41 protein-coding genes, 2 tRNA genes and 1 pseudogene are annotated in these 49,552 nt (G+C 71.8%); 30 read left to right on the top strand and 14 right to left on the bottom strand.

Going from position 1 to position 49,552, the window contains the following annotated elements:
• Positions 1–215: 215 nt before the first annotated feature.
• A tRNA-Leu gene (locus LQ222_RS19770) sits at positions 216–299 on the bottom strand.
• A gap of 320 nt (positions 300–619) precedes the next feature.
• On the opposite strand from LQ222_RS19770, the gene LQ222_RS19765 reads away from it, so the two are divergent.
• On the top strand, positions 620–1,177 hold the full coding sequence (locus LQ222_RS19765; protein WP_230168563.1) for a CarD family transcriptional regulator: 558 nt from the start codon (positions 620–622) through the stop codon (positions 1,175–1,177).
• Positions 1,178–1,232: 55 nt separating this feature from the next.
• Complete coding sequence (locus LQ222_RS19760; protein ID WP_230168562.1) at positions 1,233–2,180, top strand: alpha/beta hydrolase; 948 nt, start codon at positions 1,233–1,235, stop codon at positions 2,178–2,180.
• 3 nt (positions 2,181–2,183) lie between these two features.
• Here LQ222_RS19760 and LQ222_RS19755 read toward each other — a convergent pair whose 3' ends face one another.
• Entirely contained in the window at positions 2,184–2,909 is a 726-nt protein-coding gene (locus tag LQ222_RS19755; protein WP_230168561.1) for an ABC transporter substrate-binding protein, read from the bottom strand.
• Between LQ222_RS19755 and LQ222_RS26245 the strand changes: the two genes are divergently transcribed.
• Both LQ222_RS26245 and LQ222_RS19750 read left to right on the top strand, forming a co-directional pair.
• Complete coding sequence (locus LQ222_RS26245; RefSeq protein ID WP_256444046.1) at positions 2,908–3,033, top strand: hypothetical protein; 126 nt, start codon at positions 2,908–2,910, stop codon at positions 3,031–3,033. The genes LQ222_RS19755 and LQ222_RS26245 overlap by 2 nt on opposite strands.
• 92 nt (positions 3,034–3,125) lie before the next feature.
• Positions 3,126–4,100 carry a tripartite tricarboxylate transporter substrate binding protein gene (locus tag LQ222_RS19750; protein ID WP_230168560.1) on the top strand — a complete coding sequence of 325 codons (975 nt, stop codon included), beginning with the start codon at positions 3,126–3,128 and terminating at the stop codon, positions 4,098–4,100.
• Positions 4,101–4,103: 3 nt separating this feature from the next.
• Here the strand turns inward: LQ222_RS19750 and LQ222_RS19745 are convergent, their stop codons facing one another.
• From LQ222_RS19745 to LQ222_RS19730, 4 genes are read right to left on the bottom strand one after another with little or no spacing between them, the layout of a single operon-like run.
• The gene (locus LQ222_RS19745) at positions 4,104–5,711 is read right to left on the bottom strand and encodes an AMP-binding protein (RefSeq protein ID WP_230168559.1); all 1,608 of its coding nucleotides are present in this window, start codon (positions 5,709–5,711) and stop codon (positions 4,104–4,106) included.
• The gene (locus LQ222_RS19740) at positions 5,711–6,454 is read right to left on the bottom strand and encodes an enoyl-CoA hydratase/isomerase family protein (RefSeq protein ID WP_230168558.1); all 744 of its coding nucleotides are present in this window, start codon (positions 6,452–6,454) and stop codon (positions 5,711–5,713) included. Before LQ222_RS19740 ends, LQ222_RS19745 begins: the two co-directional genes overlap by 1 nt.
• A complete protein-coding gene (locus tag LQ222_RS19735; protein WP_230168557.1) occupies positions 6,451–7,647 on the bottom strand; it encodes a CaiB/BaiF CoA-transferase family protein in 1,197 nt (398 codons plus the stop codon). The genes LQ222_RS19740 and LQ222_RS19735 overlap by 4 nt, the downstream gene beginning before the upstream one ends.
• On the bottom strand, positions 7,644–8,285 hold the full coding sequence (locus LQ222_RS19730) for an enoyl-CoA hydratase/isomerase family protein (RefSeq protein ID WP_230168556.1): 642 nt from the start codon (positions 8,283–8,285) through the stop codon (positions 7,644–7,646). The genes LQ222_RS19735 and LQ222_RS19730 overlap by 4 nt, the downstream gene beginning before the upstream one ends.
• Positions 8,286–8,538: 253 nt before the next feature.
• On the opposite strand from LQ222_RS19730, the gene LQ222_RS19725 reads away from it, so the two are divergent.
• Genes LQ222_RS19725 through glgX form a run of 5 tightly spaced genes read left to right on the top strand, consistent with a single transcriptional unit; the run spans position 8,539 to position 19,653 of the window.
• Positions 8,539–10,992, top strand: coding sequence for a glycogen/starch/alpha-glucan phosphorylase (locus LQ222_RS19725; RefSeq protein ID WP_374202178.1), 2,454 nt, complete (start codon positions 8,539–8,541; stop codon positions 10,990–10,992).
• A complete protein-coding gene (gene glgB, locus LQ222_RS19720; protein WP_230168555.1) occupies positions 10,989–13,187 on the top strand; it encodes a 1,4-alpha-glucan branching protein GlgB in 2,199 nt (732 codons plus the stop codon). The genes LQ222_RS19725 and glgB overlap by 4 nt, the downstream gene beginning before the upstream one ends.
• A 25-nt stretch (positions 13,188–13,212) precedes the next feature.
• Positions 13,213–14,481 (top strand): glucose-1-phosphate adenylyltransferase, encoded by a 1,269-nt coding sequence (gene glgC / locus LQ222_RS19715; protein ID WP_230168554.1) that lies wholly within the window; start codon positions 13,213–13,215, stop codon positions 14,479–14,481.
• Positions 14,478–15,905, top strand: coding sequence for a glycogen synthase GlgA (glgA, locus tag LQ222_RS19710; protein WP_230168553.1), 1,428 nt, complete (start codon positions 14,478–14,480; stop codon positions 15,903–15,905). The genes glgC and glgA overlap by 4 nt, the downstream gene beginning before the upstream one ends.
• Positions 15,898–19,653 (top strand): glycogen debranching protein GlgX, encoded by a 3,756-nt coding sequence (gene glgX / locus LQ222_RS19705; protein ID WP_230168552.1) that lies wholly within the window; start codon positions 15,898–15,900, stop codon positions 19,651–19,653. Before glgA ends, glgX begins: the two co-directional genes overlap by 8 nt.
• A 246-nt stretch (positions 19,654–19,899) precedes the next feature.
• On the opposite strand, the pseudogene LQ222_RS19700 reads toward glgX, so the two are convergent.
• The 3 genes and pseudogenes from LQ222_RS19700 to LQ222_RS19690 form a co-directional block, all read right to left on the bottom strand.
• Positions 19,900–20,283: pseudogene (locus LQ222_RS19700) on the bottom strand (transposase); the annotation flags it as partial.
• A 102-nt stretch (positions 20,284–20,385) separates the two neighbouring features.
• Positions 20,386–20,682, bottom strand: coding sequence for a hypothetical protein (locus LQ222_RS19695; RefSeq protein ID WP_374202177.1), 297 nt, complete (start codon positions 20,680–20,682; stop codon positions 20,386–20,388).
• 38 nt (positions 20,683–20,720) lie between these two features.
• Positions 20,721–24,845, bottom strand: coding sequence for a S8 family serine peptidase (locus LQ222_RS19690; protein WP_230168551.1), 4,125 nt, complete (start codon positions 24,843–24,845; stop codon positions 20,721–20,723).
• Positions 24,846–25,357: 512 nt separating this feature from the next.
• Here LQ222_RS19690 and LQ222_RS19685 point away from each other — a divergent pair.
• Positions 25,358–26,389, top strand: a complete 1,032-nt coding sequence (locus tag LQ222_RS19685) for a D-2-hydroxyacid dehydrogenase (protein ID WP_230168550.1) — start codon at positions 25,358–25,360, stop codon at positions 26,387–26,389.
• 14 nt (positions 26,390–26,403) lie between these two features.
• On the opposite strand, the gene LQ222_RS19680 is transcribed toward LQ222_RS19685, so the two are convergent.
• From LQ222_RS19680 to LQ222_RS19670, 3 genes are all read right to left on the bottom strand, one after another.
• The gene (locus tag LQ222_RS19680) at positions 26,404–27,939 is read right to left on the bottom strand and encodes an ABC transporter substrate-binding protein (protein ID WP_230168549.1); all 1,536 of its coding nucleotides are present in this window, start codon (positions 27,937–27,939) and stop codon (positions 26,404–26,406) included.
• Between the two features lie 168 nt (positions 27,940–28,107).
• Positions 28,108–29,145 (bottom strand): integrase family protein, encoded by a 1,038-nt coding sequence (locus tag LQ222_RS19675; protein WP_256444048.1) that lies wholly within the window; start codon positions 29,143–29,145, stop codon positions 28,108–28,110.
• A 178-nt stretch (positions 29,146–29,323) separates the two neighbouring features.
• A tRNA-Ser gene (locus tag LQ222_RS19670) sits at positions 29,324–29,413 on the bottom strand.
• A gap of 194 nt (positions 29,414–29,607) precedes the next feature.
• Here LQ222_RS19670 and rplU point away from each other — a divergent pair.
• From rplU to LQ222_RS19645, 5 genes are all read left to right on the top strand, one after another.
• The gene (gene rplU, locus LQ222_RS19665; protein WP_230168547.1) at positions 29,608–29,925 is read left to right on the top strand and encodes a 50S ribosomal protein L21; all 318 of its coding nucleotides are present in this window, start codon (positions 29,608–29,610) and stop codon (positions 29,923–29,925) included.
• A gap of 13 nt (positions 29,926–29,938) precedes the next feature.
• Positions 29,939–30,208, top strand: a complete 270-nt coding sequence (rpmA, locus tag LQ222_RS19660) for a 50S ribosomal protein L27 (protein ID WP_230168546.1) — start codon at positions 29,939–29,941, stop codon at positions 30,206–30,208.
• Positions 30,209–30,488: 280 nt separating this feature from the next.
• Positions 30,489–31,493: a GTPase ObgE gene (gene obgE, locus LQ222_RS19655; RefSeq protein WP_230168565.1), complete on the top strand. Its 1,005-nt coding sequence runs from the start codon at positions 30,489–30,491 to the stop codon at positions 31,491–31,493.
• A 263-nt stretch (positions 31,494–31,756) separates the two neighbouring features.
• On the top strand, positions 31,757–33,307 hold the full coding sequence (locus LQ222_RS19650) for a DUF1800 domain-containing protein (protein ID WP_230168545.1): 1,551 nt from the start codon (positions 31,757–31,759) through the stop codon (positions 33,305–33,307).
• Positions 33,304–34,503 (top strand): DUF1501 domain-containing protein, encoded by a 1,200-nt coding sequence (locus tag LQ222_RS19645; protein ID WP_230168544.1) that lies wholly within the window; start codon positions 33,304–33,306, stop codon positions 34,501–34,503. The genes LQ222_RS19650 and LQ222_RS19645 overlap by 4 nt, the downstream gene beginning before the upstream one ends.
• 19 nt (positions 34,504–34,522) lie before the next feature.
• Here LQ222_RS19645 and LQ222_RS19640 read toward each other — a convergent pair whose 3' ends face one another.
• Positions 34,523–35,008 (bottom strand): DUF1269 domain-containing protein, encoded by a 486-nt coding sequence (locus LQ222_RS19640; RefSeq protein ID WP_230168543.1) that lies wholly within the window; start codon positions 35,006–35,008, stop codon positions 34,523–34,525.
• Positions 35,009–35,193: 185 nt separating this feature from the next.
• On the opposite strand from LQ222_RS19640, the gene proB reads away from it, so the two are divergent.
• Positions 35,194–36,321, top strand: coding sequence for a glutamate 5-kinase (gene proB / locus LQ222_RS19635; RefSeq protein ID WP_230168564.1), 1,128 nt, complete (start codon positions 35,194–35,196; stop codon positions 36,319–36,321).
• A gap of 1 nt (position 36,322) precedes the next feature.
• Here the strand turns inward: proB and LQ222_RS19630 are convergent, their stop codons facing one another.
• Positions 36,323–36,640 carry a hypothetical protein gene (locus LQ222_RS19630; RefSeq protein ID WP_230168542.1) on the bottom strand — a complete coding sequence of 106 codons (318 nt, stop codon included), beginning with the start codon at positions 36,638–36,640 and terminating at the stop codon, positions 36,323–36,325.
• Positions 36,641–36,828: 188 nt separating this feature from the next.
• Between LQ222_RS19630 and LQ222_RS19625 the strand changes: the two genes are divergently transcribed.
• From LQ222_RS19625 to LQ222_RS19560, 14 genes are all read left to right on the top strand, one after another.
• A complete protein-coding gene (locus LQ222_RS19625; protein WP_230168541.1) occupies positions 36,829–37,806 on the top strand; it encodes a tripartite tricarboxylate transporter substrate binding protein in 978 nt (325 codons plus the stop codon).
• Positions 37,807–37,866: 60 nt separating this feature from the next.
• Positions 37,867–38,907 carry an amidohydrolase family protein gene (locus LQ222_RS19620; protein WP_230168540.1) on the top strand — a complete coding sequence of 347 codons (1,041 nt, stop codon included), beginning with the start codon at positions 37,867–37,869 and terminating at the stop codon, positions 38,905–38,907.
• On the top strand, positions 38,904–39,590 hold the full coding sequence (locus LQ222_RS19615; protein WP_230168539.1) for a class I SAM-dependent methyltransferase: 687 nt from the start codon (positions 38,904–38,906) through the stop codon (positions 39,588–39,590). The genes LQ222_RS19620 and LQ222_RS19615 overlap by 4 nt, the downstream gene beginning before the upstream one ends.
• A gap of 40 nt (positions 39,591–39,630) precedes the next feature.
• The gene (locus LQ222_RS19610; RefSeq protein ID WP_256444045.1) at positions 39,631–40,923 is read left to right on the top strand and encodes a glutamate-5-semialdehyde dehydrogenase; all 1,293 of its coding nucleotides are present in this window, start codon (positions 39,631–39,633) and stop codon (positions 40,921–40,923) included.
• Positions 40,920–41,663: a hypothetical protein gene (locus LQ222_RS19605; RefSeq protein WP_230168537.1), complete on the top strand. Its 744-nt coding sequence runs from the start codon at positions 40,920–40,922 to the stop codon at positions 41,661–41,663. Before LQ222_RS19610 ends, LQ222_RS19605 begins: the two co-directional genes overlap by 4 nt.
• 63 nt (positions 41,664–41,726) lie before the next feature.
• Positions 41,727–42,575 (top strand): 2-keto-4-pentenoate hydratase, encoded by an 849-nt coding sequence (locus tag LQ222_RS19600; RefSeq protein ID WP_230168536.1) that lies wholly within the window; start codon positions 41,727–41,729, stop codon positions 42,573–42,575.
• Positions 42,572–43,225: a nicotinate-nucleotide adenylyltransferase gene (locus tag LQ222_RS19595; protein WP_230168535.1), complete on the top strand. Its 654-nt coding sequence runs from the start codon at positions 42,572–42,574 to the stop codon at positions 43,223–43,225. Before LQ222_RS19600 ends, LQ222_RS19595 begins: the two co-directional genes overlap by 4 nt.
• 389 nt (positions 43,226–43,614) lie before the next feature.
• Positions 43,615–44,208: a ribosome silencing factor gene (rsfS, locus tag LQ222_RS19590; RefSeq protein WP_230168534.1), complete on the top strand. Its 594-nt coding sequence runs from the start codon at positions 43,615–43,617 to the stop codon at positions 44,206–44,208.
• A 1-nt stretch (position 44,209) separates the two neighbouring features.
• Positions 44,210–44,659, top strand: coding sequence for a 23S rRNA (pseudouridine(1915)-N(3))-methyltransferase RlmH (locus LQ222_RS19585; protein WP_256444047.1), 450 nt, complete (start codon positions 44,210–44,212; stop codon positions 44,657–44,659).
• A 40-nt stretch (positions 44,660–44,699) separates the two neighbouring features.
• Positions 44,700–45,377 carry an NnrU family protein gene (locus LQ222_RS19580; protein WP_230168532.1) on the top strand — a complete coding sequence of 226 codons (678 nt, stop codon included), beginning with the start codon at positions 44,700–44,702 and terminating at the stop codon, positions 45,375–45,377.
• A 75-nt stretch (positions 45,378–45,452) separates the two neighbouring features.
• On the top strand, positions 45,453–46,316 hold the full coding sequence (locus tag LQ222_RS19575; protein ID WP_230168531.1) for an ion transporter: 864 nt from the start codon (positions 45,453–45,455) through the stop codon (positions 46,314–46,316).
• A gap of 52 nt (positions 46,317–46,368) precedes the next feature.
• A complete protein-coding gene (gpmI, locus tag LQ222_RS19570) occupies positions 46,369–47,913 on the top strand; it encodes a 2,3-bisphosphoglycerate-independent phosphoglycerate mutase (protein WP_230168530.1) in 1,545 nt (514 codons plus the stop codon).
• Positions 47,914–48,043: 130 nt separating this feature from the next.
• The gene (locus LQ222_RS19565) at positions 48,044–48,289 is read left to right on the top strand and encodes an AbrB/MazE/SpoVT family DNA-binding domain-containing protein (RefSeq protein WP_230168529.1); all 246 of its coding nucleotides are present in this window, start codon (positions 48,044–48,046) and stop codon (positions 48,287–48,289) included.
• Between the two features lies 1 nt (position 48,290).
• Entirely contained in the window at positions 48,291–48,695 is a 405-nt protein-coding gene (locus LQ222_RS19560) for a type II toxin-antitoxin system VapC family toxin (RefSeq protein ID WP_230168528.1), read from the top strand.
• The last annotated feature ends 857 nt before the right edge of the window (positions 48,696–49,552 follow it).

Here is a 49,552-nt window from a genome sequence, read left to right as displayed (position 1 = left end):
TGACCCTGGAAACCATCGGCGCCGTCAGCGACACTCCCCATGTCAGCCTGTCCGCCGTGACAGCATGACACGGCGGCCCAACCCGCCAGCGATCATCGCTCCTACACCACGCGATGGGACACGACCGGCGCCTGCCGTGCTGCGTGGTACCGGGTGCGTCGCTGCCGTCGGGTGGTGGCGCCGCGGCGGGGCGCGTCTGGCGGGGGATGGTGGGATGCGGACGGTCGGGTTCGAACCGACACTCCGTTGCCAGAAGCGGATTTTAAGTCCGCTGCGTCTGCCAATTCCGCCACGCCCGCGGCGTTCCCGCCTCGCCTTCGCGGGCCCGAAACCCGCCCGCGTCCAATGCGGGGGACGGGTGCCTGGACGCGTCAAGGCCGAGGCATCAGCCTAACGCAGTTCGCGCGCGGATGGAATCATCCGATCGGGTGAAGATGCGCGTGAAAACAACGGGCTATGGCCGTGCCTTGCCCAAGGGCGCCGGCGCGATGCCTCCCTGCGACCGCGCGCGTGAAGGGTTTCGTAGGCTCCGGCACGCCATGATCGCCATGGTCTGCGCCATCGGCGGCACCGCGATGGCAGCCCGCCGTCGCAGCGATCAGGCTCAGGAGGCATCTGCGTGCAGAACACCGCCCCATCCGCCACGCTCCCGCCCGCCCTGGCCGTCAGCGGCCTGGCCGGCCTGCTCGCGGTCGGCGACGCGCTGGTGCATCCCGCCCATGGGGTGGGCCAGTTCGATGGCGTCGATGCCGATGAATTCGACGGCACGCGCCTCGAATTCCTGCGGCTGTTCTTCGCGGAGCGCCGCATGACGCTGCGCGTGCCGCTCGCCAAGGCGCAGCGCAACGGCCTGCGCCGCCCGATGGCACGCGAAACGCTGGACAGCGTGATGACGGTGCTGGCCGCGGCACCGCGCAGCAGCCGCGTGATCTGGGCGCGCCGCGCGGTCGAGCTGGCCGCCAAGGTCAATTCCGGCGACCCGGTCACGGTCGCGGAAGTGCTGCGCGACCTCGGCCGCCATGCCGGCCGGCCCGACCAGCCGACCGGCGAGCGCGTGCTGTTCGAACAGGCGATGGACCGCCTGGCCGGGGAGATCGCCGCCCTGGACCACATCACGCGGGCCGAGGCGACGGCGCGCATCCTCGACCAATTGCAGCGCCGCCACGCGGCATCGTAAACGCGCTGGAGGGGGCGCGCATCGTCGCGGCGTCCCACCGGACGCAGGATGCCCCATGCCTCTCGATCCCGGCGCGCAGCGTGTCCTCGACCTGATCCGGTCCTTCGGCCGGCCGCCGCTGCACGAGCTCACCCCCGACGAGGCACGCGCCGGCAATACCGCGGCGCGGCCGATCCTGCAGCCCGACCCGCCCGAGGTCGCGATGGTGGCCGACCTGTCCTGCCCCGGGCCGGCCGGCCCGGTGCGGCTGCGCCAGTATCGCGGCCGCGGCACGCCGGACGGCGCGGTGCTGCCCTGCCTGCTCTACCTGCATGGCGGGGGGTGGGTGATCGGCGACCTCGACAGCCACGACCAGCTGTGCCGCAGCCTGGCGAACCACCTGGGCGCCGCGGTCATCGCGGTGGACTACCGGCTGGCACCCGAGGCGCGATTCCCCGCCGCGGTGGAGGATGCCGTGGCCGCGCTGCGCTTCGTCGCGGCCGAGGCCGCGCGCCTGATGATCGACCCGGCGCGCATCGCGGTGGGCGGCGACAGCGCGGGCGGCAACCTTGCCGCCGTGCTGGCGCTGATGGGGCGGGATGGCAGCGTGCCGGCGCCGTGCTTCCAGATGCTGCTGTACCCCGCCACCGACATGGCCGGGAACACGCCCTCGGCGCAACGCTTCACCGAGGGGTATCCGCTGACGTCGAAGGGCATGCAGTGGTTCATCGACCACTACGCGCCGGACCGCGCGCAGCGGATCGACTGGCGCGCCTCCCCGCTGCGTGCCGCCAGCCTGGCCGGCACGCCGCCGGCCTTCGTGATGACCTGCGGCCACGACCCGCTGCTCGACGAAGGCCGCGAATATGCGCGGCGGCTCGACGAGGAAGGCGTGCATGTGACGCACCTGCATGTGGCCGACCAGATGCACGCCTATCTGGGCATGGGGCGGATGATCCCCGCCGCGGAGCTGACTCTGCGCCAGGCGGCCGCGGCGCTGCGGATGCACTGGGGCCTGGACTGACCGTCAGCCCGGCGGGGCGACCGAGAGGCCCTTCACGCCGTGCCTGGCGATCAGCCGGGCCACCAGGCCCGAGGCCTTGGCTTCCTCGACGAAGCCGCGCAGGAATTCGGCGCCGGCGACATTGGCGCGCTTCGTGCCGACCGCCTGCTGCACCGACATGAACTGGCCATCGAGGATGCGCGCGCCCGGCAGCGCCGCGGCATCGGCCAGCAGGCGCGGGCGCAGCCCGGCCAGTGCCTCCAGCCCTTGGCCGGTGAAGATCTCGAGCGCGCCGTCGATGCTCTCCGCACGCAGCAGCGTGGCCTGGTGGATGTTGCGGTCGAGCCAGAGGTCATAGGCGGCGCGCGCGGTGCTCGCGATGCGGATGCCGGGGCGATCGACCTCGGCCAGCGTGGTGATCGGGGACCCCGCAGGCACTAGGTAGGTCGCCTCGATCTCGGCATAGGCGGCGGTGAAGGCGATGGTCTCGGCGCGCTGGGGCTCGGCGCCGATCAGGCCGATATCCCAGGCATCGGTGCCGGCCGCATCGGCCAGCGTGCCGGGCCGCGGATAGGGCACGAAGCGCACCGGCACGCCGAGCCGTTCGGCCACCGCGCGCGCCAAGTCAGGGGCGACGCCCTCGGGGCTGCCATGTTCGTCCCGCCCGGTCACCAGCAGGAAATTGCCGAGGTTGATGCCGGCGCGAAGCACGCCGTGCGGCGCGAGCTGGGCGAGGATATCGGGGGACATGGATCGCTTCCGTTGCCTTGCGCTGGTCCGCGCCGGCGGGATCGCCGATGCGGTGGATCAGGTGTTCGAAAGACCGTTTGCGGCGTGGCCCGTCAAGGCGGATCGCGCCGATGCGCGCCAGTAGACGTCGCGCCCGGCGGGGCGGCAAGCGCATGCGTGGCGTTGACACGCCGGCTGGGCTTCGCGAGCCTTCGGCAAAACCGGAGACGCCAGGACATGACACGAATGCGCACCACGCGCCGCGGCGTGCTCGTCGCCGCGGCGGGCCTGGCCACCTTGCCCGGTGCTGCGCGCGCGCAAGCCTGGCCCACGCGCCCGGTGCGCTTCATCATTCCCTTCGCGGCCGGCGGGCCGGTCGAATTGCCGGCGCGCTTCCTGGCCGAACGCCTGACGCAGACGCTGGGGCAGCCGGTGCTGGTGGAAGCGCGGCCGGGTGCGGGCGGGGCGCTGGGCATCCAGGCCGTGCTGGCGGCGAATGACGGGCATACGCTGCTATTCACCACCTCCTCGGTGGTGATCCTGCCGGCGCTGATGCGCAACCCGGGCTTCGATCCGCAGCAGGACCTGGTGCCGGTCAGCATGGTGTCGGATGCGCCGATGGCGCTGCTGGCGCGCACCGACTGGCCGGTGCGCGACCTGGCGGACCTGCTGGCCCAGGCGCGGGCGCGGCCGGGGCATTTCTCCTTCGGCTCGTCCGGGGCGGGGTCGACCACGCATCTGGGCGGGGAATTGCTGAAGGTGCGGGCCGGGATCGACCTGCTGCACGTGCCCTATCGCGGCGCGGGCCAGGCGGTGAATGCGCTCTATGCCGGCGACACCGACCTGCTGGTGACCGGGCTGATCGAGACGCTGCGCCATGTGCGCGACGGGCGGCTGCGCGCGATCGCCGTGACATCCGCCACGCGCAGCCCGGTGCTGCCGGATGTGCCGGCGATCGCGGAGCTGGTGCCGGACTACGCCATGTCGATCTGGTACGGCATCTTCGCGCCGCGCGGCACGCCGGCCGAGGTGGTGGAGCGGATCGCCCGCGAGCTCGCGCCGCAGCGCAGCGGCAACCGGCTGGCGGAGCAGATGACGGCATCCGGCGCCGCATTGCTGCTGGACGGCCCGGCGCCGCTGGCCGCGCGCGTGGCGCGCGAGGTGCCGCAATGGAAGGCGCTGGTCGCCGCCGCGCGCATCCCGGTGGAGTAGCGTTCAGCCGAGCCCCAGCAGCTTTGCCGCATGGGCGGCGAGCGGCTTGCGCTGGACCTTCGCGCTGGCCGTCATGCCGATCGCCTCGAAGCCATCCACCAGGACCAGGTGGCGCGGCAGCTTGAAGCCGGCCATGCGGTCGCGCGCCCAGGCCAGGAGTTCGGCGTCGGTCGCGGTCACGCCATCGTTCAGGATCACGAAGGCGCAGGGCACTTCCATCAGCCGCGGATCGGGCACGCCGACCACCACGGCCTGGCGGATGGCGGGGTGGCGATGGAGGATGTCCTCGACCTCGCTCGGTGCCACGTTCTCGCCGCCGACGCGGATGATCTCCTTGGCACGGCCGGTGAATTCCAGGCGGCCATCGGCACCGAGCCGGCCGATGTCGCCGGTGGACAGCCAGCCATTGGGGTCGAGCGCGGCGGCGGTCTCCGCCGGCTTGTCGAAATAGCCCTTCATCACGGACCAGCCGCGCACCAGGATCTCGCCGGCTTCGCCCGGCGCGCAGTCGCGGCCGGTGGCGATGTCGCGGATGCGGATGTCGATGCCCGGCTGCGGGCGCATGCGGGCCGATACGCGCACCTCCTCGGCTTCCCACCAGCAGGACTGCGCGACATTGGGCGAGGCCTCCGACAGCCCGTAGCCGACCACGCAGTCGCGCGCGCCGAGTTCGTCGATGATGCGCCGCACGATGGCCGGCGACGCCGCCGCCCAGGCGCCGCGCAGCGCCAGCCGCCGCTGCGCGCGGTCCGGGTGGTTCAGCAGCATCAGCGCCATGGTGTCGTTGCCGGAGAAATGCGTGCAGCGTTCCGCTTCCATCAGGCGCAGCGCCTCGCCCGGTTCGAAGCGGTCCATGGTGACCAGCGTGGTCGCGTGCTGCAGGCAGGACAGGATGGACAGCGTGGTGCCCGCGACATGGAAGAAGGGCCGCGCGCTGTGGAAGCGGTCGGCGATCCGCAGCCCCATCCGCCCGCCGGAGACGAAGCCATTCGCGCACATGCTGCGATGCGCCAGCATCACCCCCTTGGGGAAGGATGTGGTGCCGGAGGTGTACTGGATCAGCAGCGCGTCATCGGGCGTGCAGGTGGCCGGGGCGGCCTGCGTGCCGGCCGTGAGGAAGGCGTCCCAGGCGGTGGTGCCAGCCGGCGGGGCGGCATCATCCAGCACCACGACCTGCGCGAGGTCGGGCAGCGCGGGATCGGGCAGCGCGGCATCGATGCCCGGGCAGATGCCGCGCAGCATCGCCAGGAAATCCACCTTCAGCACGCGCGCGCCCAGGAACAGCAGCCGCACGCGCGACTGGCGCAGCCCATAGGCGAGTTCATCCGCCTTGAAGCGCGTGTTGACCGGCACCGCGACAGCGCCGATCGACCCGATGGCGAGGAACAACGCCACCCAGCGGGGGCCGTTGCCCAGGCAGATGCCGACATGGTCGCCGCGCGCCACGCCGGCCGCGACCAGCGCGGCGCGGATGCGCGCGACCCGGTCGGCCAGTTCGGCGAAGGTCACGCGGCCCTCGGGCGAGACGATCGCCTCCACATCCGGCGCCAAGGCCACGGCGCGCTGCAGCGCGTCCTCGGTGGTCAGGGGGCAGAGGCGCGCGATGTCCATCAGCGGTCCCCGAAGCCGGCCATGGCGCGGCGCCATTCGGCGGCGGCCAGGCTTTCCTCGATCGCCATGAGTTCGGTCGCGAGCGCGCCGCGCGGGTCGCGTTCCAGCCCTTCGTCGATGCACCGCTTGGCCAGCGCCAGCGCGGCGGGCGGCGCCTTCGCGATGGTGGCGGCGATGGCGGCAACGGCGCCTTCCAGCGCCTCGGGCACGACGATGCGCGAGACCAGCCCGGCCGCCAGCGCGTCATCCGCCGTCAGCGTGCGCCCGGTGAACATCATGTCCTTCGCGAGCCGCTTGCCCAGCACGCGCGGCAGGCGCTGCGTGGCGCCGACCGTGCCCCACAGCGCCTCGGGCGTGCGGAAGCTCGCGGCGGGCGTCGCGATGATGAAATCGGCAGCGGCGGCGATCTCGACGCCCGACCCCACCGCCGGGCCTTCGACCACGGCAACCACCGGCATCGGCAGGCGCTCGATGGCGTCATAGGCGGCGAAGGCCTTGAGGCGCCGCGCGCGGATCGCGTCGTCGCCCATGCCCTGGCGTTCCTTGAGGTCGGCGCCGGCGCAGAAGACCGGGCCGCGGGCGCGGATCAGCAGCAGCTTCGCGCCATCGGCCACCGCACGGCGCGTGGCGCCCAGCAGCGTCTCGCACAGCGCGGTGTTGAGCGCGTTGCGCGCCTCCGGCCGGTTGAGCGTGAGCGTCGCCACGCCGTCATCGGCGATGGCGTAGAGCGCCGCTTCGGTCATATCGCGCCTGCCTCCCGCAAGGACGCGATGCGCGCGGCGTCGTAGCCGAGCCGGTCGCGCAGGATCTCGTCCGTGTGTTCGCCGAGCAGCGGCGGGCGGCCCGCCACCGGTTGGTCCCAGCCGTCGAAGCGCAGCGGCACCGGCAGGGCGGGGAAGTCGCCCAGCACCGGGTGCGCGACGCGCGCGACCATGCCGCGCGCCGCGACATGCTCGTCGGCCAGCACCTCATCGAGCGCCAGGACCGGGCCGTTCGGCACGTCCTGCGCATCCAGCGCCGCCACCGCCTCGGCGCGCGTCAGCGTGGCCATGGCGGCGGTGAGCGCGTCCATCACCTCGGCCCGGCGCGCGACGCGCCCGGCATTGGCGGCGAGGCCGGCATCGGCGCCCAGCGCATCGAGCTGCAGCGCGCGGCACAGCGGCGCCCAATGCTGGTCGGAACAGGTGATGTGCAGGAAGCGGCCGTCACGGCAGCGGAAGCTCGCGGTCGGCACGCGGCCGGGGTGCTCGGTGCCCAGGCGCGGCGGCACCTCGGCCAGCGCGAACCAGCGCGCGGCGGCGATGGTCAGCAGGCTGACCTGGCCATCCAGCATGGAGAAGTCGACGAAGCCCCCCTGCCCGGTCGCGTCGCGCCCGCGCAGCGCCGTCAGCACCGCGATCGCGACCCACAGGCCGGAGGTCAGGTCCGCCACCGGCAGCCCCGGCTTCACAGGGCCGCCGCCGCGTTCGCCGGTCAGGCTCATCAGCCCGCCCATCGCCTGGAAGACGGTGTCGTAGCCCTTGCGCTTCGCATAGGGACCGGTCTGCCCGAAGCCGGTGCAGGACAGGTACACCAGCCGCGGATTGACCCCCTGCAGCGACGGCCAGTCGAGGCCGCGGCGCTTCAGCGTGCCGACGGGGAAGTTCTCCAGCAGCACATCGGCCTGCGCGGCCAGGCCGCGGATGATGGCCTGGCCCTCGGCATGACGCAGGTTCACCGTGACCGACCGCTTCGACCGGTTGCACGACATGAAGTAGCCGCTGACCGACCCGCCCGGCCCTTCGGCGAAGGGTTCGAAGCTGCGCGTCTCATCGCCGCTGCCGGGTTGCTCGACCTTGGTCACCTCGGCACCGAGCTCGGCCAGGATCATCGACGCGAAGGGACAGGCCAGCACGCGCGACAGGTCGAGGATGCGGATGCCTTCGAGCGGCTTCATGCATGCACCATGCGCTTGAGCTCGGCCATGTCGTCGGGCCGCAGCAGCGCGGCGGCCGCGGCCATCGCGCGGGCCTCGGCCTCGACCAGCGCCGCCGGCACGATGCGGGTGGCGAGGCCGAGCGCGAGCGCCTCCGCCGCGCCCACGGCACGCCCGGTGGCGAGCAGGTCGAAGGATGCCTTGGGACCAAGGTGGCGCAGCAGCACGGGCGCCACGAGGCGCGGCAACATGGCGTGCTTCGCCTCCGGCCAGGCGAGGCGCGCATCCTCGGCCATCGCCACGGCATCGCAGGCCAAGGCCAGCGAAGCGCCGGCACCCATCGCCGCCCCCTGCACCGCCGCGACGACGGGCTTGGGCAGTTGTGCCGGCGCGTCCATCAGCGCAACGGTCAGCGCCGACCGCGCCTGGCGTGCGGCAGGGTCGGCCGCGAGCTGCTTCATCTCCGCAAGGTCGGCGCCCGCGGAGAAGCTGCCCTGCGCGCCCGCCAGCACGACCGCGGCCACGCTGGGGTCCGCGCCGGCATCGCGCAGCGCGGCCAGCAACGCCGCCACCATCGCGCCATCCATCGCGTTGCGCTTCTGCGGCCGGTCGAGCCGGAGCAGGCGGACGCCGCCTTCGCACGCCTCGATGCGGATCATGGGCGTGGCGCGGTCTGATGGAGAAGCTGCATCGCTGTCCCGGGTCGCAAAGGTCCGGCGCCGCATTCAGGCGCGAGCGCGCCGCCAGTGGTGGCGCGCGCGGCAGGGAGTGTCAACGCAGCCGCGGCGCGCGCCATGCACGCGATGTTTACCGTGCCGTGATCCTGCTGGGCACGATGCTGCATGTGCTTTGGACGGCGCTGCGCCTCTGGTAGGCTCGGCCGTTCCCTGCCGTTCCCCCGGAGAGCCTCCCCTGAACACCACCGCCAGCCTTCCCGCCGCCCATCCGACCCTGGCGCTGCGCGACCTCATCCTGCGCAAGCTGACCTACACGCTCGGCAAGCCGCCGGCGGAGGCGCGCGACCGCGACTGGTTCATGGCGACCGCGCTCGCGGTGCGCGACCAGGTGGTCGAGCGTTTCCTGGTGCAGATGCAGGAGAGCCGCGGCAAGGAAGGCAAGCATGTCTACTACCTCTCGCTCGAATTCCTGATCGGGCGGCTGCTGCGGGAGAATGTCGGCAATCTCGGCCTGGCCGGGGAACTGCGCAGCGCGCTGGCGGAGCTCGGCGTCACCATCGACCAGGCACGGCTCGCGGAACCGGATGCGGCGCTGGGCAATGGCGGGCTCGGGCGGCTGGCGGCCTGCTTCCTCGAGAGCATGTCGTCCCTCGCCATCCCCGCCTTCGGCTACGGCATCCGCTACGATCACGGGCTGTTCCGGCAGATCCTGCGCGACGGCTGGCAGCAGGAATTCCCCGAGGACTGGCTGTCCTTCGGCAACCCCTGGGAATTCGCGCGCCCCGAGATCCGTCACCGCATCGGCTTCGGCGGCGAGGTGACCGCCGAGGCGCTGCCCGACGGCCATGAGCGCCTGCGTTGGAGCCCCGGCGAATGGGTCGATGCGGTGGCCTATGACACGCCGGTGGTCGGCTGGCGCGGGCGGCATGTGAACCTGCTGCGGTTGTGGCGGGCGCGTGCCCCCGACCCGCTGCGCCTCGATGCCTTCAACCGCGGCGACCACCATGGCGCGCTGGCCGAGCAGGTGCGCGCGGAATCGATCTCGAAGGTGCTCTACCCGTCGGATGACAGCCCGGCGGGGCAGGAATTGCGGCTGCGGCAGGAGTACTTCTTCACCTCGGCCGCGCTGCAGGACCTGGTGCGTCGGCAGATCCGCCAGGCCGGCAGCGTCGCGACGCTCGCCGAGCGCGTGTCGATCCAGTTGAACGACACGCATCCTGCCATCGCCGTGGCCGAGTTGATGCGCCTGCTGGTCGACGAGCACGGTGTCGAATGGGCGGAAGCCTGGGCGATCACCCGCGGCGCGATATCCTACACCAACCACACCCTGCTGCCCGAGGCGCTGGAATCCTGGCCGGTGCCGCTGATGGAACGGCTGCTGCCGCGGCACATGCAGATCATCTATCGCATCAACGCCGCGCATCTGGATGCGGTGCGCGCGGCGCATCCGGGCGACGACCGGCTGCTCGCCTCGGTGTCGCTGATCGGGGAGGATCACGGCCGGCGCGTGCGCATGGGCAACCTGGCCTTCGTGGGGTCGCACAAGGTGAATGGTGTCTCGGCGCTGCATACCGGGTTGATGCGTCAGACGGTGTTCCGCGACTTCAACGCGCTGTATCCCGACCGCATCGTCAACAAGACCAACGGCATCTCCTTCCGCCGCTGGCTGATGCAGTGCAATCCGGGGCTGACCGACCTGCTGGTCGATGCGCTGGGCCCGCGGGTGCTCGATGCCCCGGACCTGCTGGCGCAACTGCGCGACCTCGCGGGCGATGGCGCCTTCCAGGGCCGCTTCGCGGCGGTGAAGCGCGCCAACAAGGAGGCGTTGGCGACGCTGTTGCGCGAACAGGCCGGCGTGCGTGTCGACCCGGCCGCGCTGTTCGATGTCCAGATCAAGCGCATCCACGAATACAAGCGGCAGCTGCTGAACATCCTGCAGACGGTGGCGCTGTACGAATCGATGCGCGCGCAGCCGATGCGCGACTGGACGCCGGTGGTGAAGGTCTTCGCCGGCAAGGCCGCGCCGGGCTACCACCGCGCCAAGCTGATCATCAAGCTGGCCTGCGACGTGGCGCGCGTGATCAACCGCGACCCCTCGGTGCGCGGCCTGCTGAAGGTGGCCTTCCTGCCGAACTACAACGTCTCCGCCGCCGAGGTGATCGTGCCGGCGGCCGACCTGTCCGAGCAGATCTCGACCGCCGGCATGGAGGCGTCGGGCACCGGCAACATGAAGCTGGCGCTGAACGGCGCGCTGACCATCGGCACGCTGGACGGCGCGACGGTCGAGATGGCGGAGCATATCGGCGCGCAGAACATGTTCCTGTTCGGCCTGTCGGCCGAGGAAGTGACGCAGCGGCGCGACGCCGGCTGGCGCGGCGCGCAGGCCGAGGCCGCCTCCGACACGCTGGCCGAAGTGCTGGCGGCGATCGGCGGCGGCGTCTTCTCGCCCGACGATCACGGCCGCTATGCCGAGCTTGTGGCATCGCTGCGCGCCGAGGACTGGTTCATGGTGGCCGCCGATTTCGATGCCTATTGCGCCGCGCAGCAACGGGCGGCGACGCTGTATCGCGACCAGGATGCCTGGCGGCGCACCGCGGTGTTGAACACGGCGGGGATGGGGTGGTTCTCCTCCGACCGGTCGATCGCGGACTACGCCAGCGAGATCTGGGGCGTGCCGGTGGCGACATGACCGGATGGCGGGCGGAAGCCGACGCGATCGCCGACCTCCTCGCCGCCCGCCACGCCGATCCCTTCGCGCTGCTCGGCCCGCATGCGGTGCCCGGTGGCGTCGTGCTCCGCGCCTTCGTGCCGGGCGCGGAGGGGCTGAGCGCCGCCGGCGTGTCGCTCGAACGCCGTGATGACGCAGGCTTTTTCGAAGGCTTCATCGCGGGCGCCACGCTGCCCTTCGCCTACCGGCTGCGCGCGACGCGCGGCGCCGCCACATGGGAATTCGACGATCCCTATGCCTTCGGCCCCACGCTCGGCCCGCTCGATGACCATCTGCTGGTCGAGGGTACACATGCGCGGCTCTTCGATCGCCTCGGCGCGCATCCCTGCACGCATGAGGGCACGCGGGGCGTGCGCTTCGCGGTCTGGGCGCCGGCGGCGCTTCGCGTCTCGGTGGTCGGTGATTTCAATGCCTGGGACGGGCGGCGCCATCCGCTGCGCAAGCGCGTCGATTCGGGCCTGTGGGAGATCTTCCTGCCCGGCGTGACGGAGGGCGCGCGCTACAAATACGAGATCCTGGGCCGTGACGGCGTGCTGTGCCCGCTGAAGGCCGACCCGGTCGGCTTCGCGGCGGAACTGCGGCCGGCCAGCGCCTCCATCGTCGCGCGCACCGACCGCTTCGCCTGGTCCGACCAGGCGTGGATGGCGGCGCGCGCCGACCGGGACGCGCGGCGCGAACCGATGGCGATCTACGAGGTCCATGCCGGGTCCTGGCGTCGCCATCCGGATGGGCGGTTCTACACCTGGGACGAGCTGGCGGATGCGCTGATCCCCTACGTGACCGACCTCGGCTTCACGCATGTGGAATTCATGCCGGTCAGCGAGCATCCGCTCGATGCCTCCTGGGGCTACCAGCCGCTCGGGCTCTATGCGGTGACCGCGCGGCACGGGCCGCCGGAAGGGCTGGCGCGCTTCATCGACCGTGCGCATGCGGCGGGAATCGGGGTGCTGCTCGATTGGGTGCCGGCGCATTTCCCGGTCGATGCCCAGGGGCTCGCGCGGTTCGACGGCGGGCCGCTGTATGAACATGCCGACCCGCGGCGCGGCTTCCTGCCGGGCTGGGGCACCGCGGTCTTCGATTTCGGGCGGCGCGAAGTCGCGGCCTTCCTTGCCGCCAACGCGCTGTTCTGGCTCGGGCGCTACCATGCGGACGGGCTGCGCGTGGATGCCGTCTCGGCCATGCTGTACCTGGACTACGATCGCGCGCCGGATGGCTGGGCGCCGAACGAGGACGGCAGCAACGTCAACCGCGACGCCGTCGCCTTCCTGAAGCAGGCCAGCGACGTGATCGCGCGCGACGCACCCGGCGCCATCACCGCCGCCGAGGAAGCCTCCGCCTGGGGTGGCGTGACGGCGCCCACCACCCAGCCGGCGGGGCTCGGGTTCCGGTTCAAATGGAACATGGGCTGGATGAACGACACGCTGCGCTACGTGGCACACGACCCCATCCACCGCGCGCACCACCACGACCTGGTCACCTTCGGCCTGATGTATGCGTGGAACGAGGCCTTCATCCTGCCGCTCAGCCATGACGAGGTGGTGCACGGCAAGGGCACGCTGCTCGGCCGGCTGCCGGGCGACGACTGGCAACGCTTCGCCACGCTGCGCTGCTACTACGCCTTCATGTGGGGCCATCCCGGCAAGAAGCTGCTGTTCATGGGGCAGGAATTCGCCCCCTGGCGCGAATGGTCCGAGACACGCGAATGCGACTGGTGGCTGCTGCCGCACGCGCCGCATCGCGGCGTGCAGGACCTGGTGCGGCGGTTGAATGCGTTGCATCGCGGCCATCCGGCGCTGCACGCCCGCGACTGCGAACCCGAGGGTTTCCGCTGGATCGACGCGGACGACGCGGCGCATTCGGTGTTCTCGTGGCTGCGCTTCGATGGTGCCGGCGGCAAGCCAGTGGCGGTGGTGTGCAACTTCACGCCGGTGCCGCGGCCGGGCTGGCGGATCGGGCTGCCGGCAGCGGGCGAATGGCGCGTGCTGCTCAACACCGATGCGACCGAACTCGGCGGCAGCGGTGCCGGCGCGGCCGGTGTGGTGACGGCGACGGACCAGCCCTGCCACGGCCTGCCGGCCTCGGCCTGCATCGACCTGCCGCCGCTCGGTGCGTTGTATCTCGAACCGGTTTCCCGCGACGCCCCGGACAGGGCATGATGCCGGCCGAGCAAAGGGAGAGACCATGTCGGACCACCGCGCCCCGATCGGCCCGCCCTATGCGCGCCAGGCGATGGCCTATGTGCTCGCCGGCGGTCGCGGGTCCCGCCTGCAGGAACTGACGGACCGGCGCGCCAAGCCCGCGGTGTTCTTCGGCGGCAAGTCGCGCATCATCGACTTCTCATTGTCCAACGCGCTGAATTCCGGCATCCGGCGCATCGCCGTCGCCACGCAGTACAAGGCGCACAGCCTGATCCGCCACCTCCAGCGCGGCTGGAACTTCCTGCGCCCGGAACGCAACGAGACCTTCGACATCCTGCCCGCCAGCCAGCGCGTCGATGAACGGTCGTGGTACCTCGGCACGGCGGACGCTGTGTTCCAGAACCTCGACATCATCGAGGATTACGCGCCGCGCTTCATGGTCATCCTGGCGGGCGACCACATCTACAAGATGGACTACGAGGTGATGCTGGCGCAGCACGTCGCCACCGGCGCCGATGTCACGGTCGGCTGCTTCGTGCTGCCGCGGATGGAAGCCACCGGCTTCGGCGTGATGCATGTGGACGGCACCGACCGCATCACCGACTTCGTCGAGAAGCCCGCCGATCCACCCGGGATTCCCGGCGAGCCGGACAAGGCGCTGGCGTCGATGGGCATCTACGTCTTCGACACGCGCTTCCTGTCCGAGCAGTTGCACCGCGACCACGATGCACCGGGATCGACCCATGATTTCGGCAAGGACCTGATCCCCCATATCGTGAAGCACGGCCGCGCCTTCGCGCATCGCTTCGAGAAATCCTGCGTGCGCTCCGGTGCCGAGGCATCGCTCTACTGGCGTGATGTCGGGACGGTGGATGCCTATTGGCAGGCCAATACCGACCTCACGGAGATCGTGCCGGATCTCGACCTGTATGACCGCGCCTGGCCGATCTGGACCCATGCCGAGGTCACGCCGCCGGCCAAGTTCGTACACGACATCGACGGTCGGCGCGGCGAGGCGATCTCCTCGCTGATCTCCGGCGGCTGCATCGTCTCCGGCGCGCTGGTGCGGCATTCGCTGCTCTCGACGGGCACGCATGTGCATTCCTACGCCGCGCTGGATGGCGCCGTGGTGCTGCCGAATGTCGATATCGGGCGCGGCGCGCGGCTCACGAAGGTGGTGGTCGACCGCGGCGTGCGCATCCCGCCGGGCCTCATCGTCGGCGAGGACCCCGAAGCCGACGAGGCACGCTTCCGCCGTACCGAGGCCGGCGTCTGCCTGATCACCCAGCCGATGATCGACCGCCTCGGATGAAGGTGCTTGCCGTCGCGTCGGAAGCCTATCCGCTGATCAAGACGGGCGGGCTGGCGGATGCGGTCGGCGCGCTGCCGAAGGCGCTGGCGGCACAGGGCGTGCAGGTCACCACACTGCTGCCCCAGTACCGCGCGGTCGGTGCTGCCTTCGCGAAGGGCAGGGTCGTGCTGGACCTGCCGGACCTGTTCGGGCGCCCGGCGCGCATCCTGGAATCGCCAGGCGCGCCGGGCATGATGGCGTTGGATGCGCCGCATCTGTTCGATCGCCCCGGGGGGCCGTATGCCGCACCCGGCGGCGGTGAATGGGGCGACACCGCGATCCGCTTCGCGGCGCTCGGGCGGGCCGGTGCGCTGCTGGCCCAGGCGATGCGCGCCGACGTGCTGCACGCCCATGACTGGCAGGCGGGGCTGGCGCCGGCCTATCTGCGCTTCGCGCCGCGGCGCATCCCCTGCCTGTTCACCATCCACAACATGGCCTACCAGGGGAAGTTCCCGGCCGCGGTATTCCCGGCGCTCGGCCTGCCCGACGCCGCCTTTGCGCGCGAGGGCCTGGAATACTACGGCGCGATCGGCTTCCTGAAGGCAGGTCTGTGGTTCGCCGATGCCATCAACACCGTCTCGCCAAGCTACGCCGAGGAGATCCTCACGCCCGAGGGCGGCATGGGCCTCGACGGTTTGCTGCGCGGGCGCGCCGGCGACCTCCATGGAATCCTCAACGGCCTCGATGTGACGGACTGGGATCCGGCACGCGATGCCGCGCTGGCGGCGACCTTCTCCGCCGACGATCCGGCACCGCGCGCGGCGAACAAGGCCGCCCTGCAGGCCCGCTTCGGGTTGGCGGTGGATGCCGCCGCACCGCTGTTCGCCTTCGTGGGGCGGCTGGCCTGGCAGAAGGGCGCGGACCTGTTGCTGGAGGCAGCGCCGGTGCTGATGCAGGGCGGCGCGCAGCTCGCGCTGCTGGGATCGGGCGACGCGCCGCTCGAACACGCCTGCCGCGGCTTTGCCGCCGCGCATGAAGGACGCGCCGGCGCCTTCATCGGCTTCGACGAGGGGCTCGCACGGCTGGCCTATGGCGGTGCCGACATGCTGGTCGTGCCCTCGCGCTTCGAACCCTGCGGGCTCGCGCAGCTCGCGGCGCTGCGCTACGGCGCGGTGCCGGTGGTGGCGCGCACCGGTGGGCTTGCCGACACGGTGATCGATGCCAGCCCGATGGCGCTGGCGGCGGCCTGCGCAACCGGCATCCAGGTCGCGGCCGGGCGCGCCGATGCGCTGGCCGCGGGGTTCCGCCGCGCCCTCGCGCTCTATCGCGATGCGCCGACATGGCGTGGGATGCAGGGGCGCGGGATGGCGACGGATGTTTCCTGGGGCCCCTCCGCCGCGCGCTATGCGGCGGTGCTGGAGAGGCTGGCGTCGCGGCATGGATGACGGCGCGGCGGAACCGCTCGGCGTCCATCTGACGGATCGCGGCGCGACCATCGCCATCCCGGCGCCAGGCGCGGAGGCGATCGATCTCTGCGCCTTCGATGCCGCCGGTGCCCGGGAGGTCGCGCGCTGGCGCCTGCCGGGGCGCACGGGCGATGTGTTCCATGGCCGGCTGCCCGCCCTGGCCGAGGGCGCGCGCTACGGGCTGCGCGCGCATGGTCCCGCGGCGCTGCGCTTCGATCCGGCGAAGCTGCTGCTCGACCCATGGGCGCGCAGGATCGACCGGGCCTTCGCGACGAACCCCGCGCTGTTCGCGCCCGGGACCGACAGCGCGAGCGCGGTGCCGAAGGCCGTGCTGACGGCGCCCCTGCCGCCCGCGCCAGCGCCACCGTCCTGCAACGGCGCGCGCGTGATCTACGAACTGCATGTGCGTGGCTTCACGCGCACGCATCCCGATATTCCCGCAGCGATCCGCGGCACCTTCGCCGGCCTCGCGCATCCCGCGGCAATCGCGCATCTGACGCGGCTCGGCGTCACGCATGTCGAGCTCATGCCTGCGGCGGCCTGGGCGGATGAACGGCAACTCGCGCCGCTCGGCCTGACCAACCACTGGGCCTACAATCCGGTGGCCTGGCTGGCGCCCGACCCGCGCCTGGCGCCGGGCGGCATGGCGGAGGTGCGCGCCGCCGTCGCCGCGCTGGCCGATGCCGGCATCGGCGTGATCCTCGATGTCGTGCTGAACCATTCGGGCGAGGGCGATGCGCAAGGCCCGACGCTGTCGCTGCGCGGCCTCGGCGATGCCGCGTGGTATCGCACCGATGCGCAGGGGCGCTACGTCAACGACACCGGCTGCGGCCATGCCCTGGCGCTCGATCGTCCCTGGCCGCTGCGCCTCGCGATGGATGCGATGCGCCATTGGGTCGGGCAGGCCGGGCTGGCGGGGCTGCGGCTCGACCTCGCGACCACGCTCGGGCGCCGCGCGGAGGGCTTCGATCCCGATGCGCCGCTGCTCCAGGCGATGCGCCAGGACCCGCTGCTGCGCGATCGCTGGATCATCGCGGAGCCGTGGGATGTCGGGCACCACGGCCATCGCCTCGGGGCCTTCGCGCCGGGCTGGGGCGAATGGAATGATCGCTTCCGCGACGGCGTGCGCCGCTTCTGGCGCGGCGATCCCGGCAGCCTGGGCGATGCCGCGACGCGCATCGCCGGGTCACGCGACATTTTCGGCACGCGCCCGGCGAGCGACAGCATCAACTTCGTCACCGCGCATGACGGCTTCACCCTGGCCGACCTGGTCAGCCACACGCGCAAGCACAACGCCGCCAATGGCGAAGGCAATCGCGACGGTTCGGACAACAACCTGTCATGGAACCATGGTGTCGAAGGCGCGACCGACGACCCCGCCATCATGGCGCGCCGCCAGGCCGATCTGCGCGCATTGCTGGCGACGCTGCTCGCCGCGCGCGGCACGCCGATGCTCTCGATGGGCGACGAGGCCGGGCGCAGCCAGGGCGGCAACAACAATGCGTGGTGCCAGGACACCGCAGTATCCTGGTTCGATTGGACCGGCACCGACCAGGCGCTGGTCGATTTCACCGCGCGACTGGTGGCGGCACGGCGAAGCCACCCGGCGCTTTGCGGCACCGCACCGCTGACCGGCGCCCCCGATGCCACCGGCCAGGCGGATCTGCGCTGGCTGCGGCTCGACGGCACGCCGATGACCGAGGCCGACTGGACCGCGCCCGCGGCACGCAGCGTCGCGATGCTGCTGCAGGATGCGGGGAGCCAAGCGATGATCGTCCTGCATGGCGCCGACGCCGCCGCGACGCTGCATCTGCCCGCCGGCACCTGGCGGCTCCTGGCCGACAGCGCCGATCCGCACCGCGACGGCGATGTCGCTGAGACGGTGCAGATCGCGCCGCGCTCCGTCGCTTGGTTTGCCGCGACACCGCGCGCGACGCGCGCACGCGACGCTGCCGATCCCGCGCTTCTGACGGAGCTCGCTTCGGCCGCCGGCGTCTCGACCGCATGGCACGATATCGCCGGGACGCACCACGCGGTGCCGGAGGGCACGCTGCGGGTGCTGCTCGCGGCGCTCGGCCTGCCGGCCGAAACCGCGACCCAGGCGCGCGACAGCCTGGCGCGGCGCCGCGCCGCGCCGCGTCGTGCCGCCGCGCCGCCAGGCCAGTGCCATGATGCGCCGGACGGCCGCCGCTTCGGCATTGCGGCGCAGGCCTTCGCGCTGCGCCATGATCACGACCAGGGGATCGGCGACTACACCGCGCTTGCGATTCTCGCGCGCAGCGCCGCCGCCACCGGCGCTGCGCTGGTCGGGCTGAGCCCTCCGCATGCGCTGATGCCGGTGGAGCGCGATCGCGCCAGCCCCTATCAGCCCTCCGATCGGCGCTTCCTCGAACCTGTGATGCTCGATGTGACGGCCTTGCCCGAGGTCGGTGACGCGCCCGCGGTGCGCGCCGCGCTCGACCGCCATGCCGACGTCTTCGCCGCGTTGCGCAAGGGCGCGCTGGTCGACTACCCGGCCGCCTGGGCAGCCAAGCGGGACGTGTTGGTCGACGCTGTCGCGGCGCTGCCGCCAAACCACGCCGCGCTCGCCGCCTTCCGCGCCGAGGGCGGTGCCGCGCTCGAGGGTTTCGCCACCTTCGCCGCGCTCTCCGAACGCTACGGCCCGCGCGGCTGGCCGGCAGGCCATGCGCATCCCGCGGATACCGGCATGGCGGCTTTCCGCGCTGCCTCGGCCGAGGCGATCCGCTTCCACATCGCGTTGCAATGGATGTGCGACCGGCAATTGGCAGCGGCGGCGGGCGTGGGGCCGGGGCTGTATCGCGACCTCGCCGTGGGCGCCGCGCCCGATGGCGCGGAAGTCTGGTCGCAGCCAGGCGCCGTGCTGCGCGGTTTCTCGATCGGCGCACCGCCCGACCCCTTCTCGGCCGATGGCCAGGTCTGGGGCCTGCCGGTGCCGCATCCGCATGTCTCGGAAGCATGCGGACATGAAGGCTTCGCGGCCTTGCTGCGCGCCAACATGCGGCACGCGCGCGCGCTTCGGCTCGACCACGCGATGGGGCTCGAACGCCTGTTCGTCGTGCCGGACGGCGCACCGGCCAGCGAGGGCTGCTACCTGCACTTCGACGGCCCCGGGATGCTCGGCACGCTGGCGCGGGAAAGCCGCGCCGCGCGGTGCGCCGTGGTGGGTGAGGCGCTGGGCACGGTGCCGGAAGGCTTCGCCGATCGGCTCGCGGCAGCGCGCGTGCTGGCCTACAGCGTGCTGTGGTTCGAACGCGAGGGAAGCGGCTTCCGGGCGCCCACCGACTGGCCCGCATTGGCCGCGGCGTGCGTCTCGACGCACGACCTCGCGACACTGGCGGGCTGGTGGCAGGGCGCCGACATCGACGAACGCGCCGCGCTGGGGCTGCTCGCACCGATGGCGGCGTCCGCCGCGATGGCGCAACGCGCGCACGAACGTATCGTGCTGGCCGAATCCTGCGGCGTGCCGCCCGACGGTTTCGGCCCGGCGACGGCCGCCGCGATCCATCGCTGGGTCTGCACGGCGCCAAGCCGGATGATGCTGGTGCAGGCGGAGGACCTTGCCGCCGAAACCATCGGCGTGAACCTGCCCGGCACCGACCGCGAACGCCCCAACTGGCGTCGCCGCCTGCCGATGGCGACCGCGGCGCTTCTCGAAGGAAGCGTCGCCACGGCGATCCTGGCGGCGTTGGGCGACCGCCGCGGCTGACGGCGCTGGACCAGGCTGAATCGACATTGGCTTGAAGCGGCTACGGGGGGGTGTGATTCATCGCGGAGCGATTCGGGGTGGGAACCGCGCGGCGATGGTGAAGCGATACGAACCGACGGACCGGCCGTGGTTGGCGATGCGCGACCTGCTGCCGGGCAAGCCCGGTGACCGGGGGGCGCGCACAGTGCACACGGTCACGTCCGTCAACGTGGTGGAAAACGCTGATGGGCTTGAGGTGGCCACGGCTCAGGCGGCCTTGGGTGGAAGTTGCAGGGTCTCGTTGGCGGGTGGCGGGTTGAGCATGTCGCCCATGGCCTCGACGCCCATGTAGCGGTGCTGCATCTGCCATTCATCATTGGCCTCGAGCAGGACAGCGCCGATGAGGCGGGTGATGGAGGCTTCGGAGAGAAAGATGCCGACCACGTCGGCGCGGCGCTTCACCCCCTTGTTCAGCCGCTCGAGCGTGTTCACGGAGTGGAGCTTGGTCCTGTGCTGCGCCGGAAACGCCATGTAGGCCAGCACGTCGTCTTCGCTGTCATCCATGAGCACCCCGAGCTTCGGCCAGCGGGGACGGAACTGGTCGGCCACATGGCGCCAAGCCTGCCGCGCGCTGGCCTGGGAGCTTCGCAACTCCGCCCTAGCGACGTTTCCGTTCGCTACGGCTCACTACAACGCCTTGGCAGGCTGCGGAAGTTCCCAGCCAGATGGGCCTGTTTCCTGGGGCTCGGCCGATCATCGCTGATGTTCCGCCGCCATCGACCCACGCCGGCCAGCGTCCGGGCGTGATCCTGCCGCAGCACCCGGCAGCTTGGGCAACAGCACCAGCTTGTCGGCCGAGACACGCAGCCTGAACGCCCAGCCCGCGCGGGCTGGGCCGCTCAGCCGCATCCGGCGCAGCCCCGCCACCTCCTTGCCCCAGTCGAACACTTCCTCGATCCGCTTGCGGATCACCTGGCTGGTCGCATGGCCCGCATGCCGCGCGGTGCGGCCGTCGATCGCCGAACTCCGCCCGTTGCGATGCTGCGCCACATGCTCAGGGCTGCCGCCTGCTTCGCACTCGCCCACCGCTACAACAGGAACCAGTTGGCCGCCGGGCCGGTCGCGCTGATCACGTCGATCGCCGCATCCGGCCCCCCGCCGTTGAGGTCGACCAGCACGCGCCAGGCATTGGCGCCGGTCGCGACCACGCCGACCTGCCCCGCCGCGACCGGCGCGCCGGCCACGTAGGTCAGCGCCGCGGCCAGGTTGCCGTCGATGCCGCGCAGGTCGATGCGGTCCTGCCCCTGCGTGAAGTCGGTGATGAGGTCGGGCAGCGCGAGCGTGCTCTCGGCCGTCGCATCGAAGCGGAAGCGGTCGGCGCCAGCCCCGCCCGCCATGGTATCGCGGCCGAGGCCACCGACCAGCGTATCCGCGCCGCCTTCGCCCATCAGGCTGTCATGGCCGTTGAGGCCCGTCAGCGTATTCGCGGCGGCATTGCCGGTGATGGCGTTGCCCAGCGCATTGCCGGTGCCGGCCAGCAGCGTCGCGCCGGCGAGCACCAGGTGTTCGACGCCGACGCTGCTCGCCACGTTCAGGCTGAAGGCGGTGCCGGTCATCGCACGCACGGTGTCGACGCCCTGGTTCGCGGCTTCCACCACCACGTCGCCGGCGGTGGCGATATAGAGGTCGTTGTTGAGGCCGCCGACCAGCCGGTCGATGCCGGCCCCGCCATCCAGCGTATCGTTGCCGGCCGCGCCGGTCAGCGTATCCGCCAGGGCATTGCCGGTGATGCGGTTGGCGGCGGCATTGCCAGTCAGCGCATGGGCAATGGCATTGGCCGCCGTCAGGTGCTCGACATCGAGGCCGAGCGTATAGGCCGCACTGGTGGTGAGCACCGTATCGGTGCCCTGGTTCAGCAGCTCCACCACCACGTCGGTCGCGGCCGAGGTGAGATAGAGGTCGTCGCCGATGCTGCCCGCCAGACGGTCACTGCCGAGCCCGCCATCGAGTGTGTCGTTGCCCGCACCGCCGTTCAACGTGTCCGCCCCCGCCGCGCCGGTCAGCGCATTGGCGAGGGTATTGCCGGTGAAGGCATGGGCCGTGGCGCCGATCGCGGCGATGTTCTCGAGATTGGCCGCGAGGGTGAGCGCGGCGCGCGCGGTGCGGATCGTGTCGATGCCCTGGTTGGCGAATTCGACCACCACATCGGCAGTGGCATCCAGCATGTAGACGTCGTCGCCCAGGCCGCCGACCAGCCGTTCGGTGCCCGCGCCGCCGTCGAGCGTGTCGCCGCCCGCGCCGCCGTTCAGCGTGTCGTTGCCGAGGCCGCCCTTCAGCAGGTTGTTCCCCGCATTGCCGGTCAGGATATTGGCCAGCCCATTGCCGGTGCCGTTGATGTCGGCCGTTCCGGTCAGCATCAGGCGCTCGACGAAGCGCACCGTGGCATTGGCGTCCAGGTTGAAGCTCACCGCGCTCTGCACCGTGTCGATGCCACCCGCGTCGACCAGGCTGGCGGTCGTCGCGGTCTCGAAGACCCGGTCGCCCGGCGCATTCACGACATAGATGTCGTGGCCACCGCCGCCGATCATCGTGTCGTTGCCGAGGCCGCCGTCCAGCGTGTCGTTGCCGGCCTGGCCATGCAGGGTATCGGCGCCGCCATTGCCGAGGAGCGAGTCATCGCCGCGCATGCCGCTCAGCACGTTGCCCACGGCCGTGCCGGTCAGGGTGTCATTGCCGTCGCCGGTCACTGCATTCTCGAAGGCGCCCGACAGGGTGGACCAGACGACTCCGCCCACGCCCACGACCCGACCGACAGCGAGGTCGATGGCGATCGATCCGGTCACGGCGGCGAAGTCCAGCCAGTCGATGCCACCATTCGCGTCACCGATCGTGCCGCGGCCGCCCTCCAGCCCGCGCATCGTCAGATACTCGTCGGTGAAGTGATAGACATCGCGGGCCGACAGCACCGAACCGTAGATGTCGAGCGCGGCCGACCGGACGGTGGTGGTGAAGTCGAGGAGCGGGTCGGTGACGGTCAGCGTCCAGGTGCCGGCCGACAGCTCACCGCGGAACCCCTCGATCCCATAGATCCATTCCCCGGCTGCATCCGGGCCCTGATCGTAAGGGCTCGGCACCGCTGCACGAATGACCGTGCCACTGGCCGAGGTCAGTTCCACCTGCAGATCGCCAATGCCTTCCGACTCGAAATCAAGGTGCAGCGCGACATGGTCGATCTCCACATCACCCGCGATGGTGAAGGTCGTGGAGAAACTGCCCGCGCCCTCGGGCACCACCGTATCGGCAAAGTCGTTCAGGCCCGACTGCACCGACACCTCGTTGGCGCTGGTCTCGGCCGCGCCGAACAGGTTCCAGACCTCGGCCATGCGCACCGCATTGTAGGCATTGACCATGCCGTAGCCGTAGTTGGCATGCAGGTGGTACCCGCCGCCGTTCCAGGTGGCGGCGCCATTGGCCTGCCAGGTGCCGTCCTCGACCGACGAAGGCCCCGCGCCGAACGCGCTGCCGGTCAGCGTGGCCGAGGCCGCCAGGATGTCCTGCACGTCGCGCCAGCCCAGCCCCGGATTGGCCTCCAGCATCAGCGCGACAACCCCGGACACGATCGGCGCCGCGGCCGACGTGCCGCCGAAGCGTTCGGTGTAGCCGGTGGCGTCAAAACCGCGCCGGACCTGCTCGGTGAAGACGCCTGTGCCGTCGTTGAGATAGCCGTACAGCGCGCCGTTCCAATCGCCGACGATCGCATCGATGTCGCCGTCGCCGTCGATGTCGCCGAAGCCCGGCTTGCTGTAGCGCGGGACAAGAACTGCGGCGAAGGGATTGGCGGCCCCGGTCAGTTCGGTGAAGACGCCCGTGCCACCGTTCTGAAACAACCGCAGCCTGCCGTCTTCCGACCCCACCACCAGGTCCATCATGCCATCGCCGTCGAGGTCGACGAAGCTCGGGACGCTGACGGGGCCGATGTTCACCCCGTCGAAGGGGTTGGCGGCCCCGGTCAATTCGGTGAAGTCACCAGCGTTGTTGATGAAGGTGGTCAGCGTGCCGTCGAGGTTCCCCACCACGGCGTCGATGTCGCCGTCACCGTCGATGTCGGCCAGGCTGGGGCTGCTGTAGCTGTTGACCCCCAGCCCGTCGAAGGGATTGGACGCCCCGGTCACTTCGGTGAATACGCCGGCCGTGTTGATGAATGTCCGCAGCGCGCCGGACACATCGCCCACCACCGCATCCAGGTCGCCGTCATTGTCGACGTCGCCGAAGCTCGGGGAACTGTGTCCTTCGAAGTCCAGGGCGCCGAAGGGATTGGCCGCCCCGGTCGCTTCGGCGAAGACACCATCGTTGTTGACGTAGGTCCGCAGGGCGCCACCCATCGTGCCCAGCACGGCGTCGATGTCGCCGTCATTGTCGATGTCGACGAAGCTGGGGGCGGCATAGCTGTCGACCAGCACCTCATCCAGCGGATGGCGCTCGTCACCGGAAAGGTCGGTCGTCACGTCAGCAGCGGGCGCCGCGACCAGGATGCTGGCGCCGAAGTTGGAATAGCTTGACGCCATGCCGTCGGGCTCGGTCGCGGCGACGGTGATGGTGAACCGGCTCGCGTTCAGGCCCGTGCCGTTGGCATCGAGGTCGTCATTGCCCGCCGACATCACGATGATGGTGCCAAGCCCGCCACGGCCGATGGCCGAGATGTCGCCATAGCTCTGCTCGACATAATCGTCGAAGTCGCCACCCGCGAGGCTTTGATAGGACTGGTAGAGCGGCGTGGCGCCCCAGCTGTTCGACGCGATGTCGAAGGCAGCGCCCTGGTGGACCAGGTGCCGGAAGCCGGTGATGTCGGCCGCGCTGATCGACCCGTAGAGGCCGGTGTCGTTGTAGTCGATATTGACGCCGGTCAGCGTGACGCCCCAGGCCACGCCGACGCCGCCGATCCCGTTCTTCGCGGCCCCGATGATGCCCGCGACGGCTGTGCCGTGCCCGTCCCGGACAGCGACCGGCACCGGCGGCAGCGCGTTGCCCAGGTCGTCCAGGAGGTGAAGGCTGGCGTCGTAGTTGGGGGCCAGGTCCGGGTGCCCGGCCTCGACCCCGTCATCATAGACGCCGACGGTGACGCCCTTTCCGTCGTACTCGTTCCAGATGGTCTCGATGTTCCCGATCAGCTTGAGATGCCATTGGGTCCCGTAGAGCGGATCGGAGGGAGACATGGTTCAGTCCCTGGAAAGACGTATGGTCAACCGGGCAGCCATGGCAATGCATGGCCTTCGCATTTGGCGCCGTGTGATCACGCTGCAGACGATACGATACGCGTTTCAGTGCCCGGCGGCGCCAGCACGGGACAAACCGGCTGTGATGCGGTCTGCTTCGGCCTTCGAGAATCCCGATTCAACCCATGCATGGGAATAAGGCCGTTCAGATTGCATGCAACAGAAAATCGGGGACGATCGCGGATGACCAGCCCCCTTCGCGTGATCGAGCCGGAATATTAGCGGGCCATCGCGGCGGAGCCTGGTGCTGAGCTGATCCGTGACTCGGTCGTGGGCAGCGTCGTGCCGCCTTCGGCGTTCGCTGGCGCTGGAATTGCCCCATCGAAGTTGCTCACCCACAACGATCCGGCGCGTAATGTCGCCTGTCGTTGGAACGGTTGGGGAATGCGCAAATGAGCGAGACTGCAAGAGATTCGGGAAGGCGCGACATCAGCGATGGCGGAGGCGGCGCGATGAAGGAGACGGTCTTCATCTCCTCGCCGCTCGAGGAGGAATACGTCGCCCGCATCCGCGCCATGGATCCCGCGCGCATCGAGGTGCTTTACGCGCCCGACCTGCTGCCGCCCACGCGCTACCGCAATGACCACAAGGGCGGCCCCTTCACCCGCACGTCGGCACAGCGCGCGCGCTGGCAGGACCTCGCCCGGCAGGCGACGATCTCCTGGGACATTCCCGACGCCGAGGACCTCGCCATCATGGACGGGCTGCGCTGGATCCAGGGCACCAGCACCGGCATCGGGCAGCAGGCGCAGCGGCTCGGCCTCGACCGCCGCGACATCCTGATGACCACCGCCCGCGGCGTCCATGCGCGGCCGCTGGCCGAATTCGTCTTCATGGCCCTGCTGGCGCATTGGCGCGGCCTGGCCTTCCTCCAGGCCGAGCAGCGCGCCCATCGGTGGCAGCGCTACTGCACCGACGAGGTCGCGGGCAAGACGATGGTGATCCTCGGGGGCGGCGACCTCGCGCGCGGCACGGCGAAGGTCGCGAAGGCGCTCGAGATGCATGTCGTGGCGGTGGCGCGCGACGCCGCGAAGGCGCGCGACCACGCTCACCTGTTCGACGAGGTCCTGCCGGGCACCGCGCTCCGCGCCGCACTGGCGCGCGCCGATGCACTGGTGCTGACCGTCCCGCACACGCCGCAGACGGAGCGGATCATCGATGCCGAGGCCTTGGCCGCACTGAAGCCAGGCGCCATCCTGGTCAACATCGCGCGCGGCCAGGTGGTGGACGAGCCCGCTCTGGTCGATGCGCTGCGCCGTGGGCATCTCGGCTTCGCCGCGCTCGACGTCGCGGAGGTGGAGCCCCTTCCGGCGGGCAGCCCGCTGTGGGATATGCCGAACGTGCTCATCAGCCCGCATTCGGCCAGCACGGCGCCGAGCGAGAATGCGCGCATCACCGGGATCTTCCTGCACAATCTGCGGTGCTGGCTGGATGGCGATGTCGGCGGGATGCGCAACGTGCTCGACAAGCAGCTGATGTACTGAACCGCGGGCCGGGATCAACGCGGCCGGATCTCCACCGCCAGCACCTCCTCATCCGCCCGCGCCTGGAAGGTCAGCCCGGCCTGCCCCGCATTGACGGAGCGCAGGATGCCGACGCCGATGATCAGGTTCTCATCCACCACGTGCTGCACCAGGGCGCGCAGCTGGCGCGCCCGGTCGGCGTCATCGAGCGTCGCCCGCGCGCGCTGGATCGCCGTATCCGTCGCAGGCTGGCCGAGGCCGGTGAAGTTCAGCGCGCCCAGCCCCGGCACCGTGCCGGTCGAATGCAGCTGCGATCCGATCTGATAGGATGTCTCGCCGGTCAATGATCCGAAGACCGCCATGAACACCCCGTATTCGCGCCGGTTCCGCCGCGGCAGGAAGGTCGCCTGCGGCACCACCTCCACCGTCGTGCGGATCCCGATGCGCGCCCAGGCGCTCGCGGCCGCCTGGCAGATGCGTGGCGTGCGGGCGGGCGAGCAGAACAGGTTCAGACCGAAGCCCTGGCCCCAGCCGGCTTCCGCCAGCAGCCGCCGCGCCGTCTCCAGGTCCTGCGCCGGCACGGCGCGGTCCGCGATGGCGCCGAAGATGAAGGGCGGCACCGGCTGGTCGGTCGGGTCGGCGAAGCCTTCCATGATCTGGCGCGCAATGCCCTCCCGGTTCAGCGCCAAGGACATGGCGCGCCGCACGCGGGCATCCTTCATCGGGTTGCGCCCGCCGGCATCGATCCCCGGGGCATCGTCGCGCGCGACGTCGGGGTAGATGTTGACGGCGTAGATGGATGGCCCGGCGAACAGCGCGACGCGGCGATCGGACTGGATCCGTCCGATGTCCTGCAGCGGCACGTTGTTGATGAACTCGACATCGCCGGCGAGCAGCGCGGCGACGCGGGCCGTGTCGTTCGGAACCGGCACGAGGGACACTGTCTCCCAGGCGGCGCGCCGGCCCCAATAGGCGTCATTGCGCCGCATCATCAGCGGGGCGTTCGGCTGCCAGCCGGCGACCCGGAAGGGACCGGTGCCGATCGCCGCCTGGCCCGCGTTGAATTCGGGATTGCCCAGCTGCGCGACCGAGCGCGGCACGATGAAGATCTGCGTCAGGTTGGTCGGCAGCGCCGGCTGCGGCCCGTTGGTGCGGACACGGAAGTTGAGGTCGTCGACCACCTCGATCCCCGCCACGCCGGCCAGGTAGATCGTGTAGGGGTTCGGGTTACCGGGGACGTTGGGCACCCGCTGGAACGACGCCGCGACATCGGCCGAGGTCAGCGGCGCGCCGTCATGGAAGCGGACGCCCGGGCGCAGCCTGAACTCCCAGGTCGTATCGTCCACCACGCGCCAGGACTCCGCCAGCCCCGGGACCAGCTTCATCTCCGCATCGCGCGCCACCAGCGTGTCGTAGATGTTCCGCAGCGCGCCGGTATTGGCCAGGTTCAGCAGCCAGTGCGGGTCCAGCGTGGAGGGCGGCGCCTGGATGCCGATCCGGAGGTTCTGCGCGACCGCCGGCCCCGCCAGCAACAGCGACACGACCGTCAGCAGCTTGATCGTCTGGCGCATCGTCGATGTCTCCGCAGGTGCGGATGTGAGACTGCCATCAAGCCCGCATTGACGCACCTGCAAGTTTTTTGGGCGCGCGACCCAACCATTCGATGCTTCGGCGTCGCTGCCTCCTGCCACGGCGGATCGCTCTCTCATCCCAGCGGGATGCCCTTCTAGGGGGGCAGGTCACCACGAGCGCCGCGAGGCCCGCAGGTCGTGCGGCGTCACCCGCGCCGCCCAATCGCCACCCATCCGCTTCCATGGCGCCGCCATGGTCGTGGGCGGGATCGGCGACCTCGCCCTGATGCCGCTGCACACGAACGGGCCGCGCGCCACCGCCTGCATCCGCCGCAGCACCGTCACGGCCGCCGGCGACAGCGGGCCGACAGGCGCCCCGCACTGCTTGGTCCTGGCCGCAGCGATCGCCCACAGCGGCTCGGCCCCATCGAGGGCGAACTCGCTCCATTCCGCGCAGGTCGCCTCGGAATGGCGCACCCCGGTCACGACGATCAGCCTCAGCGCCCCCGCCCCCGCGCCGCTATGCTCGGCCAGCGCCGTCCAGAAGATCGTGACCTCATCGCCGGCCACGAACCGAGGATGCTCGACCGGGCGCACCTTGCTCGCCGCCGGCAGCGCATGGCGCAGAACGGACCAGGAAGCCAGGTTCTTGAGCGAGGCGTCGCGCTGACCGAGCGCCTCGGCCCGCTCGATCGACTGCGCCAGCAGCATCCGCATCTTGCGGCCGCGCTGCGGCGTCCGCGTCCGGATCGGCTGCCGCCACGACACGACCTCCGCCGCGGTCAGCGTCGCCAGCGGTCGCGACCCGATACCGCCCTCGGCGAGGTTCATCGTCCGCGCAAGGCTCTCGTTCGCCGTGATGGTGCTCGCCCGCCATGCCGGCTTCTGCGCCTCGATGAACTCCGACATGCCATCGCCGACCGTGCGCCCCTCGCGCTGCTGCTTTCGAGCGAAGGCCAGCTTCTCGATCATCGGGTCCCGTCCCTCGGCGAGCATGGTCCGCGCCTGCGCCGCCAGTTCGCGCGCCCGGGCGAGGCTGACGGCCCGGAAACCGCCCAGGCCGAGCCACCGCTCGACCCCGCCCGCGCCCCGGACCTTGTATCGCAGCAGCCAGGAGCGCGACCCGCGCGAGGTCGCTTCGCACGAGACGCCGCCCTGGTCGCCCTTGGGGGCCGGGCGAAGGGAGGCGACCGCCTTCGCGGTCAGTCAGTTGAGCACCGGAGGGATGGAGGTCCGCTTCGGGGACAGGGTTCCCTAACCCTCGGCGGCGCCCCGCGCTCTGGCCGACGCTCAGATGCGCGGCGCCGCCGAGGCCCGGAATGTTCGGCTTTCAGCGGGTGACAGCCAGTGGTTGGAGAGCCGTTTGCCGGGGTGGCCGGGGAACTGGCGGAGAGGGTGGGATTCGAACCCACGGTACAGTTGCCCGTACTTCGGTTTTCGAGACCGACCCGTTCGACCGCTCCGGCACCTCTCCGACGGGGTGGCGGCTATAATCCGCCCGCGCGCCGCACGCAACGCCCCGTGTGCCGCCTCCATGGTTGACGCCCCGCCCACCCCCCCGCTATACGCCCGCTCTCCCGGCGGGGGGCCACCTTCGCCGCATTCGCTTTTGCCCGCCCGCCCCCGGCCTCCGGCCCAAGGGGCAGCGGGAAACATCCAGGGCCTGTCATGACCTACGCAGTGATCCGCACCGGCGGCAAGCAGTACCGCGTCACCCCGAACGCCACCCTGTTCGTGGAAAAGCTGGACGCCGCGCCGGGCACCACCATCACCTTCAACGACGTGCTCTGCGTCGCGACGGAAGCCGGCCTGACCATCGGCGCCCCCACCGTTGCCGGTGCGTCGGTGACGGCCGAGGTCGTCGCCCAGAACCGCGGCGACAAGGTCCTGATCTTCAAGAAGCGCCGCCGCCAGAACAGCCGGCGCAAGAATGGCCATCGCCAGCACCAGACGGTGCTGAAGATCGCCACCATCTCCGCGGCGTAAGGACACCAACCCCATGGCACACAAGAAGGCAGGCGGCTCCTCGCGCAACGGCCGCGACAGCGCCGGCAAGCGGCTCGGCGTCAAGCTGTATGGCGGGCAGACCGTCAATGCCGGCTCGATCATCGTGACCCAGCGCGGCACCAAGATGATCCCGGGCGACAACGTCTATGCCGGGCGCCAGCACTCCCTGCACGCCAAGGTCGATGGCCGCGTCACCTTCGTGCGCCGCGCCGAAGGCCGGGTGCACGTGACCGTCACGCCGGCCGCCCTGGCCGCCGAGTAACGCCAACCGACAGCGCGTCGCGACGGCGGGGGCCTCAGGGCCCCCGTTTTCGTTTCGCGCGGACGAATTTCGGTCGCAAGAATCCCCGTCTGCTCTCTGGAGCCGTTTCCGTTCGCTTTGGCTCACTGAAACGGCTCGAGGCCATTGTTTTTGCGGGCATCTTTACCCGTCCAAACGAGCCCGTTTGAACAAATGCTGCTCCAGTCACTTGTCTTTGCGAGCATCCCTACCCGCTTGAACGATCCCGTTCGAACGGGTGATGCTCTGGGCCACAAGCACCATGAAGTTCCTCGACGAAGCCAAGGTCTGGATCAAGGCGGGTGACGGCGGCGACGGCGTCATCGCCTTCCGGCGCGAGAAGTTCATCGAGTACGGCGGCCCCGACGGCGGCAAGGGCGGCAAGGGCGGCGACGTGGTGGCCGAGGCCGTGGACGGCCTCAACACCCTGATCGACTACCGCTACGCGCAGCACTTCAAGGCCCGCAAGGGCGGCAACGGCGCCGGCCAGGACCGCAGCGGCGCGGGTTCGGACGATGTGGTGCTGAAGGTCCCCGTCGGCACCCAGATCCTGGCCGAGGACCGCGAGACCCTGATCGCCGACCTCGACACGCCCGGCGCGCGCGTGGTCATCGCCAAGGGCGGCGATGGCGGCCACGGCAACGCGCATTACAAGACCAGTACCAACCGCGCCCCGCGCCGTGCCGACAAGGGCTGGCCCGGCGAGGAACGCTGGCTCTGGCTGCGCCTGAAACTCATCGCCGATGCCGGCCTGGTCGGCCTGCCGAATGCCGGCAAGTCCACCTTCCTGGCCGCCGTCAGCGCGGCGAAGCCCAAGATCGCCGACTACCCCTTCACCACGCTGCACCCGCAATTGGGCGTGGTGCGCCTCAACGCCACCGAGGAATTCGTCCTCGCCGACATCCCCGGCCTGATCGAAGGGGCGCATGAAGGGGCCGGCCTGGGCGACCGCTTCCTCGGCCATGTCGAACGCTGCGCGGTGCTGCTGCACCTGATCGACGGCACCCAGGCCGACCCCGCCGGCGCCTATCGCACCATCCGCGCCGAACTCGCCGGCTATGGCGGCGGGCTGTCCGACAAGCCGGAGATCGTCGCGCTGAACAAGCTCGATGCCATGACCGCGCAGGCCAAGGCCAGCCGGGTGAAGGCGCTGGAACGCGCCTGCGGCCACCCGGTCCAGGTCATCAGCGGCGCCACCGGCGAAGGCGTGCCGGCCATCCTGCGCGCCCTGGCCGACACCATCGCGGCGAATCGCCGCACCGACTGACCCAGCGGCACGAGCTTCTGCCTCCTGCCGAGCGCCCGAATGACCGCGTTCGCGCACCCGGCGTCGCGCCGCAAGCGTTCCTTCGTCCGGATGCCGCGAAAGCCGGACACTTGCCGCCATGCCATGCTCGGCATACCCGGCTCCCGGCAGTCGGCCAGGCTGGCTGTTTGAGCCCCGGACCGACGAAAGTGGTCGCGCCTGCCGCGCCACGCCTGACGCCTTCGTCATCGCCATCCGCACCCCGCCTGCGATAGTCTCGCACCATGCCCGCGCTCGGAGAGGACGCCGCCCGCCGCCTGCTCAACCGCGCCGCCTATGGCGCGCGGCCGGGTGATGTCGCCGCCGTCGCGCGGCTCGACCGCGGCAGCTGGATCGACGCCCAGCTCGCCCTGCCCGCCGACCACGCCGAGGTCACCGCCGCCCTCGCCGCCGCGACCATGCCGATCCGCTACGTCGCCGGCCCCGGCGAGCAGATGGTCGACGAACACCGCCCGCTTTTCGCGCTGGCCATGACGCCCGAGCAACGCTGGGCCATGGCCGACAACCGCCTCCCGATCGCCTGGCCCGAGCGCGACCGCCCGCGCCTTGAACTCTCGGCCGCAACGCTGCTGCGCAAGGTGCTCGCGCCGGACCAGCTGCGCGAACGCCTGGTCGAATTCTGGCACGACCACTTCAACGTCGCCGCCCAGGCCGGCCCGCAGGTCTCGGTCAGCCTGCCGGGCCACGATGCACGCATCCGCGACCACGCGCTGGGCAACTTCGCCGCCTTGCTGGAAGCCGTGGCGACCAGCCCGGCGATGCTCGCCTATCTCAACAACAACGCCTCGCGCGCCGGCGCGCCGAACGAGAATTTCGCCCGCGAATTGCTGGAACTCCACACGCTCGGTGCCGCCGCCTACCACCCCGGCGCGCGGTCCTGGCGCGACATTCCCGGCGCCGACCAGGGCACCCCCGCCGGCTATTTCGACGGCGATGTCTGGGAAGCCGCGCGCGCCTTCACCGGCTGGACCATCGCCGCCGGCCAGCGCATCGATGGCGGGCGCACCCTGCCCCGCGCCGGCGAATTCGCCTATGTCGAACGCTGGCACGATGGCTACCAGAAGCGCGTGCTGGGCGAGGAATTCGCCCCCTTTGCCCCCGCGCTGGCGGATGGCCGCCGCGTCATCGCGCTGGCCGCCACGCATCCCGCCACCGCGCGCCACCTCTGCGGCAAGCTCGCGCGCTTCTTCATGGGCGACACCGCCCCGCCCGCCGTGGCCGCACGCGCCGAAGCCGCCTTCCTGCGCCACCGCGACGCACCGGACCAGATCGCCCGCACCATCCGCGCCCTGCTGGATGGGCCGGAGGCGACCGACCCCGCGCTGGGCCGGGTGCGCCGCCCGCTCGATATCGCGGCCGCCGCGGCGCGCGCGCTCGCCATCCCGCTGTCACCCCAGGCGCCGCTGCTGGCCCAGATGGGCAATGCGGGCCAGACGCTGTTCGGATGGCCCTCGCCCGATGGGCAGACGCTGGATGGCGCGCATTACCTGGGCGGTGGCGCGCTGCGCGCGCGCTGGACCATGCTGCTGGGCCTGGCGCAGAACTGGTGGGGCACCGGCGCCTCACCGCTGTATCCCGCCCTCGCCGGCCGTCCGACTGCCGAAGCGGCGCGCGAGGTCGCGCACGCGCTGGTCGGCGATGCCGCGCCGGCCGTGGCGCAGCGCCTGGCCAGCGCCTGGTCGGTGGACCGCCGCCCCGACCGCTTGCGCAACCCGCAGGACGCCGCGGCCCTCGCCGGCATCGCCCTGCTCGCACCGGGGTTCCAGACCACATGATGGCCCGCCTCGGACGCCGCGCGCTGCTGCGGGCGGGCCTCGCCACCGCCGCGCTTCCCGGCCTGCGCGGCATGGCCTTCGCCGATCCCGCCGGTGCGCCGCCGCTGCTGGTGCTGGTCTTCCTGCGCGGCGGGATGGATTCGCTGCATTTCCTCTCGCCCGCCGACGACGCCGGTTTCGTCGAGATGCGCGCGGCCGAGTTGCGGACGCGCGCCGACGGCGCCGGCGCCGGGCATCGCCTCGATGCCGTCGGCGGCATCGATTTCCGGCTGCATGCCGAAGCGGGCGGGCTGGCGGAGATCTGGCGCGACCGGCGGCTTGCGCTGTGGCCCGCCGCCGGCGTGCCGGAAGCCACCCGCAGCCATTTCGAAGCCCAGGCCCTGATGGCCGGTGGCCGCGGATCGCGCCAGGATCCGCGCACGGCCCAGGGGTGGCTCGCCGCCTGGACGGCGGCGCTGGCCGGCAATGCGCCAGGCCCCGCGGCCATCGCCGGCCAGGGCGGGCTGACACCCGAGCTGACCGGCCTGGCGCGCGCCCTTGCCGTGCCCAGCCTCTCGGGCGGCCTCGCGCTGCCGGGCGGGCGGCTGGGCGCGGCGGCGCTCGAGGCGCTGCATGCCGGCGGGCAGGACATCGTCTCGCGCGCCGTGCGCGGCGCGATCGACGACATGCGCGCGCTCGATGCGCTGCTGCCGCGCGATGGCGAGGGCCGAATCGCGGCCTATCGTCCGTCCAATGGCGCGGCCTACGGCCCGGCGGGCGCCTTTGGCGCCGCTCTCGCCACCGTGGCGCAGGCGGCGAAGCTGCATCCGGGCCTGGTGGCGGCGCAGGTCGACCTTGGCGGTTGGGACACCCATGACGGCCAGTCATGGCGCATGACCAACCTGGTGCGGATGCTCTCGCGCGGGCTGGCGGCACTGGATGCCGACCTGGCGGACCTGCCGCGCCGCTGGACCGTGCTGGTCGCGAGCGAATTCGGTCGCCGCCTGCGCGCCAATGCCAATGGCGGCACCGACCACGGTCGCGCCGGCACCGTCATGGCCTTCGGGCGTGGCGGGTCGCTCGGCGGGCATTTCGGCGCCTGGCCGGGCCTGTCGCGCGATGCGTTGGAGGATGGCGTGGACCTGCGCGTCGCCGAGGATTACCGCGCGGTGTTCCGCACGGTCATGCGGGACCTGTCGGTGCGGGCGCCGGCCTGACCCGGCGCCCGCGACCCGTTCAGGCGCCCTTCAGCGCGTCCCGCAGCTTCTGTTCCTGTTCGGTCGTCATGTTCGTGCGCAGCACCGTGCCGCCGAACTGCGCCATCGCCGGCAGCACCTTGTCCGCGGTCACCTTGCGGACCAGCACGCACAGCGCCGCCTGGCCGGGCGTGAGCGATTCCGCCGCGCTCTTCATGAACTTGTCGTCGATGCCCACATCGGTCAGGTAGCCGCTCAGCGCGCCCGCGCCGGCACCGGCGGCGGCGCCCAGCAGCGGGTTCAGGAACAGCAGCCCGATCAGCGTGCCCCACATCGCCCCGCCGGCGGCGCCCGCCGCGGTGGTGTTGATCAGCTGGTGCAGCTTGACCGACCCGTCCGCCAGGCGCTCCGCGATCACCGCGTCGCCCAGCTCGATCAGGTATTCCTTCTGCAACTCCATCAGCTTGGCGCGCGCCGCTTCCGCCGTCTTCTCGTCCGGGTAGGCGACGATGATGAGGTCCGCCATGGTGGTCTCGCTCCTGAAAATGGGGTGCGTGCGTGCCGCGCCCGCCGCTGGCGACACAACGCCCCCGGCGCAGCATCGTTGCCGCCGCGCGCACGATAGGCCGCCGCGCGGCCGGGGCAAGCGACAAGACACGGACAGGCGTCCCGCCTTCAGGCCGCCCGTCCCGCGTGCTACAGCCCCGCGCCATGATCGACCCCGCCGCACCTTCCCTCGCGCAGGCCAAGCGCATCGTCGTCAAGATCGGCTCCGCCCTGGTGGTGGAGGAGGCGACGGCCGCGCCGCGCACGGCATGGCTTGCCTCGGTCGCCGCCGATGTGGCGGCGCTGCGCGCGACGGGCGCCGAGGTCGTGGTGGTCTCCTCCGGCGCGATTTCGCTGGCGCGGCGGGCGCTGGGCCTGACGCGGCGCGCGCTGCGGCTGGAGGAAAAGCAGGCCGCCGCCGCGGTCGGGCAGATCCGCCTGGCCGGCGCCTGGCAGGATGCACTCAGCGCGCACGGCATGAACGCCGCGCAGCTGCTGCTGACGCTGGAGGATTCCGAGGACCGCCGCCGCTACCTGAATGCGCGCGCGACGATCAGCACGCTGCTCGGTCTTGGCTGCGTGCCCGTCATCAACGAGAACGACACCGTCGCCACGGCCGAGATCCGCTTCGGCGACAACGATCGCCTGGCCGCGCGCGTGGCCGAGATGATCAGTGCCGACGCGCTGGTGCTGCTGTCGGACATCGACGGCCTGTACACCGCCGACCCGCGGCGCGACCCCCATGCCGCGCATATCCCCACGGTCGATCGCATCACCGACGACATCATGGCGATGGGCGGCGATCCGCCACCCGGCTATTCCTCGGGCGGCATGCGCACCAAGCTGATCGCGGCGCGCATCGCCACCGGCGCGGGCTGCGCGATGGCGATCGCACTCGGCAAGCGCGACAATCCGCTGGCGGCGCTGCTCGATGGCGCGCGCTGCACCTGGTTCCTCGCGGCGCCCGAGGGGCGCACGGCGCGCAAGCGCTGGATCGCGGGCAGCCTCGCGCCGCTCGGTTCGCTCATGGTCGATGCGGGCGCGGCGCGCGCACTCGCGCGCGGGTCATCGCTGCTGCCCGCCGGCGTGCGCGCGGTGGAAGGCAGCTTCGAACGCGGCGACCCGCTCAGCGTGCGCGACGAGGCGGGGCGCGAAGTGGCGCGCGGCCTGTCGGCCTATGATGCCGAAGCCGCGCGCCTGATCGCCGGTCACCGGTCCGAGGAGCTGGAAGGCATCCTGGGCTGGCGCGGGCGCGACGAGATCATCCACCGGGACGACCTCGTGCTGCTGTAGGTCAGCCGCGCGGCGCGGGGATGTGGCGCACGGTCTGGTTCTCGCCCGAGCCCTCGACCACCGCGATGAAGTTGCGGGTGGACGGCGCCGGCGGGGTCGGCAGCGCGACCGAGACGTTCGAACCGTTGCCGGTCACGACGGACCCCGGCAGCGTGACGCCGGCGGGACGCTGGCCGGCATAGGCGACGGTCGCGTTCTCGCCATTGCCCTCGACATAGGCCTGCGAGGCGGCGAGCCATTCATTCGCGTGCACGGCGGGGGCGGCGAAGGCGATGACGGCGGCGGCCGCGGCGGCGCCGAAGAAGATGTTGCGGGTCATGTATCGTATTCCTTGTGCTGCGTGACGGTGGACGTGTCCGATCCATCACTACGCCAGCGCAGGTGGGATGGTTTCGCGCCGCATTCCAATAGCCGCGCGCTATGACCACGATAGCCGCCGCTGTTCGACCTGCCGCCGATCGTGCGATGCTTCAGCCAATCGCGATTGACTCCGGGAGACGACACACCATGACCATGCTGGCGTTTCGCCGCCGCGGCCTGCTCGCCGCCGCCGCGCTGCCGCTCACGGCGCCTGCCCTCGCGCTGGATGGCTTTCCGTCCCGCCCGCTGCGCCTGGTCGTCGGCTTCACGCCAGGCGGGGCGACCGACATCTCCGCCCGCGCCATCGCACCGAAAATGAGCGAGGCGCTGGGCCAGCCCGTGATCGTCGAGAACCGCCCCGGCGCGGGCAGCAACATCGCCTCCGAGGTGGTGGCGCGCAGCCCGGCCGATGGCCACACGCTGCTGCTCGCGACGCTCGGCGCGCTGGTGGTCAGCCCGATGGTGGTGCGCCTGCCGATCGACCCGGCGCGCGACCTGGTGCCGGTGTCGATCGCAGTGGACCTGTTCAACATCCTGGTACTGCCGATGGATCGGCCGTGGCGCAGCGTGGCGGAGCTGGTGGCCGCGGCGAAGGCGGCGCCGGGGCGCCTTTCGTATGGCACCAGCGGCATCGTCGGCGGGCCGCATCTGGCGGGGCTGCTGTTCGACCGCATGGCGGGCATCGAGACGACGCCGGTGCATTACCGCGGCGGCGGGCTGGTGGTCACGGACCTGCTCGCGGGGCGCGTCGACTTCTCCTTCGCCACCGCGGCCTCGGTGCTGGCCCAGGTGCGCGAGGACAAGCTGCGCGCGCTGGCGGTACCGCACGCCGCCCGATCGCGCCTGATGCCGCAGATCCCGACCGTCGCGGAATCCGGCGTGCCGGGCTTCGACGTGCCGTCCTGGTACGGCGTGCTGGCACCGCGCGGCACGCCCGATGCCGCGATCGCGCGCCTCAATGCCGCGATGCGCGTGGCGCTGCAGGATGCCGAGGCGACAGCGGTGCTCAATCGCAACGGGCTGGAGCCGCGCTGGACCACGCCGGCGCAGATGACCGCGGCGCTGGCGGCCGAACGCACGACCTGGGAACCGATCATCCGCGAGAGCGGCATCCGCATCGAGTAGCGCGGTAGACGGGCGCGGCGTGGCGTGCGACTGGCGCCGCACGCCACCGAGGATGCCCTCATGCGCCTGTCCCGCCGCTCCATCCTTGCCGCGAGCCCGGCCGCCGCGCTGCCGGTGCAGGCCGTGGCGCAGGCCATCCCCAAGGTGGCGCTGGAAGAACACGTCATCACGCCGGGGCTGCAGCCTTACCTCGAACGCGCCTTCCCGCCGACACCGCGCGCTGCGCGCGAGGCCATCATCGCCCGCCTGGCGGATTTCGGGGACCAGCGCATCGCCGCGATGGATGCGGCGGGCGTGGATGTCGCGGTGCTGTCCATCTCCGGCCCCGGCGTGCAGATCGAACCCGATGCGCGCCTCGCGACACGCCTCGCCGCCGAGGCGAATGATGCGCTGGCCGCGCAGATCGCGCGGCGCCCGGCGCGCTATGCCGGCTTCGCGCACCTGGCCATGCAGGACCCGGCCGGCGCGGCGGCGGAACTCGAACGCTGCGTCCGCCAGCTCGGCTTCAAGGGCGTGCTGGTGAATGGCCATACCAATGGCGTGTATCTCGATGACCCACGCCACGACGTGTTCTGGGAACGCCTGCAGGCGCTGGACGTGCCGCTGTACCTGCATCCGGGCGATTCCCACCGCATGCCCTTCGTGCTGGAGGGCTTCCCGGAACTGCAGAAGCCGGTCTGGGAATGGACCACCGAGACATCGTCCCACGCGCTGCGGCTGATCGTCTCCGGGGTCTTCGACCGCTTCCCGCGTGCGAAGCTGATCCTGGGCCACATGGGCGAGGCGATCCCGTATGAGCTGTGGCGCCTGGACAGCCGCTACGCCTTCACCGAGACCCATCGCCGCGTCGCGCGCAAGCCGTCCGAATATGTGCGGCAGAATTTCTACGTCACCACGTCGGGCCAGTTCGACAACGTGCCGCTGATGGCCGCCGTGGCCGCGATGGGGCACGGGCACGTACTGTTCTCGATCGACTACCCGTATGAATCCTCGGACGATGCCGCGCGGTTCATCGCGGCCGCGCCGCTGGGCGACGAAGCGCGCCGGGCCGTGGCCGGCGGCAATGCGCGGGCGCTGCTGCGGCTGGCGGCCGCGCCATGATCCCGCCCAACGCGCCCTTCTCCGACCCCGAGGCCGTCGCGCGCTACACCGAGATGCCGCCACGTTTCGTGCCGGGCCTCGATGCGCTGCATCGCATGGCGACGCTGCTGCTCGCGGAACGCTGCGCGGCCGATGCGCGCATCCTGGTGCTGGGTGCGGGCGGCGGGCTCGAACTGAAGGTCTTCGCGACCGCGCAGCCGGGCTGGCGCTTCGCTGGCGTCGATCCTTCCACCGAGATGCTGGCGCTGGCGGGACGTACGCTCGGCCCGCTCGCGGCGCGCGTCGATCTGCATGCAGGCTACATCGACACCGCGCCGCCCGGCCCCTTCGATGCCGCGACCTGCCTGCTGACGCTGCACTTCCTGCCGCCCGCGGCGCGCGTGCAGACCCTCGCGGCGCTGTTCGCGCGGCTGAAGCCCGGCGCGCCGCTGGTCGTGGCGCATCACAGCTTCCCGCAGGCGCCGGAGGAAAAGCCGGTCTGGCTGTCGCGCTTCGCCGCCTTCGCGACCGCCTCCGGCGTGGCGGCCGAGACCGCGCAGGGCGCCGCCGAGGGCATCGGCCGACAATTGCCCGCACTGTCGCCCGAACAGGATGCCGCGTTGCTGGCCGACGCCGGCTTCGTCGATGTCAGCCTGTTCTACGCGGCGTTGACCTTCCGCGGCTGGGTGGCCTATCGGCCGTGATGGCGCGCCGGTCCTTCTCCCGAAGGCCCGCGCACGCCACATGCACCCGGCATCGGAGCACCCCGCCGTGAACGCCATCGCCCAGGACGCCGCCCGCCTGCTCGACACCGCCGCCCGCGCCGCCCGCGCGGCCGCTGCGGTCATCGCGCGCGCGCCGTCGCCGGCGAAGGATCTGGCGCTCACGCAGGCCGCCGCGGCACTGCGCCGGAACGCCGCCGCGATCCTCGCCGCCAATGCGACCGATGTCGAAGCGGCACCCGGCCTGACCTCCGCCTTCCGCGACCGCCTGACCCTCACCCCCGCGCGCATCGAGGCGATGGCGGTGGGCCTGGAGGAGGTCGCCGCCCTGCCCGACCCGGTCGGCCGCGTGCTGGCGGAATGGACGCGGCCGAACGGCCTGGTGTTCCGCCGCGTCGCGCAGCCGCTCGGCGTGATCGGCATGATCTTCGAAAGCCGGCCCAACGTGACCGCCGATGCCGCCGCGCTCTGCCTGAAATCCGGCAATGCCGTGATCCTGCGCGGCGGCAGCGAGAGCACGCGCTCCGCCGCCGCCATCCATGCCTGCCTGGCCGAGGGCCTGCGCGATGCCGGCCTGCCGGATGCGACCGTGCAGATCGCCCCCACCGCCGACCGTGCCTTCGTGGGGGCCATGCTGCGCGCGGCGGGGCTGATCGACCTGATCATCCCGCGCGGCGGCAAGGGCCTGGTCACGCGCGTGCTGGAGGAAGCCCGGGTGCCGGTGCTGGCGCATGCCGAGGGGCTTTGCCACACCTACATCCACGAAGCCGCCGACCACGCCATGGCGCGCAGCGTGCTGGCGAACGCCAAGATGCGCCGCACCGGTGTGTGCGGTTCGACCGAGACGCTGCTGATCGACGCCGCCGTGGCACCCACGCTGCTGCCGATGCTCGTGGCCGACCTGCACGCGCTGGGCTGCGATTTCCGCGCCGATGACCGCGCGCGCGCCATCGTGGCGGACCTGCCCGCCGCGACCGAGGCCGACTTCGCCACCGAATGGCTCGACGCCATCCTGTCGGTGAAGGTGGTGGATGGCGTGGCCGATGCGCTGGACCACATCCGCCGCTTCGGGTCCGAACACACCGAGGCGATCATCACGCAGGACGAAGCCGCCGCGCGCGACTTCCTCGACGGCATCGATTCCGCGGTCGGGCTGTGGAACGCCTCGACGCAGTTCTGCGACGGCGGCGAGTTCGGCTTCGGCGCCGAGATCGGCATCGCCACGGGCCGCATGCATGCACGCGGGCCGGTCGGGCTGGAACAGCTCTGCACCTATCGCTACCAGGTGGTCGGCACGGGCCAGATCCGGCCATGAGGCTGGCGGCCGCCGCCTTCGCGCTGGTGGCCATTGCCGCACCGGCGCAGGCGGCCTGCCCGCAGGTGGCGGAGGTCGCGCGCTTCGCCCGCGCCTTGCTGGAACGCCGCGTGCCACAGCCCTGGGCGGCCAGCACCGACCCCGCCTGCGCGCAGCAGCGCCTGGCCGCGATGCTGGCGCAGCCCTGGGGCGACATCGAGGGCATCGCGCTGGCCGCCGACATCGTGCCGCCGCTGCGCGGCGCGCTGTTCCACGCCAATTTCCGCGCGCGATCCGGCGCCACCATCGAGGCCGCCTACGCCGCGCGCCCGGCCATCGCCCCGGCCCTGCTGCTGACCATGGGCGACGCGGCGGTCGCGACCGTCGCGCCCTTCCTCGTGCTGCTCGACCTCGCGGCGATGCCGGGCGGGATGGATGCGGCGTCGCGCCGGGCGGGCAATCTGGGCGTGCGGCTCGGCGTGGTCGGGGCGGCGGTGCCGCTGCGCGATGCCGCGATGCTGGCCGCCGGCGCGACACTGCAGGCGGATCACAGCACGATGGCGGCCACGCTCGGCCTCGCGACGCCGCCGGCGGCGCTGCTGGCGGCGCTCGCGCAAGACCTCGCCGCCGAGGGCCGCCCCCTGCGCGCCGGCGACCAGGTCGCGCTGATGGGCCCCGCCGCGCCGATCGCCCCGCGCCCCGGCGAGACCTGGCGGCTGTCGGTCGAGGGCCTGGGCGACGTGGTCGTGGCCTTCCGCTGACGCGCCCTTCCCGTCCGGCCCGCCGCGCCGGTAGCATCGCGTCCCGTCGGAGGAACGATTCCCATGCGCCGCCTGCTGCTCGCTGCCCTGCTGGCCCTGCCCGTCGCCGCGCAGGCGTGCCCGTCCCAGGACATCATGGATGGCGTGGCGGACAACCTGATCGCCAACCGACCGACACCGCCCATCGCCGGCCTGCCCACGCTGGAGGCCGGGCATTGCGCGCAGGAGCGCCTGGTCGCGGCGCTGGTGCCGCATTGGGGCAGCATCGTCGGCTGGAAGGTCGGGCTGACCAGCGCGCCGGTCCAGCAGCGCTTCGGCGTGAACCAGCCGCTGCGCGGCATGCTGATGCAATCCAGCATCAGCCTGCGCGACGGTGCCGAGGTGCCGGCCCGCTTCGGCGCCGTGCCGGTGATCGAGAGCGACCTGCTGCTGCGCGTGCGCGATGCCGGCATCAATGATGCCGGGCGCGACCATGTCGCGATCCTGCGCCACCTCGATGCCGTCATTCCCTATATCGAATTGCCCGACCTGGTGCTGACCGGCGGCTTCACCGGGCCGCAGCTGCTCGCCATCAATGTCGGCGCGCGGCTCGGCGTCATGGGCACGCCGATCCCGGTCGAGGCCACGCAAGCCTTCGCCGACCGGCTCGGCAGCATGGTGGTGACGATGGTCGATGATCGCGGCCAGGAGCGTGCGCGCGCGACCGGCACCGCCGCACTCGGCCATCCGTTGAATGTCATCGCCTTCCTGGTGCGGGACCTCGCGTCGGATGGCATGCGGCTGGAGGCCGGGCAGGTGATCTCGGTCGCGGGCTATTCGCCGACGCTGCCGCTGGAGGCCGGGCGCACCTATACCGTGCGCTACGAAGGGCTGGCGGCGGCACCGGTCAGCGTGAGCGTCCGCACCCGGTGACGCCCGGCCGCTTCGGCGATCGGCGGCGGCGGCGCATCGGGCTGCTGGGCGGTTCCTTCAACCCGGCGCATGCGGGGCACCGGCATGTGGCGGACCATGCGCGTCGCGCGCTGCGGCTGGACGAGGTCTGGCTGCTGGTCTCGCCGGGCAATCCGTTGAAGCCGCGCGCGGGCATGGCGCCGCTGGCGGAGCGGCTGCGATCGGCCCGGCGCATCGCCGATGGGCGCCGCGTGATCGCGACGGATATCGAACGCGCGCTGGGCACGCGCTTCACCGCCGATACGTTGCGGCTGCTGCGCCGGCGCTTCCCACGCGCGGACTTCACCTTCGTGATGGGTGCCGACAACCTGGTGCAGTTGCCGCGCTGGAAGGGCTGGCGCGGGATTGCGCGGCGCACGGCGCTGGCGGTGCTGCCGCGGCCGGGCTTCACGCGGGCCGCGCTGAAGGGCCAGGCGGCGCAGGTGCTGCGCCGGCACCGGAGGGCGCCGGGGGAGGCGCGCGGCGATGGGGCTCGGAGCGCGATTCGCACGGAAAGGTTTGCGCCGCACGCGCCTTGGTGCTTGGTTCCGGCCCGAGAGCACGCCGCCTCCGCCACCGCCATCCGTGCGGCGCAGGCCAGGGGCGGCACGCGCGACAGGAGGGGGCCATAGCCCGCACGCCGAAGACCGAGACGACGACGCCTGCCGCCAAGGCGGCCGAGCCGAAGGCGAAGCTCGCGACACCCAAGGCCAAGGCCGCCTCGCCGAAGGCGAAGGCTGCGGCGCCGAAGACCAGGGCCGCGCCGCCGAAGACCAAGGCTGCGGCGCCGACGGCGAAGGCCGCCGCGCCAAAGGCCAAGGCTGCCCCGCCGGCGGCGAAGGCCGCTGCGCCGAAGGCCAAGGCGGCCGCGTCGAAAACCAAGACCGCCGCGCCGGCGGCGAAAACTGCCGCGCCGAAGGCGAAGGTCGCCGCGACGAAGACCAGGGCTGCCAAGACAGCGGCACCGAAGGCCAAGGCCGCCGCACCCAAGGCCAAGGCAACCGCGACGACGACCAAGGCCGTGCCGCCGCCGAAGGCCAGGACAGCAGCGCCCAAGTCCACCACCCCCGCCGCGCCCAAGGCCAAGGCCACCGCCACGCCGGCGCGCGCGGCCAAGCCTGCCGAGGCCGCGCCCCCCGCCGCGAAGCCCCGCGCCACGGCAGCGACCCGCACCGCCAAGGCCGCGGCCCCCGCCAAGGCCGCGCCCAAGCCCGCCGCCCCGCGCCCCACCCGCACCAAGAAGCGCGAGAAGCTCCCGCCCGACCGCCTCGCGCTGCTGGTCGATGCGGCGATCAAGTCGCTGGAGGACGACAAGGCCGAGAACATCATCCTGCTCGATGTCACCGGCCGCGCGGACTATGCCGACCGCCTGATCATCGCGACCGGCCTGGTCGAGCGCCAGCTCCAGGCCATGGCGACCCACCTGGACGAGGCGCTGGCCGAAGCCGGCCTGCAGCTGCGCCGCGACAACATCCAGGCCTCCGCCGATTGGGTGCTGATCGATGCCGGCGACCTGGTGATCCACCTGTTCCGGCCCGAAGCGCGCGAGTTGTATCGCCTCGAACGCATGTGGGGCCCGGAAAGCCCAGGGGCGGCCGACGTCACGCCCGCCTAGGATCCTCGCCGTCGGGCGCATGAAGCCGGGGCCGGAGGCGACGCTGTATGCGCATTACGCCGCCCGGCTGCGCCCGCCGCCCGAGGTCACCGAGATCCCGGAGGCGCGCGGTTCCGCCGCCGAGATCCGCCGCCGCGAAGGCACCGCGCTGCTGGCGGCGCTGCCCGCCGATGCGCTGGCCGTTGCCCTCGACCTCGGCGGCGAACAGCCCGACAGCGCCCGCTTCGCCGCGCTGCTGGCGCGCTGGGACGAGGCCGGGCGCGCGCCCTGCTTCCTGGTCGGCGGGGCGGAGGGACTCGATCCGGCCGTGCTGGCACGGGCCGACCACCGAATCGCCCTCGGCCCCATGACCTGGCCGCATTTCCTGGTGCGCGGGATGCTGGCCGAACAGCTGTATCGCGCGCAGGCGATCCGGCAGAACCACCCTTATCACCGCGCCTGGCGGCCATGATGCTGGACGCCGGGCGTGCCGCGCGGCGAGACTGCGGCGCATGATCCTGCTGATCCTCGCGGCACTGCTGTGGGTCTTCGTGCATGTCGGCGTCTCCGGCACGGCGCTGCGCGATGCCGCCGTGGCGCGGCTGGGCGAGCGCGTGTTCGCGTTGGCCTTCTCGGTGGGGTCGGTGATGGCCATCGGCCTGCTGGTGGTGGCCTGGCAGGGCGCGGCGACCACCCCGCTGTGGTTCGCGCCGGCCTGGCTGCGCCTGGTGCTCGCCGTGCTGATGCTGCCGGCCTTCGTGCTGTTCGCCTGCTCGCTGATCGGCAACCCGACCGCGATGGGCGGCGCCGGCCTGATCGCGCAGGGGCCGCGCGGCATCCAGCGCGTCACCCGCCACCCGATGCTGTCGGCCTTCGCGATCTGGGCGGCGGTTCACGCGCTGGGCAATGGCGACACCGCGGCGCTGGTCTTCTTCGGCGCCTTCCTGGTCACCGCGGTGGCGGGCATGCCCTCGATCGACGCCAAGATGGCGCGGCGCCATCCGGACACCTGGCCCGGCTTCGCCGCCGCCAGTTCGATCATCCCCTTCGGCGCCATCCTGGCGGGGCGGAACCGGCTGGTCGCGCGCGAGATCGGCTGGGTCGCGCCCCTGGCCGGGCTGCTGGCCTGGGCGGCGCTGCTGCATGCCCATCGCCACATCTTCGGCGTGCCGGCGCTGATCCTGCGCTGACCCGCGGCTTGAGCGCCGCGCGTCCCGGCCCTATGTGCCGCGCCGACGGGGCATCAGCGGGGATTCGGGGACAACATGCAGGAAGTGCTCATCGCCGAGGACACGGCGAACAGCCCGCGCGCGCGCGTGGCGCGCTTCGTCATGGCCGCGCCCTTCCAGCGCAGCATCATCGCGCTGATCCTGCTGAATGCGGTCACGCTGGGGCTCGAGACCTCGGACGCCATCATGGCGGATTGGGGCGGGCTGCTGCACGCGGTGGACAATGCGCTGCTCTATGCGTTCACGGCCGAGCTGGCCCTGCGCATCTACGCCTTCCGCGGCCGCTTCTTCCGCGACCCCTGGGGCATCTTCGACCTGGTGGTGGTGGGCATCGCCTGGATGCCGGCGACCGGGCCGCTGAGCGTGCTGCGCGCGCTGCGGGTGCTGCGCGTCATGCGCCTGGTCTCGGTGGTGCCATCCATGCGCAACGTGGTCGAGGCGATGCTGGCCGCGCTGCCCGGCATGGGATCGATCGTGCTGCTGATGCTGCTGATCTTCTACGTCTTCGCGGTGATGGGCGCGAAGCTGTTCGGCGCCGACCTGCCCGAGCAGTTCGGCGACCTCGGTTCGTCGCTGTTCACGCTGTTCCAGCTCATGGCGATGGATGATTTCGGCAATATCGTGCGCCAGGCGATGGAGAAGCAGCCGCTGGCCTGGCTGTTCTTCATCCCCTTCTCGATCGTCGCCACCTTCGTCGTGCTGAACCTGTTCATCGGCGTGATCGTCGAGAGCATCCAGACCCTGCGCGAGGAACGCGTCAGCGCCGATGCGACGGCGGCCCAGGCGGCCTCGGACGCCGCCGCCTCGGCCGCCCATGCCGACCAGGTGATGCTGCTGCACGAAATCCGCGCCCTGCGGGCCGAGGTCGCGGCCTTGCGCGCGGAGCGCGCCGGGGGTTAAGCCGGGCGGAGCGCGCCGGGGCCACGCCCGCCCCGGGATCCAGGACCCCGCCATGCCCGCCAGCCGCCCCCGCCCCGTCATGCTCGTCATCCTCGACGGCTGGGGGTGGCGCGAGGACAGCGCGGACAACGCCGTGCGCCAGGCGCGCACGCCCGCCTTCGATGCGCTGTGGTCCACCTGCCCGCACGCCTTCCTGCGCACCTCCGGCGCCGATGTCGGCCTGCCGGACGGTCAGATGGGCAATTCCGAGGTCGGGCACCTGAACATCGGCGCGGGCCGCGTGGTGATGCAGGACCTGCCGCGCATCGGCGCCGCCATCGCGGATGGGTCGATCGCGTCGCTGCCGGCGCTGACCGGGCTGGTCGCCGCGCTGAAGCGCACGGGGGGCACCTGCCACCTGATGGGGCTGCTCTCGCCCGGCGGGGTGCATTCCCACCAGGACCATGCGGTGGCGCTGGCGCGCATCCTGTCCGGCGCCGGCATCCCGGTCGCGATCCATGCCTGGACCGATGGCCGCGACACGGCCCCCCAGGCGGCGCCCGACTTCCTTTCCCGGTTCGAAGCCGACATCGCGCCGCTACCAGGCGTGCGCATCGCCACGGTCAGCGGCCGCTACTTTGCGATGGACCGCGACAATCGGTGGGACCGCGTGTCCCAGGCCTACAACGCCATGGTGGTCGGCGACGGCGCGCACGCCGCCACGCCGCAGGCCGCCATCGCCGCCGCCCACGCCGCCGGCAAGACCGACGAATTCATCCCCGCCAGCATCGTCGGCGACTATGCCGGCATGGCGGATGGCGACGGCCTGCTGTGTTTCAACTTCCGCGCCGACCGCGTGCGCGAGATCCTCGCGGCCCTGCTCGACCCCGGCTTCGACGGCTTCGCCCGCGCCCGCGCCATGCGCTTCGCCGCCGCCGCCGGGCTCACCGAATACAGCGCCGCGCTGAACCCCTTCCTGCGCACGATGTTCGCCCCGCAATCCATGGCCGACATCCTCGGCGCCACGGTCGCTGCCGCGGGCCTCACGCAACTCCGCATGGCGGAGACGGAAAAATACCCCCACGTCACCTACTTCCTGAACGGTGGCGAGGAGACGCCCTATGCCGGCGAGGAGCGCATCATGGTGCCCTCCCCCAAGGTCGCGACCTATGACCTCCAGCCCGAGATGTCCGCGCCGGAACTGACCGGCAAGGCCGTCGTGGCCATCGCCGCGGGCGCGCACGACCTGATCGTGCTGAACTTCGCCAATGCCGACATGGTCGGCCATACCGGCAGCCTCGCCGCCGCAACGAAGGCGGTCGAGGCGGTCGATGCCGGCCTCGGCCGCATCGCGGATGCCATCCGCGCCGCCGGCGGTGCCCTGTTCGTCACTGCCGACCACGGCAATGCCGAGATGATGCGCGACCCCGCCACCGGCGGGCCGCACACCGCCCACACGACCAATCCCGTGCCGGCCCTGCTGCTCGGCGCGCCCGCCGGCACCACCATCGCCGACGGGCGGCTCGCGGATATCGCGCCGACCCTGCTCGGCCTGCTTGGCCTCAAGCAGCCGGCCGCCATGACCGGAACTTCGCTGCTGCGCGTTGGGCGTGGCTGACCGGCGGCAAGCCGCGCCGCTCCCTCTGGCGGCGCCGCACGGCGCAGGCGCCGCCATGGTCCACTGGAAACCAGCCGGCGGATACCCTAGGTAATACCACACGATCCATCAGGTAATACCGGAGCGCGCGATGGCGACGACCGTCACCACCAAGGGCCAGGTCACCATCCCGAAGACCGTGCGCGATTTGCTGGGCATCGTCCCCGGCAGCCGCGTGACCTTCGAGGTCGGCGACGACGGCCGTGTCCTCCTGCGCAAGGACGCTGCGCGCGGCCACGGCACCACGCCTCCAGGCCGCTTCGCCCGGCTGCGCGGCAGTGCCGCCATGGGCATGAGCACCGACGAGATCATGGCGCTCACCCGCGGCGAGGCGTGAGGTGACGCTGGTCGACACCAACGTGCTGCTCGACCTGGCGACCAACGACGCCGAATGGGCCGACTGGTCGCAGCGCCACCTCGAAGCCGCCGCGGTGCGCGGTCCGCTGCACATCAACGACGTTGTCTACACCGAGCTATCGGTCGGCTTCCCACGGATCGAGGAACTCGACGCTGTCCTGGCGGCGGCGCAGATCGAGACGGCGCCGATCCCGCGCGAGGCGCTGTTCCTCGCCGGCAAGGTGTTCCAGCGCTACCGCGCCGGCGGCGGCAGCCGCGCAGGCGTCCTGCCGGACTTCTTCATCGGCGCGCATGCCGCGGTCGCCGGCCTGCCCCTGCTGACGCGCGACCTGCGGCGGTATCGCACCTATTTCCCGACGCTTGCGCTGGTCGCGCCCGGCGGCTGACCCCGATGGCATTCGCGCGGCAACCCAGGACCGGCAGGGCGCATGGGAAACGCTACCGGGCACTGGGCGTGGCCGCGTTGCTGCTCGCCAGCCCGGCCGCCGCCCAACCCACCCGCGAAGCCATCCAGGATGCGCGGCGCACCGCCGAGGCCGAACGCGCCGCCGCCGCCGAGGCCGCCCGCCTGGCGCGCGAAGCGGCCGAGCTCGAACGCGGCCTGGCCCGCCAGCGCGTCGCCATGGCCGACCGCGCGCTGCGCGCCGACGCCGCCCTCGATGCGGCCCAGGACCGCGAGCGCGAGGCCTCCCTCGCCGCCATCACCGCCCGCGCCGAGGTCGAACGGCGCGCCGCCGCCCTCGCGCCCCTCATGCCGGCGATGCGCCGCCTGTCGCTCTGGCCGGTCGAAACCCTGCTGGCCGTGCCCCTGCCGCCGGAGGAAGCCCTGCGCGGCGCCTTGGTGCTGCAGGGCATCGCCCGCCAGGTCCGCCGCGACGTCGAAGCCCTGCGCGAAGCCGACCAGGAGGCCTCCCGCCGCGCCCGCCAGGCCGCCACCGAGGCCGCCCTGGTCGCCGGCGCACGCACCGAGGCGCTGTCCGCCGCCCGCGCCCTGGACGCCGAGATCGCCGCCGCCCGATCGCGCGAGGCCGAGGCCCGCCAGGCCGAGCGCGACGCCGGCCGCCGCGCCCAGGACGCCCTGGCCCGCGCCGCCGACCTCGCGGACATGCTGGCCCGGCTGGAGCGCGACCGCGCCCGCGAAGCCGCCGCCCAGGCCGCCCGCGACCGCCCCGAGGCCTGTCTCCTATACAAATCCCCGAACCCACCAGACTAGGCATGAACGCGTATGCCGTCTTCTGCCTGA

The organism is Roseomonas sp. CECT 9278 (assembly GCF_918698155.1).
Lineage (GTDB): Bacteria > Pseudomonadota > Alphaproteobacteria > Acetobacterales > Acetobacteraceae > Neoroseomonas.
The sequence above is the reverse complement of the archived record's forward strand: the minus strand, read 5'-3'. Positions and strand labels throughout refer to the sequence as shown.

Coding starts and splice junctions, on each gene's coding strand:
- LQ222_RS19760 (WP_230168562.1), top strand. CDS start 1,233: ATGCCTCTCGATCCCGGCGCGCAGCGTGTCCTCGACCTGATCCGGTCC.
- LQ222_RS26245 (WP_256444046.1), top strand. CDS start 2,908: ATGGATCGCTTCCGTTGCCTTGCGCTGGTCCGCGCCGGCGGGATCGCC.
- LQ222_RS19755 (WP_230168561.1), bottom strand. CDS start 2,909: ATGTCCCCCGATATCCTCGCCCAGCTCGCGCCGCACGGCGTGCTTCGC.
- LQ222_RS19750 (WP_230168560.1), top strand. CDS start 3,126: ATGACACGAATGCGCACCACGCGCCGCGGCGTGCTCGTCGCCGCGGCG.
- LQ222_RS19745 (WP_230168559.1), bottom strand. CDS start 5,711: ATGGACATCGCGCGCCTCTGCCCCCTGACCACCGAGGACGCGCTGCAG.
- LQ222_RS19740 (WP_230168558.1), bottom strand. CDS start 6,454: ATGACCGAAGCGGCGCTCTACGCCATCGCCGATGACGGCGTGGCGACG.
- LQ222_RS19735 (WP_230168557.1), bottom strand. CDS start 7,647: ATGAAGCCGCTCGAAGGCATCCGCATCCTCGACCTGTCGCGCGTGCTG.
- LQ222_RS19730 (WP_230168556.1), bottom strand. CDS start 8,285: ATGATCCGCATCGAGGCGTGCGAAGGCGGCGTCCGCCTGCTCCGGCTC.
- glgB (WP_230168555.1), top strand. CDS start 10,989: ATGACCGGATGGCGGGCGGAAGCCGACGCGATCGCCGACCTCCTCGCC.
- glgC (WP_230168554.1), top strand. CDS start 13,213: ATGTCGGACCACCGCGCCCCGATCGGCCCGCCCTATGCGCGCCAGGCG.
- glgA (WP_230168553.1), top strand. CDS start 14,478: ATGAAGGTGCTTGCCGTCGCGTCGGAAGCCTATCCGCTGATCAAGACG.
- glgX (WP_230168552.1), top strand. CDS start 15,898: ATGGATGACGGCGCGGCGGAACCGCTCGGCGTCCATCTGACGGATCGC.
- LQ222_RS19690 (WP_230168551.1), bottom strand. CDS start 24,845: ATGTCTCCCTCCGATCCGCTCTACGGGACCCAATGGCATCTCAAGCTG.
- LQ222_RS19685 (WP_230168550.1), top strand. CDS start 25,358: ATGAAGGAGACGGTCTTCATCTCCTCGCCGCTCGAGGAGGAATACGTC.
- LQ222_RS19680 (WP_230168549.1), bottom strand. CDS start 27,939: ATGCGCCAGACGATCAAGCTGCTGACGGTCGTGTCGCTGTTGCTGGCG.
- rplU (WP_230168547.1), top strand. CDS start 29,608: ATGACCTACGCAGTGATCCGCACCGGCGGCAAGCAGTACCGCGTCACC.
- rpmA (WP_230168546.1), top strand. CDS start 29,939: ATGGCACACAAGAAGGCAGGCGGCTCCTCGCGCAACGGCCGCGACAGC.
- obgE (WP_230168565.1), top strand. CDS start 30,489: ATGAAGTTCCTCGACGAAGCCAAGGTCTGGATCAAGGCGGGTGACGGC.
- LQ222_RS19650 (WP_230168545.1), top strand. CDS start 31,757: ATGCCCGCGCTCGGAGAGGACGCCGCCCGCCGCCTGCTCAACCGCGCC.
- LQ222_RS19645 (WP_230168544.1), top strand. CDS start 33,304: ATGATGGCCCGCCTCGGACGCCGCGCGCTGCTGCGGGCGGGCCTCGCC.
- LQ222_RS19640 (WP_230168543.1), bottom strand. CDS start 35,008: ATGGCGGACCTCATCATCGTCGCCTACCCGGACGAGAAGACGGCGGAA.
- proB (WP_230168564.1), top strand. CDS start 35,194: ATGATCGACCCCGCCGCACCTTCCCTCGCGCAGGCCAAGCGCATCGTC.
- LQ222_RS19630 (WP_230168542.1), bottom strand. CDS start 36,640: ATGACCCGCAACATCTTCTTCGGCGCCGCCGCGGCCGCCGCCGTCATC.
- LQ222_RS19625 (WP_230168541.1), top strand. CDS start 36,829: ATGACCATGCTGGCGTTTCGCCGCCGCGGCCTGCTCGCCGCCGCCGCG.
- LQ222_RS19620 (WP_230168540.1), top strand. CDS start 37,867: ATGCGCCTGTCCCGCCGCTCCATCCTTGCCGCGAGCCCGGCCGCCGCG.
- LQ222_RS19615 (WP_230168539.1), top strand. CDS start 38,904: ATGATCCCGCCCAACGCGCCCTTCTCCGACCCCGAGGCCGTCGCGCGC.
- LQ222_RS19610 (WP_256444045.1), top strand. CDS start 39,631: ATGCACCCGGCATCGGAGCACCCCGCCGTGAACGCCATCGCCCAGGAC.
- LQ222_RS19605 (WP_230168537.1), top strand. CDS start 40,920: ATGAGGCTGGCGGCCGCCGCCTTCGCGCTGGTGGCCATTGCCGCACCG.
- LQ222_RS19600 (WP_230168536.1), top strand. CDS start 41,727: ATGCGCCGCCTGCTGCTCGCTGCCCTGCTGGCCCTGCCCGTCGCCGCG.
- LQ222_RS19580 (WP_230168532.1), top strand. CDS start 44,700: ATGATCCTGCTGATCCTCGCGGCACTGCTGTGGGTCTTCGTGCATGTC.
- LQ222_RS19575 (WP_230168531.1), top strand. CDS start 45,453: ATGCAGGAAGTGCTCATCGCCGAGGACACGGCGAACAGCCCGCGCGCG.
- gpmI (WP_230168530.1), top strand. CDS start 46,369: ATGCCCGCCAGCCGCCCCCGCCCCGTCATGCTCGTCATCCTCGACGGC.
- LQ222_RS19565 (WP_230168529.1), top strand. CDS start 48,044: ATGGCGACGACCGTCACCACCAAGGGCCAGGTCACCATCCCGAAGACC.